This window comes from Vibrio sp. VP6 (assembly GCF_028823755.1).
Taxonomy (GTDB): Bacteria; Pseudomonadota; Gammaproteobacteria; order Enterobacterales; family Vibrionaceae; genus Vibrio; species Vibrio parahaemolyticus.
The window spans coordinates 1-49,545 of record NZ_JAPEID010000037.1 but is presented as its reverse complement, the minus strand read 5'-3'; the positions used below and the strand labels follow the sequence as shown (position 1 = coordinate 49,545).

The window sequence follows — 49,545 nt, the reverse complement described above, 5'->3', positions numbered from 1 at the left end:
CAGATCGTAGTTTCTTGATTTAGTTCCATCGAATTACGCAACAAAGCCACAAATACCGTACACATTACAGCTTTCGTTTTCTGTTGCGCAAATACAAAGCGTGCCTTTTATAAAAAACACCATTCAATAACTCGCTTGATTAGAATAATCACGTAAACTTGAATTCACTATCTATTAAGATTTATTTCGAGTTAATTAATATTAGTTTTCAGTCAAAAAATAGCTCAATTTAAACAAAATCATGATTTAGCATTTGCACATAAGGAAAAGATAAAGTTAAATATAAGGACTTATCTTTATTTGTAGATTGGTATTATTTAATCGTAACGATTAAAAATGCCAAACACGTTAACCTATTAATAGGAATCGTTATGTCAGAGCTGACTAAAACACTTCTAAATATCCGTAGCCTTCGTGCATTTTCTCGTGAGCTGACTCTAGAACAATTGGAAGAAGCTCTAGATAAACTAACTACTGTTGTTGAAGAGCGTCGTGAAGCTGAAGAAGCAGAGCGTGAAGCACTAGCACAACAAGAAGCTAAGCTAGCAGAGATTGCAGAAAAAATTGCTCAAGACGGTATCGACGTTGAAGCACTAATTAGCGCACTATCTGGCGAAACTAAGACTAAAGCAAAATCTAAGCGCGCTCCTCGCCCAGCTAAGTACAAGTACATCGACACAAATGGCCAAGAAAAAACTTGGACAGGCCAAGGTCGTACACCTTCTGCAATTCAAGAGCAACTTGACGCAGGTAAATCACTAGACGATTTCCTAATCTAATCGTTCTTGTTTAAAAAAAGGCTCCCGTTGGGAGCCTTTTTTATTTGTCTTGCGCAAATAAAAAATGGCGTATTTTTCAAACACGCCATTTTAACATTAGTTATAAAGTGGTTAATTCGATATGAATTAACGTTCCCAGTATGCTTCTTCCAAACTGTCTTCTCGCTCTGGTAAGCCACGAGACAGACGAGGAGAATGTTGCACGAGAACTTCGTAGCTCGCACGGTTCGCATATTTACAAACCTGAGAAAAAGATGAGTAAGTTAAATACTCATTGCTGTGCTTGCTAGAGTTAGGCACATTTTCTTTATGGTATTTATTCGCCGCCATGTCATGAAGAACAGCAGACAACGCAGCATCACCCGCACCGTTTGTGTTCTTAATTTTCTCTGGACCGCCCATGTAAGGAGAAATATGCGAATAAACTCGAATTGGATTCTGACAGGCATCCTTTTTAGCCGGACGGCTGAACTCGTAACGATTAAATTCAGCAATCGAGCCAGGAAGTAATGGCAACGTGGTTTCACGCTTCGCACTGTCTTCAGTGTAACCCGCCATAAACAGACCAACAGGACCTGCGGTACATAACACCATATCAGCCCACTCTAGCGTCTTATCAGAAGCGGCTAGCGGATCAGTTTCGCCTGTTAGCGCTTCTGCTTCGTCTTCGTTCATTGCGACAACAGAAACGTGTTCACGAATAAAGTCTTGCCAGTATTTAGGATCGTCTTGAATAACAAACTTAGTACCTAGCGTTAATACAACAGGAACGTCGTTCTTCTTCGCAAACTCAATGGCTTTCATTGTTGCTTCAGGCATTGGATCGCCTTCTTTACAACGAACTAAGTAAGAAGTCAGTACAAGAGCAGATGCATTTTTGAAAATTTTCTCAGGAATGCTGTCTGGATGAAGCTGATTCATTTGACCTTCGCTGATCGCAAAAGTACGTTCACCGTCTTCAGTAATCAAAGCAAAACAACGACCGATAGCACCATCAACACCTTGCAGGTAATTCAGATCCATGCGGCTCGATGTATTACAAAGGTAACGATAGCCGTAGCTGCCGATTTTGATATCCTGGCTCATCACACCAAGCAGCGTAGAACGATCGTCTGCAAGAACCGAGTAGTTATGAAGTGTATTGCCAATCGTACCACCAGCGTATTCGTTAGTGATCAGATTCTCTTCTTTTAGTTGCTGGTATAGCTCTTCTGCTTTTACATCATCAATAACCAGCGAGTGACCTTTACTCAAACCGTACTTTTCAATCACATCTGACGTTACTTTTGCCTCGATATCGACCAAAGTTTGGTCAATACCGATGATGTGAGTGCGCGTCATCTTCTTGCTTTCTTGTGCTTGGCTCACCAAAGGATCACGAGCATGAACAGGAAAATAGTGCTTCGATTTGCGTTGTCCAGGAAATTTCATATTGTTAGTCTGAGTAAGGGGATGAAAAGGAGAACGGATTCTATACCGCTAATAATAAAGCGGCAATAAAAGCAATTATAGCAAACGTTTGCTGGGTGCTTTTTTCTTCCGGGTTACTTATTCGCCTTCCATGAAGCTCAGATCAGGCAGCTGATTTAGGTGTTCAGTGTAACGCTTTAAATTGAACTCCCCTTCGTTTTTCATTACATCAAAGATTTCAATCGACATAGCACATGCCATCATAGCTACCGCTTCTTCTCTTGGTGTACCCGTCATCATCAAACGCATCAATGTTTCTTTAACTTTGATAGGGTTCCCATCTTCAAGCTGATTCTCAACAATTTCAATCAACTCAGCTTCTTGCATAAATTGGTTTTCGTCACTCATTTATATTGCCCTCTTGGATTTTTGCCAACTATGCCATATATATCCTTTCTATACTTATGAAATTACTATTTAGTGATGCTGTTGCGGAAAAAGGCAGCAAAAACGAATTGTGATTTCGATCTCGGATCTGTCACCGGTCTGTGGATTCTGTTAGAATCTGCGTCCCGTTTATTTTAGTGGTGTTTAGTAATGTCTGATAACAGCCAAAAGAAAGTCATCGTCGGTATGTCCGGCGGCGTTGATTCATCTGTTTCTGCGTATCTTCTAAAGCAACAAGGCTACCAAGTAGAAGGCCTGTTCATGAAGAACTGGGAAGAAGATGACAACGAAGAATATTGCACAGCAGCAGAAGATTTAGCCGATGCTCAAGCAGTATGTGACAAGCTAGGCATCCACCTACACACCATCAACTTTGCAGCAGAATACTGGGATAACGTATTCGAATACTTCCTTGCAGAATACAAAGCCGGTCGTACTCCAAACCCAGACATCCTTTGTAACAAAGAAATCAAGTTCAAAGCATTCCTTGAATTCGCTGATGAAGTGCTTGAGGCAGACTACATTGCCATGGGTCATTATGTGCGTCGTTCTTTCCCTGAAAACGGCGAAAAGCCACAAATGCTGCGTGGCCTAGATAGCAACAAAGACCAAAGCTACTTCTTGTACACACTAAGCCACGAACAAGTTGCTCGTAGCCTATTCCCTGTAGGTGATTTGGAAAAACCAGAAGTTCGCCGTATCGCGGAAGAACAAGGTCTAATCACAGCGAAGAAGAAAGATTCAACAGGCATCTGTTTCATCGGTGAACGTAAATTTACTGAGTTCCTAGGCCGTTACCTTCCTGCTCAACCAGGCAACATCGAAACGCCAGAAGGCGAAGTTATCGGTCAGCACCAAGGCTTAATGTACCACACACTAGGCCAACGTAAAGGCCTTCATATCGGTGGTCGTAAAGGCGGCGGCGGTAACGAAGACCCATGGTTCGTAGGTGAGAAAGATCTCGACCGCAACGTGCTTATCGCCGTTCAAGGTAAAGACCACCCGATGCTAAAATCAGAAGGTCTACTTGCATCACAACTTCACTGGGTAGATCGTGAACCAATTCGCGATGTTATGAAGTGCACAGTGAAAACTCGTTACCGTCAACAAGATATTCCTTGTACAATCATTCCTATCGACGACGAGAACATTAAAGTGATCTTTGATGAGCCACAAATTGCCGTGACTCCAGGTCAATCAGCCGTGTTCTACAAAGATGACGTTTGCTTAGGTGGTGGTATCATCGAGCAACGCATTAAATATTCTCAAGCTTAGGAGTTGTTACGTGGCGAATACACTTTATGACCGTACTATCGCTTTCGCTGGTATTTGCCAAGCTGTTGCTTTGGTTCAACAAGTTGCGAGAAACGGACATTGTGATCAAGATGCTTTTGAAACATCCATGAACGCCATTTTGAACACAAACCCAGCCAATACTATTGGCGTATTCGGTCGCGAAGCCGACCTAAAACTTGGCCTTGAGTGTTTGGTGAAAGGGATTGATAGCACCCCATCTGGCAGTGAAATCACCCGCTACATCATTAGCCTTATGGCATTAGAGCGTAAACTAACCGCACGCACTGATGCCATGTCTCAGCTTGGTGATCGCATCCAAATGGCGAAACGCCAAACAGAACACTTTGAATTGCTAGAAGATCAAATGATCAGCAACCTAGCAAGCATTTATCTTGATGTAGTGAGCCCAATCGGCCCTCGTATTCAAGTAACTGGCACCCCATCGGTATTGCAGCAAACCGCCAACCAACACAAAGTTCGCGCTTTGTTGTTATCAGGCATCCGTAGCGCGGTACTTTGGCGTCAAGTGGGTGGCAAACGTCGCCACTTAATCTTCGGACGCAAGAAGATGGTTGAACAGGCTCAAATCCTGTTAGCCAGAATGTAATTCCATAGCTCGCGTTCATCGCGAGCTAATTTTTTTGACTAAAACAAATCTCGCGCAAACGTTTGCGCAATATTCGTGACAATTGCCACAGTTATTGGTATAAAGCTCACGAAATTTAGAAACCCAATTCAGGAGAACATCATGGAACTGTCAGCATTGACTGCTGTTTCACCAGTAGACGGCCGCTACGGAAGCAAGACAATTGCGTTACGCGAAATCTTCAGTGAATACGGTCTTTTAAAATACCGTACTATCGTTGAAATCCGCTGGCTACAAAAGCTTGCTGCTACTGCTGAAATTGCAGAAGTGCCAGCGTTTAGCGCAGAAGCAAACCAATTCCTAGACGACCTTGCTGCAAACTTCTCTGAAGCAGACGCACTACGTATCAAAGAGATCGAGCGCACAACTAACCACGACGTAAAAGCGGTTGAGTACTTCCTAAAAGAGAAAGTCGCAGACGTTCCTGAACTGCACGCAGTAAACGAGTTCTTCCACTTTGCATGTACTTCTGAAGACATCAACAACACCTCACACGCTCTAATGCTAAAAGAAGCGCGTGAAACCGTGATTCTTCCAGAAATCCGCAACCTTATTGACGCTATCAAAGCACTTGCTGTTGAGTACCGCGACATCCCTCTTCTATCTCGTACACACGGTCAGCCAGCTTCTCCATCAACAATGGGTAAAGAAATGGCAAACGTGGCGTACCGCATGGAGCGTCAATACAAGCAAATCGAAAACGTTGAAATCCTAGCGAAAATCAACGGCGCGGTAGGTAACTACAACGCGCACCTATCTGCTTACCCGGAACTAGATTGGCACAAGTTCTCTGAAGAATTCATCACTGAATCTCTAGGCGTAACTTGGAACCCTTACACAACACAAATCGAACCACACGATTACATCGCTGAGCTGTTCGATGCTGTGGCACGTTTCAACACTATTCTGATCGATTTCGACCGTGACGTTTGGGGTTACATTGCACTAGGCCACTTCAAGCAAAAAACCATTGCTGGCGAGATCGGTTCTTCGACAATGCCACACAAAGTTAACCCAATCGACTTTGAAAACTCTGAAGGTAACCTAGGTCTTGCGAACGCCGTGTTCGGTCACCTAGCACAGAAACTGCCTATCTCTCGTTGGCAACGTGACCTAACTGACTCAACGGTTCTACGTAACCTAGGTGTTGGTGTTGGCTACGCAATCATCGCCTACACTTCTACGCTAAAAGGCATCAGCAAACTGGAAGTGAACCGTGACGCGCTTCTTGCTGAACTAGACAAAAACTGGGAAGTTCTAGCAGAGCCAGTACAAACGGTAATGCGTCGCTACGGTATCGAGAAGCCATATGAGAAGTTGAAAGAGCTAACTCGCGGTAAGCGCGTAGACGGTGAAGCAATGCGTAACTTCATTGACGGCCTTGAGCTTCCTGAACACGAAAAAGCACGTCTAAAAGAGATGACGCCAGCGAACTATATCGGTCAAGCAATCGAGCTAACTGACAAGCTGTAATCTCTCAATAATGAGCGAAAAACTAAAAAGGTTGACGTGAAAGCGTCAACCTTTTTGTTTGGAAGCTTACCAACCGAGGCATTCCAATAGAGTATTTTCGCCCAATACGTGTTGAGCATCGCGGATTTAGGGTTGTTTTTGAAAGAACAAGGTTATTGTCCCCACCTCCACGCCAAACTTTTTAATTTTGGTCAGGTTGAATACGTGTTTGTCATCTTGTCGGTAAAGCCAATCATCAAAGGCAACGGTCACTGTCGAGTCGTCCATTTTTAACTCAAAGTCATATTGCCATTGCAGAGCGTTACCCTGCTCTTTTCCGTTTGCGAAACCAATAATGTCATCTGCTTTACCTGTATACCTGCCATCCTCTGCTCGAGAAATAGTCCAAACACGCTGGTCGGTTTCACCATCGTCAAAAACAAAGTCCTCAACAAGAACCAATTCATCACCCGTTATCGTACCGACAATATCAACCTCAAAGCGGCGTGTTTGTTTCTCGGAATAATCTTGCACCATTCCCCATGCCTTCACATTGCCATCAAAATATTCAAATAAATTAAATGGCGGCGTAGATGCTTGGTAATTGTCTATATCCGCCGAGCAAGCAGTCAACGTCATAGCAACGCACACAGCAAAGTATCGCAATAATGTTTTAAAGATGTTCACGGTCTGACTTGTCCTATAAGTTGTTTACGCAGCTTTGGAAATTCCGTTTTTGGTGACAACCAAATGGACAGGAATGCATCATTCATACGTTCGTCCGTTATTTCGCCAACCATTTTTTGCGTTTTAGTTCCTGCTTGGCGATAGATGATCTGTCCCTTATCTCCATCAGTGACGTAGGTCAGTTCATCGCCATTTTTGATACTTGGGAAGATAAAGCTCAATTGGGTAATCCATTGTTGGCGGCTCGACTTAGGGAAGCCCAGTTTTTGCCACTGTTCCTCCGTCACCTCAAGCAACTGCTGCTTGCTTATGTCTCGTTGATAGTTGATCTCTAAAGCAAATGGATGCGGAGAAACATCCGTAGAAACTAGGTATTGCCCATTGGGTGCTTTTAGGCGAGATCGATAAATATCAAACACAAACCAAGTGAGCTGCGCTTCGCCAACTGTTTCCCATTCCTGCCAGTTTTCTACATTCAGTCTGTCAGTACTTCCTATATCTTGTGCCTGCGACGGTATTACGCCTATTGCAAACACAAACAAAATACCTCTACCCATACCCCTTACGAGTTTTCTCTTTAAGCTTGCCATTGTTATACACCTTGAGAATCACCAGCATTAACACCAACCATTCCACAAACAAGGCCAGTAACGTAATACTTGTATCGAATCCAAACTCTACCGCTTGAAGCTTGTAGCCAGCGAAGTAGCTGAGCATTCCTCCAAGCCCACCTAATATTGATACGTAGATTTTGGCGAAGCGGTGCAAAAGCACTGTCAGTTGGTAGGCATACCATGCAAACAATACCCATAGACCAATCAACCACACAGGGAGCCAAGGGGTAGGGAAAACCAAAAGCGAGAAGTGTTGATTTAGCGTATCGAGAACTAGCCCGAAAAAGGTGACAAAGGAGATCGCTTTCACCGAGTGAAACGCCGTCAGAATGGAATACACCAAGGTCGCCAACGCCAGTATCATCATCAACCATTGCCACTCAAACGTACCAAGCACAGCAATAAACCAGCACAGTTGAAACCAAGTGGACGCAATCAACACTCTCATAATTGTTATGGGCGCTGGAAAGTCATGTGAACGGCGCTGATCGTACGTGCAAGAAAACCGCCTTCACAATAACTAAGGTAATAACGCCACATGCGGACAAACCGGTCATCGTACCCAAACCCTCGTACAGCATCCTCTGCGCGGTTAAAACGGCGATGCCACTCATTCAGTGTTTTTGCGTAGTCTAGGCCGATGTCAAACAAATCACGAACCACCAAATCACTGTGCTTAGTGGCCGCTTGTGTCAAAGACGTCACCGACGGCAAGAAACCACCAGGGAAAATGTATTTCTGAATAAAATCGACATTGTTGCTGTAATAGTCGTAGCGCTGATCCGCAATCGTAATCGCTTGGATAGCCATCAGGCCGCTAGGCTTTAATAACGACTCGCATTTTTTGATGTAGGAAGCTAAGAACTGTTTCCCCACGGCTTCAATCATCTCGATAGAAACCAATTTATCGTACGTCCCAGTAAGGTTACGGTAGTCTTCTTTAAGTAAAGTAATTCGATCGGCTAAACCTCGTTGTACGATTTGCTGTCGAGCATATTCATGCTGCTCTTCCGAAATGGTCGTTGTTGTCACTCGGCAACCGTATTGCTCAGCCATGTATATCGCCATCGCCCCCCACCCTGTGCCAATCTCAATCACATGGTCGGTAGATTGAAGATCCAACTGCTGGCACAAGCGTTCCATTTTATTGATTTGAGCTTGCTCTAAGGAGTCGGCACTTGTGTGGTAAAGCGCTGATGAGTACAGCATATTGGTATCTAAAAAAGCTTCATACAAATCATTGCCTAAATCGTAATGAGCATGGATGTTCTTCCGAGAGTTTTCTTGCGAGTTTCGATTCGTCCAATGGCTAAACTTGTAAAGTAACTTGGTAAGCCAACTACCCTGCTCCTCAAGCTTATCAAGGGCCCGCATATTTAGCGCCATCAGCTTCATCAATGCCGTTAAATCTGGGCTGTCCCACCAGCCATCCATGTACGCCTCACCGGCAGCGATGCTACCGCCTTGTAATATTCTGGAGTAAAAACCTGGGTGCTTAACCTCAATGGTCGCAACGACAGGTTGGCCACTGTATTCTCCGTTTGGCGCAGTAAAACGTTCACTGCGCTCCTTTGTCTCAGTATGAAACGATTCAATAATGGTTAAGCAACCCATTTCCATCTTTTGCAGACATTGAAAAATAACTCCGCGAGCCGCTTTCTGAGTCGTCGTCAGTTTGCGCGGCAATACTATAGAAGTCGTATTTAACATGCAGAATTCTCCTTGTGCTTATTATTTTTCTTATCTGATTTGTCGCTAGAGGCTCGACGTTCATTGGTCGTCAAATATTTAGGGTGGGAATAAAACGGCGCACCTTTAATCCATAACCTCAACGCATGCCAATAGATTCCAACCATCACTTTTACTGTTTGAATTGGTGTTCCGATCAAGCACTTCAATAAAGAACCGCTGGAAAATGGCTGTGCTTTCATGACCATTGTGGCGTCGAAGTGTTTTCCACCTTTATGACATTCAAGATGGATATTTAACTTGTCTGTAAGCGGCTTTATTTTCCAGCGGTACGATTGGTCTATCGGGTTGAACGGTGACACGTGGAATGCTTTGTCTTGCTCCCAACCAAAATCTTCATCCTTTGGGTCAGCCGCTATCGCGTAACAATGGCGCTCATTCCAAGGTGTATTGCTGACTTCGGCGAGAAGATATTGCCATTCACCTTTTTGGTCATACAGGTAGTAAAAATTCACTGGACTAAAATAGAGCCCGAGATAACGCAAATGACAGACAGCCAGCACTTTGCCGCTGCAACGTACGCCCGTAAGTTCTGCGACTTTATCTTGCACCGCTTTTTTCAAACTCCCTTCACCGAGGTAATCATCGCGTTTGAATCGAGCCCAATGCCACCAGCGAGTCCCAAAGCCCCAAACTTTTTTCTCAAGTATGCCAATTTCATCCAAATCAATCGCTGGCATAAACATTGAGTAATTCAGCTCGTGCTTAACGGGCGTAAAACGACGATGCCTTACATTGCCTATAAATAACTGGCTGTGAGAACGGATACTCATATTACGCAGCACCTTGTTCATAAAGTGTGTCGTTTTTCTCGTTATGTTTAGCGGCAATTCCTTTCACAACATCCAAAGCACTGCGCACGCCATCTTCATGGAATCCGTTGTACCAATAAGCGCCACAAAACCACGTATGTTGAGTTCCTTGTATTTCTTCTTTGCGTTGCTGGGCATCGATAGACTCCGTCGTAAAGACAGGGTGATGGTAGGTGAACTGACGCAGAATCTTGTTCTCGTCGATATCTTCAGTACGGTTTAAGGTGACGCAGAATGTGTGAGAAGAGTCGATATGCTGCAAAATGTTCATGTTGTACGTCAGGGACGGCAATCGTTGCAACTCCTCTTCGCCTCCTTCCAGCAAATAGTTCCACGATGCCCATGCAGATTTTCGTTTCGGTAATACACTCTTGTCAGTGTGAAGAACCACATCATTTGCTTGGTAAGTCATATTCGACAAAATGTCGTTTTCACATGACGAGGGATCACTGAGCATTGCTAAAGCCTGGTCGCTATGGCAAGAAAAAATGACTTCATCAAACCATTCACACTGCCCATTTGCATAAATCGCTACACCTTGTTCACTGCGAACGACTTTTTCAACCGGACTATTCAGTCGAATCTTATCTGCAAACCCTTGTGTTAAAGGTGGAATATAAGCACGTGAACCACCCTTGATAACATACCATTGCGGACGATTCGTCACGTCTAACAAACCGTGGTTGAGGAAAAAGCGTAAGAAGAACATCAATGGAAATGCACGCATATCAGCGAGGGAAGATGACCAAATCGCCGCGCCCATTGGCAGAATATAGTTGTCAGAAAAGAAATCACTAAACTGGTGCCCATCTAAAAATGCACCCAGCGTTTGAGAACTCGATATTTGCTCAGTAGCGGACGCTTTTGCTAATTTATTGAAGCGTAAAATCTCAAGAATAAAGCGATAGAACTTTGGATTAAGCCAATTTCGCTTTTGTGCGAACAATGTTGTTAATGTGTGGCCATTATATTCCAAACCGTTGCCATCGTTTCTCACGCTGAAACTCATTTGCGTCGGAATACCTTCCACGCCAATTTCGTTCATCATTTTGATAAAGTTTGGATATGTACGGTCGTTGTATACAATGAACCCTGTATCAATCGCATAATCCTCATTCCCGACACGCACATCAACCGTCGCCGTATGACCACCAATATAATCGTTGGCTTCGAACAAAGTGATATCGTGTTGTTGGTGCAGATAGTACCCACATGTCAGTCCAGAAATTCCAGTGCCTACAATAGCGATTTTCATGCTTCTTCCTTTTAAGATACGAGTTTAGCCGTCAGCCTTGCTTGCCAACTGTATGGAAGCAACGAGATAAAGCGGAGAATGCCTGTAAATCTCGCCGGAAAATAAATGTGGCTTTTATTCGCCGCTAGCTGCTTTCTCAATAATTGAGACGCTTGCTTGGTTGAAATGATCATAGGCATCTCAAAGGTGTTTTTATCCGTTAGGGGCGTTTCAACAAACCCAGGAAACACAGTAATCACTTTGATGCCTTTCTTCTTAAGATCCACAGCGAGCGTGCGCGCAAAGTAGCTCACTGCCGCTTTTGACGCGCCATACGCTTCCGCTCTTGGCAGCGCGACTTCGGAGGCAATGGAGCCAACAATGACAACGCGGTGCCCTTGCTGAAAATACGGTTGGCAAGCTTCTATACAGTTAGCTACACCTACGACATTAACATTCATCACGCGCGCCATAAGTTGCGCATCTACAATGCCATCATCCATGTATTCACAATCACCCGCGTTAAGGATCCATGTATCTGGAATCGTCTTAAGCGAAGACAGCACTCGCTTCGTCTCCTCATAATCGGTTACATCAAACTTCAGCGTTTCAATAGATGAAGATGTTGCCGCTAGCTCAGCAAGTACAGTTTCATTGCGTCCACATGCGATGACACGCGAACCAGACTCAGCAAAGTCGAGAGCCAGCTGTTTACCTATCCCCGAAGTCGCCCCCGTAATTAAAACGACACTGTTCATCGCCCCAACCTTTGCTTAATGGTCTTGATTACAGAGCCAAGCAGAGGCAAATGCTCATAAAGCATTTCACCCAAATCAAAGTAATCTCGGTGATAAATGACTTGGCCATCGGAGAACTTCATGTGGGAAACACCGCTCACAGCGATTGGAGCCCCTTTGTGTAATTTCGGATGTTGAAGATCCATAGTCCAAGTCAGGAAACCCGTGTCCCCAACCTGCTGATGATCATGGATGATGAAATCACAGCGAATCACATTCGCGTACAATGACTGGAAATAATCAGAAAGAGCAGGCAGTCCTTCTAAGCGATGAGCCGAATCTTCAAACACCACATCTTGGTGATAAACGTCTTTCAGAAGATGCAGGTTCGCTTTGTTAAGCTTCTGGTAAATGTCTCCAACCGACTGTATGTCCATTCTTTCGCTCCCAAATGTCACTGATGGTTGTACAAAAATATTATATGTACAAGATAGACCAATTAGAAAAAGTTGTACAAAAAAATATTTGTATAACTTTGTTTCTGCGCTTTGATTTTTAGAAAGTAGTACGTAATCAAATTGGTGAGCGATCATCAGGCAAAAAAAAGGCTTGGTAAAAACCAAGCCTTTTCAAAAAACTATGTAAGTCGTATTACTGGTTACGTAGCGCCGCAATACGTTTATCTAGTGGTGGGTGGCTCATCAGTAGCTCTGTTAGAGACTGCTTACCGTTGATACCGAACGCCATCATTGTGCCATCGAGTTTCGATTCTTGACTCATCTTCAAACGCTCAAGAGCAGCAATCATTTTCTCTTTACCTACTAAACGCGCTGCACCTGCATCGGCATGGAATTCACGGTGACGGCTGTACCACATAGTGATGAAGCTAGCTAAGAAACCAAAGACAAGTTCCAACACCATAGACACACCAAAGTACACCATCATGTTCGTGCCTTGGCCTTCTTCATCGTCGTTCGATGCCACGATATTGGCGATAAAACGCGATAGGAAGATAACAAACGTGTTCACAACACCTTGCATTAGCGTCATCGTGACCATGTCACCATTCGCAATGTGGCTCACTTCGTGCGCCAGAACAGCTTCAGCTTCATCACGCGTCATGTTGTGTAGAAGGCCAGTCGATACAGCAACCAGTGAATCATCACGCTTAGCCCCTGTCGCGAATGCGTTGATGTCTGCAGAATCATAAATCGCTACTGTTGGCATACCAATGCCCGCTTGTTGCGCTTGACGGCCTACCGTCTCAAGCAACCAATGCTCTGTTTCGTTACGTGGGCTTTCAATCACCATGCCGCCAACTGAGCGTAGTGCCATGCCCTTTGACATCATTAACGAAATCAATGCGCCACCAAAGCCAAATACGGCTGCCATGACAAGTAAACCAGACAGACTGCCTGGTTGCATTCCAGTGGTCGCGTAAACAATATTCAGAACAACACTAAGAACCAGCACAACAGCTAGGTTAGTTGCTAGGAATAACATAATTCGCTTCATTACTTTTCTCCGAGGAAGCTTATCGTTTTTTTAAAACGGATTGTTATATGGAACATCTTTTAAGGGAAATCAAACGCTGTAAAAGCCGATTCCACTTAGTTTCGTGCTCCGTTGCGTTATAGATATAGTCTATCCGCGATAAAAACAAGGTTAAGCAATAAATTGCAACATTTGTTTTCGAGACTGAAAAATCATAAACAAGTTACCAACCTAAAAACAGCACCTTAGGCTAAGTATAGACTTTGGTCTTATTGTGATGACAAATGAACATGCTAGATTCAAGCGAGATGAACAAAACAGAGCACGCTCTAAGAGCGTTATTGAAGCTCGAAACTTCCATGTCTTGAGGGAAATATCATGGTAGAAACTAACGACTATCAAATGGCTATCGATTTACTACGTTGTCACCTAGGGATCTCAGAGGATGAGGCCAAACAGCAACTCGGTATTTCAACCGATCATCACTTGTCTAAACGTGTTGCTGAGACACAGCAAGCGTTGATGGGACTTAGCCAAGAAAAGTAGCAGTAATCTTATTAAGCTACACCAATAGAAAGGGCTGCAAATTGCAGCCCTTTGGTTTTGAGTACGTTTACAAGAAATGCTCTTAATCGATGTTCAGTAATGGCTCAACGTTAATGTATTTACCCAACTCTTTGCGCTTCGCACTTGGAATGTAAGGGATCTCGCCTAACTTCGGTGCATCGATGCGCGATTCAAGCATTTCAATAATGTCCGCGTAATGCTCTGTGCCTGGGTTAACTCGGTTCGCAATCCAACCCACTAGGTTTAGACCATCTGCTTTGATGATTTCCGCCGTTAATAAAGCGTGGCTCAAACAACCCAGTTTAATACCCACGACAAGTACCACTGGTAGCTGCTCTTGCTGTACCCAAGTAGACAAGCTGTCTGTGTCTGACACAGGAACACGCCAACCACCAGCACCTTCTACCAATACAACATCGGCTTGCTCTTTATGTTGAGCGAGCTTTTCACTCAGCAAATCGTATTCGATTTCAACCTGCTCGTGCTTGGCTGCGATGTGAGGAGAAGCTGGTAATTCCAAAGCGTATGGGTTCACATCTTCATAAGCCACTTCTAAGGTTGCGGCTTTTTGCAAGTGCAGTGCATCTGAATTGCGCCAACCTTGCTCTGTTTTTTCGCTTCCTGCAGCCACTGGTTTGTAGCCAATGGTATTTAGTCCTTTTGCTGCGAGTGCTTGCAAGACGGCTTTCGACGCCACCGTTTTGCCTACATCAGTATCCGTACCAGCAATAAAAAATGCATCAATCATAAATGTATGACTCCAAAACAAACCTGATAAGTTGCAGGTAGAAGACCTTGATCGTTTTTGAATGCTTGGTACGCGCGCTCGACTTGCAACAAAGTACGACGACTTGTTAGACCATGTGAGCGCCCGCTTACGTGATTTGCACCAATACCTTTGAGATCACGCATAACAGAAAATGCTGAGTCGTACCAAACTGTGATGGTGGTCGAGTCTAGATGATGGTTATGGCATCGAGATTGCGCTAACGCAATTTTTACCTGATTGAGAGTAATAAAGTTATTCACGTGTTGATATGTGTCAATTTTTGCCCACGAATAGCGCAGTTCGCATAGCGAGCCATCAACTAGTGTTGAGAAACACCCTTTCCCATTAGCAGCTAATATTCGGCGAATTTCTCTCAACGGATAACTTAAATCGACACACCACTGTAGCGCGAGACTTGAAAACACATAGTCAAAACTAGCGTCCTCGAATGGCAAGCTTTCCGCGTCTGCTACCACATAACGAACATTATGGTCACCACAACGCTCGCGCGCTTTGTCCAACATTCCTTGCGAAAGATCGGCACAAACAACACTTGCGCCTCGCTCTAGCAATAGCTGAGAAAAATATCCGGTTCCACACCCCAAGTCCAAAACGCGCTTGTTGGTAAGATCGCTTGGGAGCTTTTCTAACAAACGATGGCCAACATCTCGTTGAAATGCAGCATGTTTGTCATAGGTGTCAGCCGCTTTGCCAAAAGACGAAGCAATCGCCTCTTTGTCTTGGTGTACGTTGTCCAACGCCATGTTTTCGGCATTATCCATTACAGCGCTCCTAATGCTTGTTTCAATGCGATTGAAAGCGTTTTAACTTGTTCTGTACTATGGTTCGCAGTGAGCGTGATACGAAGGCGTGAGGTACCTTTCGGAACGGTTGGTGGACGAATCGCGGTGACCCATATGCCATTTTGTCGACAGGCGTTCGCAACCTGCAAAGCAAGTTCTGATTCGCCAATCACAAATGGCTTGATCGGGGTATCTGTTTCAACAAAGCCATCCAGATCGCTTAGATTCGTTTGATAAACCTCATTTAGCTCCGCCAGCTTTTCGCGTCGCCAAGACTGCTCTTGAATCATAGAAACCGCATGTGTCAACGCGTAGGCCTGCGCAGGTGGCATTGCTGTTGAATACACATGGTGACGAGCAAACTGGGTCAAAAAGTCACCCGTTGCTTGGTCACACAAAATCGCCGCACCGGACATGCCAAACGCTTTACCGAAGGTAACGACTAAAATCTCTGGTTTGACATTAGCAAGTTCACAAGAGCCTCCACCCGATTCGCCGAGCACGCCAATACCGTGAGCGTCATCCACTGCTAACCAAGCTTTACGTAAGCGAGCTACTTCCGCAATGTCTTTCAACGGCGCGCAATCGCCGTCCATGCTGAAGACACCTTCAGTCACGACCAGATGATTGCCTTCATTAGTAAACAGCGTTTCTAAATGCTTAATGTCGTTGTGCTTAAAACGCTTCATTTTCGCCGTTGACAGTGACCCTGCTTCCATCAAAGATGCGTGGTTTAATCGGTCTTGAATCAATACGTCTGATTTTTCTAGCAGGGTAAAAAGCAACGCTTGATTAGCACTGAAACCAGAACCAAATAATACCGCCCTCTCGAAGCCCAACCATTCAGTTAACGCCGCTTCTAAGTTGCTGTGCGCAGCACTGAAGCCAGTGACCATGGGTGATGCCCCACTGCCACTGCCATAAACGCTCAGACCTTGCTGCCAAGCACGTACAAGCGCTTGGTCATTGGCTAAGCCCAAATAATCATTGCTTGAGAAGTTGATGTAGCGTCTGCCTTCATGTTCTAAAATCGATTGGTTTCCGGCGAATACCACATTCATTGAACGATTCAACCCTTGCGCTTTACGAGCAGCAAGAGCAGATTCGATTCGAGATTTAAACGCTGGCATCGTAGAAAAGATCGTCTTTAGTTGGACGTGCAGCAACGCGCTCTACCACGCGATCCAGCAATTCGTTTTCTTCGATTTCATCAGGTTTTTGAGACACTTCTTGGCTGTTAATGCCCAGCTTCTTAAACAGCATCATGTCTTTGTCTTCAGAAGGGTTTGGGGTCGTTAGAAGTTTGCAGCCGTAGAATACTGAGTTTGCACCTGCCATAAAACACAGCGCTTGCATCTGTTCGTTCATGTTTTCGCGACCAGCAGACAAACGCACAGCCGATTGAGGCATCATGATTCGTGCGATTGCAATCAGACGAATAAAGTCGAACGGATCAACATCGTCCACAGTCTCCAGCGGTGTACCCTTCACTTTTACCAGCATATTGATTGGCACGCTCTCAGGGTGTGTAGGAAGGTTCGCCAATTCAACCAACAAACCTGCACGATCATTGGCACTTTCACCCATGCCGATGATACCGCCAGAACAAATCTTCATACCTGCATCACGAACGTGAGACAGCGTATCCAAACGGTCTTGGTAAGTACGAGTGGTAATGATGTTGCCGTAGAACTCAGGCGACGTATCTAGGTTGTGGTTATAGTAATCCAGACCTGCGTTTGCCAGCTGCTTCGCCTGCTCTGGCGTTAACATACCTAACGTCATACACGTTTCCAAACCCATGTCTTTTACGCCTTTGATCATATCGGTCAAATGCGGCATGTCGCGCTCTTTCGGGTTCTTCCACGCTGCGCCCATACAGAATCGCGTCGAACCTGCATTTTTCGCTTTTTGAGCAGCGTCGAGTACACGTTCGACTTCCATCAGACGCTCTTTTTCGATGTCTGTGGTGTAACGAGCGCTCTGAGGACAGTACTTACAATCTTCTGGACAAGCACCCGTCTTAATCGACAGAAGCGTGCTTACTTGAACATGGTTGGTTTGTTGGTATTGACGATGAACAAGCTGCGCTTCAAATAGGAGATCCATGAATGGCTTTTCCATGAGATCGCGCACTTCAGCATGCGTCCAGTTATGACGAACTTCCACGTGTATTCCTTTAATCACTTTTTTGTTGTGTTGACAGTCTACTTAGTCTCGATAAACTGTCAACACAACAAGAAACAACAAAGTTTACATTGGTTTATTTTTTAACCTTAGCAACTATTGGAATAGAACATGGATCTCGCCTTCGACCGCCATCACATCTGGCATCCTTACACTTCAACGTTGACACCTCTGACCTGCTACCCAGTGGCCTCAGCAAATGGTGTACACATTAAATTGGAAGATGGGACAGAGCTTGTCGATGGCATGTCTTCTTGGTGGTCGACTATCCACGGCTATAACCATCCCCACCTAAATCAAGCGGCGCACCAGCAAATCGATCAAGTGTCACATGTCATGTTTGGCGGGATTACCCACCAGCCTGCAATTAGTTTGTGTAAGAAGTTGCTGTCCCTAGCACCAAATAACCTTGAGCATGTATTCCTTGCCGATTCAGGTTCCGTTGCCGTAGAAGTCAGCTTAAAAATGGCTCTGCAATATTGGCATGCGAAGGGCGAACGTCGACCGAAGTTTCTGACTTTGCGCCACGGTTATCACGGTGACACCTTTGCAGCCATGTCGGTTACCGATCCAGATAACTCAATGCACTCTCTCTACAAAGGCTTTTTACCTGAGCATATCTTTGCCCAGTCACCAACTTGTGGTTATTGGGATGAGTGGAAGCCAGAAGACCTTGCTGACTTTGAAGACAAGATTGACTCGCACCATCAAGAGCTTGCAGCGGTGATCCTAGAGCCTATCGTTCAAGGTGCGGGCGGCATGCGTATCTACCATCCTGAATTTCTCAAAGGCGTGCGTAGGCTTTGTGATAAATATGACTTGTTATTGATTGCGGATGAAATCGCAACAGGGTTTGGACGCACAGGCAAATTGTTTGCCTGTGAACATGCAGATGTTCAACCAGACATTCTGTGCGTCGGTAAAGCACTCACTGGCGGCTACATGACCCTTTCAGCGACGCTGGCGAGTAAACATGTCGCTGACACGGTTTGTGGTGGTGACGCAGGTTGTTTCATGCACGGACCAACCTTTATGGGTAATCCCCTCGCCTGCGCTGTAGCAACGGCGAGTTTAGAATTGATCGAACAAGGTGACTGGCAGCAGCAAACCCAGCAAATCGAAATGCTGTTTTCTGAATTACTGCCAAAACTTGAAGAATACGACTTGGTGAAAAACACCCGTTGGTTGGGTGCCATTGGCGTCGTAGAAACGCATCGCCCAGTGAATATGGAAACCATCCAAGCACTGTTTGTTGAGCACGGTGTTTGGATTCGTCCATTTGGCAAACTGATTTATATGATGCCGCCATTCATCAGCAAACCAGAAGATATTGAAAAGTTAATTAATGCGATTGATGCAGCGTTGCAACGTAAAGACTGCTTCGCTTCATAGTTCAACTCAACACGAAAACGGTTTGAGTATGAGACTCAAACCGTCTCTTTATTTACAAGAACAGCAAAGCTATCGAAGTTGACTGTCTTTACTCGCTCGTCGATTAAACAATGCTTGGCGTTGAGACACCAATTCGATTGTTGACTGACATTCGATACAAAGACGAACACCTTTCATTGCAACTCGACGCGCTTCAGGTATCTCGTCTCCACATTCATCACAATAGTGAGCACTTTCGCCCCCTTTAATATTGCCACGAACACGGGAAATCTCGTCGTCGATGGTATTTTGAATTTGTTGGCTAACGCTATCGTCACTTGCCCACCCTACGGCCATAAGCCCTCCTCGTTACTTGAATGAGAAAATCTACTTACCGTGGTAAGGGGGATGATTATATCGATTACAAATAACAAGATAATTAGGGTGAATTAGAAAACACTATTACATTTAAGTAAAAATAGAAAACTTAAAATCAATTACCATTCTTTGATTAGTTCATATGACCCATTCTCGTGAAGCCTTGAAAGAACATACCCATGCGTAGAGCCATAGCTTCCGCTTAACACACTGTTTTCCTTTAACAATATTACATCTTCCAAACCGTCATCATTGTAATCTCCGGTCGCAAGAAGAGTAACTTTTTGGTAACCATCGGAGTTATCGTAAAATACAGCCTGAAAGTCATTCAATCGCTCAAAACTAGTGATTCTATCCATATCAGCCCATCGATGTGCTTCTTTAGATTTTCTCAATTGTTCATCAGAAATTATAAAACTCAACTCTGACGGAGATATATCCGGCAGCCTCTCACTAATGATGCTGTCTGATATGTAAGAAGTATTAGATGGTTTAAGAGCCCCCATCACTTTCCAAGATTCACATAAGACTTTTGTTGCCATTAACGCAGAATACTCTGAGTCCATTTTTGCGCTATATTTTTTTTTGCTTTTTTGCTCGAGTTCTGCACAACTTTTAGCTACTGAGACTTCTTCAGATGGGGACTTTAGTGGGAACTCAAAATACCATTCTGCACCATAAGCAGCTCTGACATTGTCCTGCGTTAAGAAGGTCACTTTCTCGACAAAAAAACGATCAGAGTTGTTGTAAGGGCTATAGAAAGGCTCTATCGATATTGGTTTTGCTAATAAGCTGGAAGAAGATAAACCTAGTAAAATTAAGAGTGATTTCATTAATGCGACCTTAATAAGTTTGCTACATAAGCATTTCTTTCTGCTTGTACACCATTTCTTTTCGACTCGAGGGCGGCTTGCTGATAATTTCCGTTTCGAATATGCCCATTAAACTTTGGATAAGTATCTTTAAGTTTTGGCATACCTAAATTAAATATCATGTCAAAAAGCGCTAGCTTTACGTTGTCCGGATAAGATGTAAACGCTTCATCTCCATAGATAACCTTAAGCTCTTTTTCGAAAGACTGTATGTGATGTGCTACCTGCTCGTTCATCACACTTTCAGTTAATTTGAGGACTGTAAAGGGCTTAAACCTTGAAGCAGGCTCGGATTCACCAAAAGGCCGAGCCTTAACACGCAAAAACTCTTCCTTGATTTGCTCGTGAGTAGCAGGTTCATTTGTAGAACTGTGAACGAACGGGAGCTTTGTTGCTGCGGTAACGTCACTTAACATATTACCTACCCCAACAGTTATATAACCTCTGGTATCCAAATACATATGCTCAACTCTTCCCTCATATTACTCTAATTTAATCTTGAGCTTCATTTTGAGGGAGGATGAAACAGGCACAGACTTCTTCGCGCTCAAAACCGTGATAGCCTGTGTCAACTTACGATGACTTCTTCCATTCACATCGATTCTTCCATCTGGACGAGCTATTCCAACAAGGTTTTTCTGAAAAGCTTTGATTGCGGCGACAGTCTTGGAGTTTTCAGGTCTAGAGCCCAGTTTCCCATCTACTTTAAGCTCCTTTATTCCCTTTAAAGAGCCGAGCAATTGGTTAATAGACCTTTGCACCGTTCGAATATCAGAATCCACATTTTTACCGCCCAAACCAACAGAGCCGCTTAATCTTATCGAAACCACGAAAGTACCTCCTTTTACATTTTGGAGGAGCTTGTCATGCCCAATAAGGCTTAGAAAAATATCATTAGAAAGAAGTTTTAATAATTTAGGACAACTATGCAATACCCCATCCAGCATTTACATAACAACGTATTTTCACTCGACGCAGATAACAAAAAACCCAGCGCTGAGGCTGGGTTTTGGTGTTCTAGTGGCTAATGAATTAACCGATGTGCGTTGCGCCGCCCATGTACTTCTGAAGTACTGCAGGGATTGCAATGCGACCGTCTGCTTCTTGGTTGTTTTCTAGGATAGCAACCATGGTACGACCAACTGCTAGACCAGAACCGTTTAGCGTGTGTACAAGCTCAGGTTTCTTCTCGCCTTTACGACGGAAACGCGCTTGCATACGACGAGCTTGGAAGTCCCACATGTTAGAACATGAAGAGATTTCACGGTAAGTTTCTTGAGCAGGAACCCAAACTTCTAGGTCGTAAGTTTTACGAGCGCCGAAGCCCATGTCGCCTGTACATAGAACGACTTTACGGTAAGGAAGTTCAAGAAGTTGTAGAACTTTCTCAGCGTGACCTGTTAGCTCTTCTAGCGCGTTCATTGAATCTTCTGGCTTAGTGATTTGTACTAGCTCAACTTTGTCGAACTGGTGCATACGAATCAGACCACGAGTATCACGACCGTATGAACCCGCTTCTGAACGGAAACATGGCGTGTGTGCTGTCATCTTGATAGGTAGATCCGCTTCGTCAGTGATAGTGTCACGAACTAGGTTCGTTACTGGTACTTCTGCTGTAGGGATTAGAGACAGTTTACGTGGCTCTTCGTCGTTTACTTTTTCCGCTAGAGGCTCAGTGTGGAAAAGATCTTTACCGAACTTAGGAAGCTGACCAGTACCGAATAGGCTGTCAGAGTTCACTAGGTAAGGTACGTACATCTCTGTGTAGCCATGTTCTTCTGTATGAAGATCTAGCATGAACTGAGCAATTGCACGGTGTAGACGAGCAAATTGACCTTTCATCACGATGAAACGTGCGCCAGTGATCTTAACTGCACTTGCGAAGTCTAGACCGCCACCCATTTCGCCTAGGTCAACGTGGTCTTTCAAATCGAAGTCGTAAGTCTTAGGCTCACCCCAACGAGAGATTTCAACGTTGTCATTTTCGTCTTTGCCATCTGGCACTTCATCTGCTGGGATGTTTGGTACAGAAAGCGTGAATTCGTCTAGTTGAGCCATTACTTGCTCAAGTTCAACTTTCTTCGCGTCAAGATCGCTACCTAGAGTACCGATTTGTTTCTTGATCTCTTCTGCGCCTTCTTTGTCGCCAGCCGCCATTTTTTGGCCAATTTGCTTGGAGATGGAGTTACGCGTGGATTGTAAATTTTCTACTTCTACTTGAATGGACTTACGTTGTTCTTCAAGTTTACGAATAGTCTCTACGTCTAGCTTAAAGCCACGACGCGCCAGTTTAGCAGCTGTTTCATCCAGCTCTGTACGAAGTAATTTAGAATCCAGCATTGTTAATCCTATGCTTTTTGTTGTGAAATCACGCGCACTTTCCAAGCGTACGCGTTAAAAAAATTTACTGAACAAATGTATCCAAAAACGCCTACTTTTCATAGCGCTTTTGTTGGCTATTTGCGTCTAATTTAGCCAAGTAATCTAACTTTTCGCCGATTTTGGTTTCTAGACCGCGATTTGTCGGCTGATAGTACTTACGATCCGCCATTTCTGGTGGCAAATATTGCTCACCCGCTGCATAAGCACCCGGCTCGTCGTGAGCATATCGATATTCTGCGCCATAGCCCATGTCTTTCATCAGACTGGTGGGTGCATTACGCAAGTGATGCGGCACTTCATATTCAGGCAAGTTATGTGCGTCAGTGAGCGCTTGTTTCCAAGCAACATAAACGGCATTACTCTTTGGAGCGCACGCGAGATAAACAATTGCTTGAGCAATCGCACGCTCACCTTCTGCTGGACCAACACGTGTAAAACAGTCCCACGCGGAGAGTGCAACTTGCATGGCTCTAGGGTCCGCATTGCCGACATCTTCCGATGCTATCGCAAGTAATCGGCGGGCAATGTAAAGTGGATCACAACCTGCAGCTATCATACGAGCAGCCCAATACAAAGCGGCATCTGGGTTTGATCCACGAATAGATTTGTGCACAGCGGAGATCAAATCGTACCAAATGTCGCCTTTATTATCGAAGCGAGAGACTTTCTCCCCGGCTACTTCAGCAAGCAGTTTGAGTGTTATCTCTTTTTCACCTTGATCATTCTCTTCTGCCATATCGTAGAGAAGCTCAAGGTAGTTAAGAGACATGCGAGCATCACCGTTCACCAACTCGGCTAGACGGTCTAACACATTATCAGCAAAGTTCGCTGGCGTATTGCCCAGCCCTCGTTCTTTGTCGTTAATCGCTTGATTTAGTGCGAGTGAGATCTCTTCTTTATCCAGTGAAGTCAGCTTGTAGACTCGAGCACGAGACAACAATGCGTTGTTCAGTTCGAAAGACGGGTTCTCTGTCGTTGCGCCAATAAACGTTACGGTTCCATCTTCAATATGTGGTAAGAACGCATCTTGTTGCGATTTGTTGAAGCGATGGACCTCATCCACAAACAAGATGGTGCGGCGACCCGCCATTTTGTTCTCGCGCGCTTTTTCGATTGCAGCACGAATCTCTTTCACACCGGACGTCACCGCAGACACGCGTTCAACTTCCGCATTGGCGTAATTAGCAGCGACTTCCGCTAACGTGGTTTTACCTGTACCAGGAGGCCCCCAAAGGATCATTGAGTGGACATGGCCGGCCTCTAACGCGCGACGCAGGGGTTTACCCGGGCCAAGAATGTGTTGCTGACCGATGTACTGCTCAATAGTTTGCGGTCTCATACGAGCAGCAAGGGGACGAAAATCTTCGTCCCCCGAGAAATCTAATGTGTAATTACTCACTACCTATTAATTCCTTTGATCGTCCACTTCCACGCCTTTTGGAACTGTGAACGTAAATCTGTCTGCTTTTGGTTTGCCAAGCTTAACATTACTGAATGTAAAGAGCCCTTTCTGACCATCTTGCTCGATGACGTTAAAGCCTTTCACTACGCCTTTCGCGTCAATATTGATCTGGAACTGACCTTGAGTAGAGTCTACTGCGGTTGGGATAAGCGTAAATTCATTCCCTTTCTGGGAGATCTTATAATTATCCCAATCACTTGCTCTGTTGCGAGTTAAGAGCACAAATGGTGTTTGCTCGGTCGCTTGCTCTTGCCAGTAAATGCTAACTTGCTCAATAAACGGGCTGTAGTACCACAAAGTTTTACCGTCTGAAACCAGCAAGTTCTCATCTGGGAATGTCGTGCTCCAACGGAACAGGCTTGGACGAGCGATTTCAACCGTGCCTTCCCCTTCCATGACCGTTTCCCCTTCAGGGCTGATCACTTGCTGAGAGAAATCGGCACTGAAACCCTCATTCATCGCGAGGCGTTTGTTCAGTTCATCTTTTGGAGAGGCTGCATTTGCAGCAGAGAAGAAAGAAATGCTTAAAACTAGCGCTGAGAAAAGTTTCGCTGAAAATCGTTTTTTCATTCAGATACCTATCAGAGGGTCAAAGACCTAAAGTTACTCACCTCAGTTGGACTAAGGTGAGTAAAACAAGTTCATTAATCTTTTGGTGGCGCAGGAGCCAAGACTTCACGGTTACCATTGTGACCCGGCGCACTCACGATGCCTTGAGCCTCAAGCTGCTCGACAATTCGTGCGGCACGGTTATAGCCGATTTTGAATCGACGCTGCACGCCAGAAACCGAACCACGGCGCGACTGAACCACGTGCTCAACCACCTGATCAAACAATGGATCCATCTCTTCATCTGATTCCATTTGTTCGCCCGGAAGCAAACTTTCTGGGCCTTGGTCACCACTGATGATTTCATCGATGTAGTTTGGCTTACCACGCGCCTTCCAGTTGTTCACCACAGCATGTACATCATCATCCGATGCAAATGCGCCGTGAACACGAATCGTATGGCTAGAACCTGGAGGCAAGTACAGCATGTCACCCATACCAAGTAGCGATTCCGCGCCGCCTTGGTCAAGGATAGTACGCGAGTCCGTCTTCGTTGATACAGTAAACGCCACGCGTGTTGGAATGTTTGCTTTAATCAGACCTGTAATAACGTCAACCGATGGACGCTGAGTTGCAAGAATCAAGTGAATACCAGCCGCACGCGCTTTCTGAGCCAAACGAGCAATCAGTTCTTCAACCTTTTTACCCACAACCATCATAAGGTCGGCAAATTCGTCAACAACAACGACGATGTATGGCAATTTCTCAAGCAACGGCGGTTCTGTATCCATACTGTCGCCCTCTTGCCAGAATGGATCGTGAATTGGGTGGCCGGCTTCTGCTGCCATCTTCAACTTCTCGTTAAAGCCTTTCACGTTACGCACACCCAGTGCCGACATCAGTTTGTAACGGCGTTCCATTTCACCCACACACCAACGTAGAGCATTGGATGCGTCTTTCATATCAGTAACAACTTCGGCAAGAAGATGAGGGATACCTTCGTAAATAGAAAGCTCCAACATTTTCGGGTCGATCATGATGAAGCGTAGATCTTCTGGAGAAGCTTTGTAGAGCATACTCAAGATCATGACGTTTACACCGACCGACTTACCTGAACCTGTCGTACCCGCAACAAGTACGTGAGGCATTTTAGCGATGTCAGCAATGACAGCTTCACCCGCGATATCTTGACCAAGTACCACCGTCGTTGGCGATTTAGCTTGCTCAAATTGAGGGCTGCTGATGACGTCTGACAGATAAACCGTCTGACGACTCATGTTTGGCAACTCAAGACCGACATAAGGTTTGCCTGGAATCACCTCTACAACACGTACCGCCATCGCAGATAGAGCACGCGCCAAGTCCATAGACAGACCAGAAATTCGACTTACTTTCACACCTGGCGCCAAATCGAGCTCGAATCGAGTGATGACTGGGCCTGGGTAAATGCCGACTACGTCAGCTTTAATTTTGTAGTCTGCAAGCTTGCTTTCGACTAAACGCGCGACTTGCTCAAGCGCTTCACGATCGATGAAGTTTTCACGTTTTTCCGGATGGTAAAGCAATTCAAGTGTTGGCAGCGGCTCTTCTGGCACTGGTAAATTCTGTTCTTGCTTCATCAAGAATGGGTTTTGCGTCGCGGCAACTTTTGCTTGCGCGCTGGATACCATGCTTTGGAATGCGGCAACATCTTGATCGCCATCTTGCACTTCCTCAACCTCAACTTCTTGTGGCGCTGGTTCAAACGCTACACTCGGCTCTGGTGTCTGTTCTGGTTGAATTTGAGAAACCGATTGTGGTTGAACGATAGGTTGAGGCTCTGGTGAACGCGACTGAGGTTGAGGAGCAACATATGCCTCCTCTTCATCTACTACATCAAAATCAGAGATGGTTGGTTCAATATGTTCACTTGGCTCAGCGTGGTCGGTAATGTCATCAAGTGCACGAGTGTCAATAACAGGTTCTTCGTGTGGCGTTGGTTCCACATGGAGTTGCTGTTCTTGCTGAGCAGCAAACTGTTCATACTCTTCATAGCTTGATTCTCGTTGAGGCGTATCGTGTTCAACAACCTCTTCATGCTTGGCTTGCACCTGTTCTTGATAGACTGCGTTTGTATCCGCATAAGATTGGCTTGTTTGTTCTTCTGACGCCCAATCATCTGCTTGCTGCGCTGCAGCTTCCAACTCTTCGATGGTTACATTCAGCTGCTTGGTACGCTCAACCATTGGATCCACGTTATCTGTGCTGACCGCTTTAAGTTGTGGTTCTGGTTCAATATACGTTGGCGTCGCATTTACTGCCGCAACTCGTTGAGGTTGGGGCTCTGGCGTCGGTTTTACCGCAGACGTTTCTGATTTGGCTTGCGGCATATATATAGGATATTCGTGTACTGCCGCTTTCTCTTTTGGTTCTTCAACTTCGTAAGCCGTTAAGTGAGGAAGCGTCTCGTCGTCTTGTTGATCGTCTTCAACGTGTTTTGTTGATACTTTATCCTCAACAAACTCATCAAGCTGAGGCTCTAGCGTCTCTTGTTCTGAACCTCTGAACTTATTCGCGATGGCAGCCAATACCGCTAACGAGCGATCACCAAGCCATTCAACGATGTTCAGCCAAGAAATCCCCGTAAACAGAGTAAAGCCAGCCCCCCACAGAAATAGAAGGACGAGTGTTGTACCCAGTACATTCAACGTCGGCAAAGCAAGGCTTGATAGAACATCGCCTACTACACCGCCCGATGAGAAGTACCAAATATCATCGAAGTTAATATCGGCAAGGCCGCAACTGGTCATGATAAGAACAGTTAGGCCCAGTAAACGGGTTCCCCACAGCATAAAATCAATTGGCTCATCTTCCCCTCGCTTACGACAAATCACCCACGCAGCGGCAGCCAGTAGGAAAGGAATCGGATAGGCGAGAGAGCCAAAAGTGAAAAATAGAGTGTCGGCAAGCCATGCGCCAAACAGGCCACCAGCGTTATCGATCTCCCCACCCCATGCAGTTTGGGACCAAGATGGATCAGCTGGACTAAAGGTAAATAGTGCTACAGCGAGCAATACCGAGCTAAGAACGCCAACGATAAAGCAGCACTCTTTTAAGCGTTGGAAGCCATTTAAGCGTGAAGACTGAGGCTCTTCACTGGTTTTAATGATGGTTTCGACTTTCTTTGCGTTCTCTTTGAACATAAATCAACTTGAATATGGAAATGAAATAGGAATTTGCAAAACATTCCGAGCGGCATACCCCGCTCGGTAAATTGATTTAACCATATCAAAGAGAAAAACCCAATTACTCTATGGCGAAAGCGGAAGCATATACCGCTTTCTTTGCAAGAAATTAACGAGTTTTAATCACAAGCTGGTTAGATTGTTTCACTTCTTCCATAACTACGTAGGTGCGAGTGTCATTTACGCCAGGTAGACGTAGTAACGTATCGCCAAGTAGTCGACGGTAAGCACCCATATCAGATACACGGGTCTTTAGAAGATAGTCAAAGTCACCTGAAACTAGATGACACTCTTGAATGTCGTCTAGCTTTTGAACAGCTGAGTTAAACTGTTCAAACACATCTGGCGCACCACGGTTTAACGTAATCTCAACGAATACCAGTAGTGATGCATCTAGGAACTGCGGATTAAGTAGCGCAGTATATCCTGTGATGTAGCCTTGACGCTCTAAGCGACGCACACGCTCCAAACATGGCGTTGGAGAAAGTCCTACACGTTTTGAAAGCTCAACGTTTGAAATACGACCGTCTTTCTGCAGTTCATTAAGAATGTTGCGGTCGATACGGTCTAGTTCCTTGGACGGCTTTTTATAGTTGTCTGCCATTTTTTATTCCACCTTATTACTTCCTTGCAAAAAAATATACTACAACTTTTTAATATTTGGTGCCAAATTTTACAAACCTATAACTATACTAGTTACAAATTCGACAATAACACCCTACAAATAGTTTTTACAACCATTATAGAAAGAGGATACAGGATGATCATTGGCGTACCTAAGGAAATCAAGAACCACGAATACCGTGTGGGTATGATCCCTGCTAGCGTGAGAGAACTCATCTCACATGGCCACCAAGTTTTAGTTGAGACCAATGCAGGTGCCGGCATTGGTTTTTCAGACGATGATTACATCGCCGTCGGCGCATCCATTCTCCCTCATGCTGCAGACGTTTTCGCGCAAGCAGACATGATAGTAAAAGTAAAAGAACCCCAAGCAGTTGAGAGAGCAATGCTCCGCGAAGGGCAAATTTTATTTACTTATTTACACCTAGCACCAGATTTTCCACAAACTGATGAGCTAATCAAGAGCAAAGCTGTCTGTATAGCCTATGAGACTGTAACAGATAATATGGGTCGTTTGCCACTGTTAGCACCAATGTCAGAAGTGGCAGGTCGGATGTCTATCCAAGCGGGTGCGCAAACGTTAGAAAAATCACACGGTGGTCGTGGTTTACTTCTTGGCGGCGTACCTGGTGTTGAGCCTGCTAAAGTCGTTATCGTTGGTGGTGGTGTCGTTGGTGCAAACGCAGCTCGTATGGCTGTTGGCCTTCGCGCAGACGTCACAATTCTTGACCGCAACGTAGACACTCTGCGTAAACTGGATGAAGAATTCCAAGGCCAAGCGAAAGTCATTTATTCTACAGAAGACGCTATCGAGAAGCATGTTCTAGAAGCAGACCTTGTTATTGGTGCAGTTCTAATCCCAGGCGCGGCAGCTCCGAAACTGGTAACAAAAGAGCATATTGCTAAGATGAAGCCAGGCGCAGCAATCGTTGACGTAGCTATCGACCAAGGTGGTTGTTTCGAAACATCTCACGCGACAACACACGCCGAGCCTACTTACGTGGTTGATGATGTCGTTCACTACTGTGTAGCAAACATGCCTGGTGCAGTTGCACGTACTTCAACTTTCGCATTGAATAATGCCACTCTCCCTTACATTGTGAAACTTGCAAACAAAGGCTATCAACAAGCTCTTCTGGAAGACAAAGGCTTCCTAGAAGGTCTAAACGTGATTCACGGTAAAGTCACTTGTAAAGAAGTCGCAGAAAGCTTTGACCTTGAATATGTAGATCCTGAACAAGCTATCGCCATGTTCAACTAACAACAAAATTAAGCAATTTTGTCACGTTTTGTTTACAAAAGCCCACAATAAAGTGGGCTTTTTCATATAGTCGATTTAGATATAAAAAATAACTAATTCTTATATGCACAAATTAAAATATTTCTCGGCGTAACTGATTTAGGGCAAAACTCTGCCAATCTAACACGATAACCACGTTCTTCAAGATAAAGCACTTTGTCTAATGCGAGCCAGATCTCCAAAGGTCGCTGAAAAACCAATTGCACCAAGCTCATTCTTTCCATATGCCAAAAACGTTTTATTGCCCGCTTTTCAAACTCGGCAAAGTCAATCGCTTGGTTAATCTCGATACCTTTTTCTTTCGCAGCCCAGAGACACAATGCCTCAAAACCATCACTTAACTGTGATTTTCGAATGCTTGGCACGGGTTGATACTCATCAACTCCCAAAATCTCACGTGTCAGTAAATCAAAACCAAGCCTGAATACCATCTCTTGTTGACGATGGCGACGCACACGTTCACCGCCTGTCAAGACGCTCGCACTGATTGGGATAACGCTTGGTACGTCTCGCTTTGAATCAAATGATAACAGCAAGGTGAAATCGTCATCGCCGCGATGCCGGCTTCACTTCCATATTCCATCAACCGAACATGAAGGTCACCACAAGCATGCAGTGCGACAGCATGTTGCGTCGGTTTGAATACTGCCTTGGTTTGAGGATCAAACGCGTCACCTTGGATAAAGGTCATTTTCCAATGATGTTCATTCGCGGCTTGTTGGCCGGAGTCGCATAACGCTTGTTGATATTCAAAACTGGTCACTGGTTGATCGGTTTGCGTGGTTAAGATCCGACCTAAGTATCCTTTACCCGAGCACCACTCTAACCATTCCTCACCTTGATGAGATTGAATCGCTGCCTCCCCCATCGCCGTGATCTGTTCTAGCTTGCGCCCTGGGATTCCACTGTCTAACCCTCTTTCTAGCGCTAGGCCATCTAATGCCATCGACTCTAACTGTGTATGCCTAAGTAAGGATGGTAAATCTGGAAAAAACACACTGATTTCAGCCAACGCAAGGTCTGGGTCAGCTTTGAGATTTTCTATTTGTGAGGGAGAAAGCGATTCTAACCATTGGCAAAGCTGAGGGTGTGTTTCCTGCCAAGGTAATGATGGTTGGATGCTGCTTTGAAATGGCTCGAATCGCCATAATGGTTGATTCTCAATTAAGCAGTCATTAATAAATTGAAATTGCGTTTGCATAGCTCCCCCTACAATTTGGGATGGATTGTAGGGGGAATCGTAACTTGAATGAAGTGTTATCTTACCGGAAGCTCGATGTCTTTAAACATCTCTTCAATTTCAGCATTCGACTTAAGAGAAATAGCCTGTTCTACAACAGGGCGCGTTAAGTGCGGTGCGAAACGCTCCATAAAGTCAAACATGTAAGAACGCAGGAACGTGCCACGGCGGAAACCAATACTTGTCGTACTTGCACCAAACAAATGGCTCGCATCAATAGCAACCAAATCGCGGTCTTGCTCTTCATCGACGGCCATACTCGCAATTACTCCAACACCGATACCCATGCGTACATACGTTTTAATCACATCCGCATCGGTTGCAGTGAACACGACTCGCGGCGTCAAACCTTCACGGTTGAAAGCGGTATCTAACTCAGAGCGACCAGTAAAGCCAAACACATAAGTCACCAAAGGATAAGCAGCTAAATCGTGGATAGTAACTAAGTCTTTCTTCGCCAACGGATGATCTTTTGGCACCACAATAGAGCGATTCCAGTGGTAACAAGGCAACATGATAGCATCTTGGTAAAGATGGAGAGCTTCTGTCGCAATCGCAAAGTTGGCTGTACCTTTTGCAATCGCTTCAGACATTTGAGAAGGTGTACCTTGATGCATGTGCAAAGACACTTTCGGGTAACGTGCCGTAAAACCTTTGATGACATCGGGCAATGCATAGCGCGCTTGAGTATGGGTTGTTGAAATGTTTAACGTGCCCATTTCAGGGTGAGTATGCTCGCCCGCTACCGCTTTGATACTCTCAACCCGAGCAAGGATTTCTTGGGAAATACGTACGATCTCTTCACCTGCAGGTGTCACTTGCGTTAAATGTTTACCACTTCGTTCGAAGATCTGGATTCCCAGCTCATCCTCTAGTAAACGAACCTGCTTACTAATACCAGGCTGAGAGGTGTATAAACTCTCCGCCGTCGCAGAAACGTTTAGGTTATGGTTCACAACCTCAACAATGTACTTCAGCTGCTGCAGTTTCATCGTAATCCCTTACTCATTCACGAGATAATAATGTCATAACTAAATTGACCGCTCTTACGAGCGATATAATGATTAGTTATAACGCGATCACAACGAAATGAACAGTAATTTCTAACATATAGCTGATAACCTTAAGCAGAGAAACAATATGCACAATGTTGAGCTTATAAAAACATCGATTTTAGTGATGTTGGTTCTATCAGTAACGAAAACGTGGGTGAGGCAAAATAATCAAACAAATAAGGTGCCGAGTAAGATAAGATTCATGTATTCTTGAACGCTAGCCGTAGAAAAGTAAAAGCAGACGCAAAGATATGAATATTGGTTTAATAATCGCTTTGGTAGCCATCCTACTGGTATTAATCCTAGGCTATAACATCATGTTGCAATACAAGGTTAAAGTTGAAACCGCCAAAAGGCAGGAATCGGCACGCTATGTTGCACTTATTGATGGCACTGAAGAACTGATTGGTCACGCACACCATATTCCTTTTAGTAAGGAGCTTCTGCTGTGCCTAAACAATCGTATTCTTGATGCACTAGAAAGCATGCATGAGCTTGACCCGAAAAATAAGCAGCTCACTCAACGCATAGAGAATATGAAGCAGCAAATCGGACAGCTAAAAGAAAACGGTCCGACTGGTGAAAGTACCTCTTTCAAAATGCCAAGCAGCGATAAGCAAGCCATCGTGATGCTTAAGCTGGTTAAGCGCCTGCGTGACACCGTTCGAAACGAGCACAACAAAGGCCGATTAGACACCCAGACTTACGTAACCGAAAATGCGCGTTTGGAAACGATGCAAATTCGCATCAACATCGAAAACGTAATTAAGCGAGCGAACGATTCCATTGCTCGCGGCCAACCGGGTACTGCGTTACAACTGCTTCGCAAAGGTATCGATGCGCTGAGTACAAAAAGCGATCCGTACTCCATCCAAGCAAAACAAAAGCTTGAAGAGATGCTTGGCGACTTAGACAAAAAACGCCAAGACAAAAGCGATGCAGAAATGCAGCAAATGGCAGACAAAGAGCGTGACAACGACATGGAAGCACTCTTCGGCGAGAAGAAAAAGTGGTAATATCCCCACCAGCTTTTCGCCCTATCCGATTAAAGGCTGCGTTTGCAGCCTTTTTTCTATCCAGATTTCCGTTTTACTTATGCTCTGGATGAACCAAATTTGAACGTAACGTACTAAAAATAAAATGATTAATCTCGACGCCTATCAAGATCTTCTTGCTCCTATCAATCAATTTCTGCAATGCCGCACACCCAACGAATGGGTTGAAGAAGCAAAGAAACCAGAAAACTTGCAAACCATTTTATTGGATCACTTACTGTGCGAGCTTAAAGCAGGTCAGTCAGCCATGTTCTTGATCCGCAAATACGCAGTAGATAAAGACAGTTCACATGCCTTACTTGACTGGTTCAAACCATATGAAGATTTCGCTTACCGAAAAATCGGCTCATTAGAGACATTAAAAGGTAAGAGCAATATTTCGAAAGCCATCATGGCAAAATCGGATTCGCCGTATAGCCAAGATCTGATCGATAAAATGGTTCTCTTGATCAAAGAAGAATTACATCACTTCTATCAAGTACTGGAAATCATGGAGAGCCGTGGCGTGGAATACAAAAACATTCCCGCAAGCCGCTACGCAAAAACGCTGATTTCACACATGAAGACTCATGAGCCCGAGACGCCTAAGCCGCTACGCAAAAACGCTGATTTCACACATGAAGACTCATGAGCCCGAGACGCTTATTGATAAGCTCATTATCGGCGCTTACATCGAAGCCCGCTCATGTGAACGTTTCGCTAAACTTGCGCCGCACATGGATGAAGACATCGCTAAGTTTTATGTTTCCCTACTCCGCTCTGAAGCACGCCATTATCAAGACTACCTTGTACTGGCTGAGCAGATTGCAGGCAAAGATATTAGCGAGCGTATTGCATACTTCGGCCGTATCGAAGCTGAGCTAATTTCAACTCCCGACGAAGACTTCAAGTTCCACAGTGGTATACCTGCTTAGCCGTGCTAAACCGTCACTAAAAAGCCAGATGTGAGTCTGGCTTTTTAGTTTTAAATCTCACCATTTCAACCTACCTCTCCGTCTGTATAAACCGCGCCTGTAACTTCATTTTGTTTACAACTCAGTTAGAACCAAGGTCACAAATAGCGAACTATTTTCATCGAACCATAAGCTGTCATCCATCTTTAACGCTCGAGTAACATTTATAAATAAGAATGATTGCTCTAACACAAATCATGGATAAACAAGATGAAATTTTCGCAGTGGAGTCTTTTGCTGAGCACTTTAGTAGCATTGCCGAGCTTGGCTGATACGGACGTATACCTCACCAATAACTCAGACCAACCATTAACCATTCAGGTCAAACACAATGGCAGTGATTTGCTGCAATACGGAGAAGAATGGCAGCAACACGTAGAAGTATTAGGCCCTTGGGAAACAAAGCCCGTACTGAGTTTTAATCGTTGGGAAGGGGTGAAATCGGGTCAGAACTATCGCTTTGAAACTGTCGTATCTAACCCGCAAGGTGAAAGCATTACACTCCACCAAGTCATGGAAGGACATTGGTACAACTCGACCATTGAATACGGTTTGTCAGCCGCCGACGTGAACTTGGCATTAAAAGACGATCGCACGATTCATCGTTCAAATACCGAGGCGTTTGGCTCTCGCAGTGCAGAGATAGCGTTTAAATCGGATAGCACCGCGCGTTATGACGATTTGTACTACACCGTCACACCAAGCAAAGTGGATGAAGCCGTCGATAACAACGAGCAAAATCTCAAATTGATGACTTACAACATTTGGGCCTTGCCTGCGATTGCGTCGCATATTGGTGAGCGTTACGAGTTAATCCCCGATTACGTAAAAGGCTATGACGTACTGGCACTGCAAGAGGTTTTTGCTAGTGGTCGTGATGCATTTTTACGTGAGCTTGCAAAAGATTACCCATACCAAACGAAGATGTTGGATAAAGATGGCTTCAACGTTTACGACGGAGGCGTAGTCATTGTGAGTCGTTACCCTATCGTCAACGAGGCACAATACGTGTTCCCAGATTGTTCGGGTACCGATTGCTTCGCTGATAAAGGCGTAAACTACGCAGAGATCATCAAAGGTGGTCAGGCCTACCATGTTTTTGCTACACATACCGCGTCTTTCGATACTGATACAGCGCGTGAGTATCGTCAGCGTCAATTTCAACAAATGCGCACTATGGCGCAGTCTCTCAACATTCCGAATAACGAAACGGTCGTGTACAGTGGTGACTTTAATGTAAACAAGCTGAAGTTCCCTGGAGATTACCAGCAGATGATCGCAAACCTAAGTGCGATGGAGCCTCAATACTCTGGCTATACAGCGTCTACGTTCGACCCTCGTATCAATAACTTCGCAGGCGAAGCACTATCTGGTGGCGAAAATGTGGAATACCTCGATTACGTCATGGTGAGCAACGAATATGGCGTGAAATCGTTTAACGACAACCGCGTTGATGTTCCACGTTCAACGACAGAGGGGTTGTGGAAACATTACAACCTGTCGGATCACTTCCCTGTCAGCGCCGTGATCAAGCCATGAAGCTTAGCTTACTAATCACTGTGTCCGCCGTTTTGGCGGGCATAGTTTGGTTTTCAGTCAATGTCGACGAGCGCGATCAATTAACGCAGCTTTCTTCGGAGTTGCAGGATAAATCAATCGCATTGGTTGATAGTGATTCGACGCCACCCCAGCGCCAAAGCAGTACACAAAAGTCCAATTCAAAATCAGACAATATGCCCACTGAGATTCAAGATCTTGCAGAGCGACTAAACCGTTCTAAAGGTCGAGCATTGAAAGCAGAAATCGAGACGTTTTGGCACACCTGTATGTCCGAGCTCAATTGCGAATCCAAACTTAATGAACTGGCCACAGATTTGTCTGCAGAGCGTTTTAATTTGTTAGCGAACTACCATCAACTCGATGGTCTTTGGCAGCAAAGCGTTGGCAACTTGTTGTTTGATGAGCAGCAACCGCTCGCCTCTCGTATCGCACTATTAAAGTCCGAAGCGAGAAAGATTTGGGGAGAGCTCGCTGAGGTTATTTTCGCCGATGAGTTCGCACTTTACGACTTCAGCTTACAAGCCGAGCAACTTGACGCCGTATCGGCTCAAGATTACGTGAAAGCATTCGAGGATTTAATCACCGAATGGCAGGGGAACGAAAATGCCTTGGGGTTAGACAGCAACCAAACAAAATATGAACGAGCGGTGGCTCTGATCCCTGCAAGTATGAATGGGGTCGAGAGACAAACCTTGATTCAAGAGTTGCAGAAAAACTATCTGTCTGAACAAGAAAGCAACCAAATCCGCACTCGTGAACAACAAATAGCAAAACAAAAGCAGCAAGTTCGCAGTTATCAAACCGAGCTAAAGCAGCTCGAATCCAGATTGGCAACGCAAAGAGCCACCAGCCACTCGAGTTGGTCTGAATCTGACTGGCAGCGTTACTATCAACAAGAGATAGCGAATTTTCGTCGCGAGTTCTTTGCTTCATAAGGTGCGCATAAAAAAAAGGCACGTAGCAGGTTAGCTTTCGCGCCTTTTTACTTTGTGCTCCCGAACCTATTTCAGAACAAGTTCAAGCCAAATACACTCTTAACATCGGACAAAACTTGTTCTGTTTTTTCTCGAGAGACTTGGCTGCCATGTTTAAGAATCTCAATAAGTTGCGCTTTGTCGTTCAAATACAATGCCCGTTTCTCTCTGATCGGACGCAGCATTTCTTGAAGGTATTCTTCCAATACTTTTTTCGTGGTTCCATCTCCTAGCCCACCACGGCGATAGTGCGCTTTGAGTTGCTCGACATGCTCTTTGTCAGAGTGAAAAGCATCGAGATAAGTGAACACAATGTTGCCTTCTACTTGACCAGGATCTTCGATGCGCAAATGGCTTGGGTCGGTGTACATGGATTTCACTGCAACTGAGATTTCCTTTTCAGTCGCCCCTAAGTTAATGGCATTGCCCATGCTTTTCGACATTTTATTTTTGCCATCAGTACTCGGTAAACGTGGCGCATCACTAAGCAACGGACGGCACTCTTTTAGGATCTCTTGTCCGCCAAGGTGGTTAATCTTTCTCACGATTTCATTCGTTTGCTCAAGCATTGGTAATTGATCATCCCCAACCGGAACAAGTGTCGCGCGAAAACCCGTTATATCAGCGGCTTGAGAAATTGGGTAAGTCAGGAACCCTGCAGGAATTGAACGCTCAAAACCTTTGCTTTGAATTTCATTTTTTACGGTTGGGTTACGCTCTAAGCGAGCAATGGAAACTAAGTTGCTGTAATACATCGTCAATTCTGCGAGGGCTGGCAGCTGAGATTGCAAACAGATAGTGGTTTGAATGGGGTCGATGCCAACTGCAAGGTAATCTGCGACTACGTTTAGAATGTTCGAAGATACCTTTGAAGGATTGTGCGCGTTGTCGGTCAGGCCTTGCATATCGGCGACCAGAATGGTTTGGTCATGCTCCGATTGTAATGCCACACGCTGTTGTAACGAACCGACGTAGTGACCAAGGTGTAAAGGCCCTGTAGCTCGGTCCCCCGTGAGAATGATTTCGCGTTGTTGATGCGTTTCTTTGATGTTCATGGTTATCTCCTAGTCAAAATAGATCGCTACTGGAGATAAAAAGACAAGACACTCTTCGCTACCTTCCAGCAGCGTAAGAATGTAAGAATTCCGCGCCGCTCTACATAGAGCGCCACCAGAAAAAGTATGATGATGAAGGTGTGAAGAATAAGTTCATGCGTCTTAAGCTAACAGGGACTAAGACAATGCTCAATCCCAATGTGAAGAAAATGCAGTGTGTGAAAATTTGCCCGATTACATCGGCAAGGACATTGCGATAACGAGAACAGCACCAAATACCGAACCAGAAACAAATGCACATAGAACGGTTTTGTTGTGTTTACTTTTCATCGATGGACTCCTATTTATCACCACCAGAACCGCACAAGGAATGAGCACGGCTCAACTTCATTTCACTTGTCGGCGCTGGAGTTCTGTTTTATCTCCAGTGCGATAAGTCGGAGTAGTAAACCAATATATGCAACCTTCGACCAGTCGAGCTTGGTCAAACTGAGATATTAGGCTCATATCGGAATGCAACGTACATCCTAATCAACATAAGAATAAAATTTCATCGCTTCCCTATTCCCCGCCCCCTAGTTTGTGGCTTAATAGCGAAATAATAATGACTTTTTTCTTTTTTGCTGCGGATACTTACATGGATTCTGTTTTACATCAGTTGCAGTTCTCTTTGTCGATCACCGGCCCCATCTGCTTAATGTTGGTGCTTGGCGTTATCTTTAAACGGTTTGGTCTCATCAACGATAACTTTATTGAAATTGGCTCTAAGCTGGTTTTTAAGGTCACGCTGCCAGCCATGTTGTTTGTCAGTATTGTGGCTTCTGAGCATGATTTTTCTGCCGCCAGTGGTTTCATCAACTACGGCGTAGTCGCGAGCATTCTGTTTTTTATTTTCACCTACATATCCGTTTCTATTCTGTTTAAGTCTTCTCCCGATCAGGGCGTGTTGATTCAAGGTGGGTTTCGCGCCAACACTGGCATTATCGGCATTGCATACGTTGCGAATGCTTATGGTTCACAGGGTGTCGCATTAGCTGCTCTGTATGTCGCCATCACCACATTTATCTACAACGTTCAAGCGGTGATCTGCCTATCACCCAAAGGCGCTACGTCTGCCTCTCAAGCAGCAAAAATGATGGGAAGAACACTGACGAAGAACCCGCTTATCATCTCCATCGTTTTAGGTATGCTTTTCTACTTGTTGTCGATTCCGGTTCCAAATGTAGTCATTGATGCGGGTAACTATCTGTCGAAAATGACGTTGCCGCTCGCATTGTTATGTACAGGCGGGTCGTTGGATTTTAGTTTGATGAGAAAGGAAAAAGGCCCGTCTTGGTTTGCAAGCAGTTACAAGTTGATTGTCGCCCCAGTGTTGATCACGTTAGGCGCGTATTTTGTTGGTTTTCGAGGTATTGAATTGGGGATTTTATTCTTCATGAACGCCTCGCCCGTTGCGGCAGCGAGTTACGTCATGGCCCGATCAATGGGAGGAAATGCGGTACTGGCAGCCAACATTATTGCTTTGACAACAGTGCTTTCAACCGTCACCTGCACGTTCGGTATTGTGGTTCTAAAATCGTACGGTTTAATCTGAAAAATGAAATAAAAAAGCCTCAGAACATAGCTGAGGCTTTACAAAAAGGCTTAGATTTAACGCAGAGAAGACGCTTACGAATGATTGGCTAATGTCATTTTCCTTACCAAACGAAAAAACTCTGCCGACTCATCTTCTGATAAACAAGAGAAGAATTCGCGCTGCAAGTTCCTCATTATTTGATGAACTTTCTTTATCGTTGCTTCACCTTCTTGCGTCAAACTGAGCATTTTCAGTCGTTGGTTCGCCTCACTCTTCGAAACGCACACAAAACCACGTTTTTCCAAGTTATCGACCATGCGCTTTGCAACGCTTCGTTCGGTCAAAACGGCATCGGCTAACGCTTGTTGACTCATTGGCTGAAACTCTTCTAACGCTGCCAACGCACTGGCCATCTCTAAGGTCATCTGATTTTGACGACATAACTCTGCTTGCGCTCGGTTGCGATACATCCGTTGCATCACCCCAGAGACAAACATTGGGCTTTGATCCAAAACGGAGATAGGTGAAATTTTTTGCTCTTTCATAGCCGCCTATTTAACTTATGGCTTCATGTTATGCTTTCTGACCTTTTTATGAGGAATTCGAAACGTGATCACTCTTCCTAGGCTTCATTCAAAATCGGTGGCGTATTAAACCCATCAAGTTGAAAGCATAAACAAAGAGCGCTTACGCGCCCTTTTATTATGTTTATTGTTATTAGTATAACTCAGTTAAGCTTACGAAGTCTTACTCCGACTTTTCCGTTGCTGGAGCGAGTTCTTGAGATCGCTCTTTCTGCGCTTCTTTTTGGGCACGGCGATCAAACAAACGCTCTACCACAACAAAGAACACCGGAACAAAGAAGATGCCAAGCAAGGTCGCACTGATCATGCCTCCAAGCACACCAGTACCTACCGCGTTTTGACCAGCAGAGCCCACACCAGCACTGATTGCCAACGGAACCACACCCAAGCCAAACGCCAAGGACGTCATGATGATTGGACGAAGACGCACACGCACCGCGTGCAGTGTAGCTTCAATCAGACCTGCACCTTTCTCGTAATATTCTTTCGCGAACTCAACGATCAAAATCGCGTTTTTCGTTGCCAAACCCACTGTGGTTAACAAACTCACTTGGAAGAACACGTCGTTGTCCATTCCACGACCCAGTACTGCGAGCACAGCGCCTAATACACCCAAAGGTACAACCAACACGACCGCAAGCGGTACAGACCAGCTTTCATACAACGCAGCGAGTACTAGGAACACGACCAAAATGGACAACGCATACAACATTGGAGCTTGGTTGCCAGACAAACGCTCTTCATAAGAGATGCCGTTCCAGTTCACCGTAAAGCCTTCTGGTAACTGCTCAACCATCGCTTCAATCTCAGCCATTGCTTCACCCGTACTGACACCTGGAGCAGCGCCACCTTGAATGTTCATTGCGGCTAGGCCATTAAAGCGTTGAAGCTGCGGTGAACCATACGTCCATTCACCACTTGCAAACGCCGAGAACGGCACCATTTCACCTTGTGCATTGCGTACATACCATGAGTTAAAATCTTCTGGCTGCATACGGAACTCTGCGTCACTTTGCACCATCACTTTTTTAACGCGACCACGGTCAATGTAGTCGTTGATATACGCTCCACCCCAAGCGGCGGATAGGATTTGGTTCACGTCGTTGATGCTGACATCCAGCGCGCGCAATTTAACGTGATCTACATGCACTTGGTACATTGGCGCATCAGATTGGCCATTCGGACGAACACCAACTAGTTTTGGATTCTGCGCTGCCATTCCCAGTAATTGCCCTTGTGCAGCAACTAATGCTTCGTGACCAAGGCTCAGGGAGTCTTGTAGATAGAAATCAAAACCCGTTGCGTTACCCAACTCTTGGATGGCAGGAGGCGCAAACGCAAATACCATGGCTTCTTTGATGGTTGAGAAGTAACCCATAGCACGGCCTGTCAAAGATGCAGCATCCGAACCCGGCGCTTCGCGCTCAGACCAATCTTTCAAGCCAATAAACGCCATACCCATGTTTTGACCTTGACCAGCAAAGCTAAAACCAGCCACGGTAAACACGGATCTCACGTTGTCTTTTTCTTCTTCCAAGAAATAGCTACGCACTTTATCGAGTGTTTTTTCTGTCTGCTCTTGAGTCGAGTTCGGCGGCAAAATTGCCATCGAGAACACCGTACCTTGGTCTTCATCTGGTAGGAAAGACGTCGGCAGATTCATAAATAGCCAACCCGCACCAGCGCTCATTGCCACAAACACCAACAACATGCGCCCAGTGCGTTTTAGCAACTTGGCTACACCAGCCTCATAACCTGCGGTCATCGAATCAAATTTACGGTTAAACCAGCCGAAGAAGCCTTTTTTATCCGTAAATTCAGCGTCACCTTTTTTCAGTAACGTAGCACACAGCGCTGGTGTCAGGATGATCGCGACCATCACTGACAACGTCATCGCAGCAACGATGGTGATCGAGAACTGACGGTAAATCACCCCGGTCGAACCTGACATAAATGCCATTGGGACGAATACTGCCGATAAGGTCAAACCAACGCCAATCAACGCGCCAGTGATCTGCCCCATCGATTTCTTAGTAGCCTCTTTTGGATCGAGCCCGTCTTCGTGCATCACACGCTCAACGTTTTCTACCACAACGATGGCGTCATCCACCAGCAAACCAATCGCCAGAACCATCGCAAACATCGTCAGGGTATTCACGCTGAAACCTGTCGCGTAAAGAATGGCAAACGTACCCAAGAGTACAACCGGAACCGCAATCGTCGGGATGATCGTTGCACGGAAGTTCTGTAAGAACAGGTACATAATTAAGAACACCAACACAATCGCTTCCAGTAGCGTTTTCACTACTTCTTGAATCGATGCTTCTACAAACGGTGTTGTCTCAAATGGATAAGCGACTTTCAGACCGTCTGGGAAGTTTTCACTCAACTCTGCTAAACGCTCTTTGACTGCAGCCGCCGTTTCCAGCGCGTTCGCACCTGTACCAAGTGAAATACCTAAACCAGACGCCGGCAAACCGTTGTACTGACCTTGAATATCGTAACTTTCTGCTCCGCGCTCAATACGAGCAACGTCTCTTAGATAAACGTTTGCACCGCTCGCATCTGATTTCAAGATGATGTTTTGGAACTCAGCCACACTGCTTAAACGACTCGCAGAAGAAATCGTCGCGTTAAGCAGTTGACCTTTCTGCGCAGGTGCTGCCCCCAATTGACCAGATGACACTTGCGCATTCTGCTCACTGATCGCATTTGCAACGTCAATTGCCGTCAGGTTGAACTGAGTCAGCTTAAACGGGTCAAGCCACACACGCATCGCATATTGAGAACCAAAAGCCTGTACTTGACCCACACCCGTCACACGGCTGATTGGGTCTTGAATGTTGGTTACAACAAAGTCGGCAATGTCGTTTTGTGTAAAATCTGGATCGTCAGAATAAACCGCCACCACCATCAAAAATGAGGTGTTAGATTTGTTCACCACAATACCTTGGCTTTGCACTTCCATAGGAAGCGAAGTCAACGCCAATTGCAGTTTGTTCTGCACTTGAACCTGCGCGATATCAGGATCGGCTTCGCTATCAAAAGTCAGTGTAATGGTCGCATTGCCGAAAGCGTCACTGCTCGAAGACAAGTAACGTAGGTAATCCAGACCTGTCATGTTTTGCTCGATAACCTGAGTGACAGAGTCCTCTACCGTTTTAGCAGAAGCACCAGGATAGCGCGCGCTGATGGTGATCGTGGTCGGCGAAATAGTTGGATATTGCGACACTGGCAAGTTGAACAAGGACATGATCCCCGCAAGCATGGTCAGAATCGCCAGTACCCAGGCAAAAACCGGACGATCAATAAAAAATCGAGCCATGATTATCCCTGCTCTCCCGTTTGGATGGTGACTGGGCTACCCGGACGCACCTTTTGCAAACCCGCCGTAATGACTTGATCACCGGCTTTTAATCCATCGATGATTCGCCATTGGTTGTCTATAACTTCAGCCGTGATGACTGGCGTAATCGCAACGGTATTATCAGCACTCACCGTCATCACCGAAGCTTTGCCTGTTGCATCGCGAGTCACGGTATTTTGCGGGATCAAAATCGCGCTAGGGTCAACACCAGTAATCACGGTCGCACGCACGAACATACCCGGAAGAAGTAAACCATCAGGATTTGGGAATTCCGCTCGCAAAGTCACGCTTCCCGTACTTTCATCCACGTTAACTTCCGTGAACTTCATTGTGCCTTTGTGCTCGTAAGTCGAGCCATCTTCAAGCGTCAATGCAACTTGCGCAGATTGATCTTCTTGCATGTGGCCTTGAGAAAGCGCCGCTTTTAGTCGTAGCAATTGAGCAGAAGACTGAACGATATCCACGTTGATCGGATCAAGTTGTTGAATCGTCGTTAGCTTGTCGGCTTGGTTTGCCGTAACCAACGCTCCCGCAGTCACATTTGACTTGCTGATCACGCCACTGATCGGCGCTTTCACACGGGTATAAGTCAAATGGATCTTTGCAGTATTGATCTTCGCTTTGGCTACGAGCACTTGCGCTTTAGCTTCTTTGTAAGCCGCTTCTGCTTCATCCAGATCTTGTTGACTGATCGATTTCTTGGTAATCAATGCGCGGTAACGTTTAACGGTTGCAAACGTCGATTCTTCAGAAGCTTTCGCACGAATCAGCTCCGCTTCTGCACTAAGCAAATCCGCTTGAAATGAAGAGTCATCAATTTGATACAACGACTGACCTTTTTCCACAACGCCACCTTCAACAAAGTTACGTTCTGAAATAATACCCGTTACCTGTGGGCGGACTTCCGCCTCTTTAAATGCACGGCTGCGGCCCGGTAACTCAACCGTCAAAGCTTGTCGAACAGGTTCAACCGTCAACACATTCACTTCGGTTGCGGGAGCTGCGCCACCACCTTGCTCAGTTCCTTCTTGGCTTGGTTGACATCCCGCCATAAACAGGCTCGATGCAATCAGCAGCGATAGCGTGGTTCTACGTCTCATGAAACATCTCTCTTATTTTGCAAGCCCTACAAATATCCAATTCAATGCGTTCTGAATGGCTCGATTATGATTAGTGGATATACATTTATCCCAAACAAATTACTTAGAATGATAATTAGCCAGTGTTGTACATACAACAAAATTTACGTTTCTATACGCTTGTCGAATACGTTTGTTGTAAAGGTGCAATAGAACTCTCAGATTTGAAGATATTGTGTTGGAAATCACACTTTTCTGTGTACAAGTGGACGGGTCAAAAAGTGTGTAAATTGATGATAAAAACGGCGAGTGTTTGTACAGAGTTTTGAGGTCAAGTCCAGATTTAATTGATTAAATCCAATTGGCGAAAAGCTACGTTAAACATCAGCTAAAAAAGAGCCCGCACATCAGCGGGCTGTTTCGCATCAATTTCAAATATCAGAGCTTAAACTCGGAACTGGCTGACTTGCTGATCCAATCTCTGAGTTTGTTGTGACAGCATCGCAAGTGATTGCTGAGCCTGCGTGACAATATCAACAATCGATGTACTGCTGTCTGCAATACCCTGAACGTTGGTATTCACTTCATCGCTCACTGTACTTTGTTGAGTCGCTGCAGTTGCAATGTGCGTGTTCATCTCATTCATGCGTGAAATTGCATTGAGAATTTCAGCCAGAGATTCGCTTGCTCGCCCAGCAGATTGAATGGTCTCTTCACTGCTGTTTTGGCTACCACGCATCACTTCTACAGCTTGCCCTGCACCAGACTGAAGCTTTTCAATCATAGCTTGGATTTCACCCGTACTTTGCTGCGTACGACTTGCAAGAGAGCGTACCTCGTCAGCAACCACAGCAAAACCACGACCTTGCTCACCCGCTCGCGCCGCTTCAATCGCCGCATTCAGTGCAAGTAAGTTAGTCTGTTCTGCAATGCCGCGAATTACATCTAGTACAGAGGCAATATCGCTCACATCATTATCTAGCGTATTGATCACATGGCTTGCGCTTTCGATCTCTCCAGCCAAGTCACGAATCGAGCCGACCGTTTGCTCCAAAATCACATTGGTATTAGAAAGCTCATCATTCGCGGTTTGGCTTGCAACTGCTGCTTCATTTGCACTCTCGCTCACATTGCGGCTAGTCACTTGCATTTCATGCACTGCTGCAGCAACTGCTTCGCTATCGCGCTGTTGAGATACTGTCGAATCTGCAATCGTCTCAGTGAGCGAGCTTAAGTTTGCCATCTCTTGACGAAGCGTGTTTGAGCTATCAATCACCTGTGACACGGTCGCTTGGATTTTAGAAACAAACTCGTTAAATGCCTTGGCCAGCTGACCAATTTCATCTTGCGTATTAATTTGGATTCGTTGGCTAAGATCACCATCACCCGAAGCGATTTGCGCCATTGCGTCTTTGATGTCGTTTAATGGTTTAAGTACTGTGCGTAGCAGCAGGAACACCATGCCAAGCGCCGCTAAGATCACAACGATGATGCCCATTTCTAAAATCGATTCTGCTCGTGCAGTCGCCGCTGAAATGTCTGACTTCAACTCACCTTGCTTATCTTCGATAGCACTTTTCACGACATTGAGCTGGGCGCGAACATCAACAAATTGCTCCTCAAACGTGTTCTTGTGCTCATTGTAGTAGCTTAGCCATTGAGATTGAGGCTTGCTCAACATCACTTCGTAACTTTGTAGCCACTTTTGACCTAAAGTCACCAGTTTTTGCACATCAGCACCGTGTGATGCAGGCATCACTCCCGCACGTGATAGCTCAATCACTTTTTCCATACGCGGCAACGCTTTGTAAGCATTGTCTTTGTACTCGTGAATGTGATGATCAATATCTGCTTGTGTTTCTGCTAAGGCAATGCCTTGAACAGCAGAAGTCGCTTGGTAAAGATCGCGGTACGCATCTTCAATCGTGAACAGGTTGGGTACGATCTGTTCATTTAAGGTGTCGCTTAATTCAGATTGCTTGCTCGTTGTCATAACATTTAATACTGAGCTCACGGTGAACAATCCAATTATCAAAGATAGAGGAATCACTATCTTTTGTTTGATTGTAAAGTTTTGGAACATGAATAGATTCCCTTAATATATATGTACAATTCGTTCACTATCATATCAAACAAATGGACTATTCAACTGAGTAACTAGATCAACTTTATCTAATATTTTTTGTCTTTTTGATAACGGTTCTGTTTTCAACAATTAATTGATTTATAGGAAATTTTCTTTAATCGAGGCAAATCACAAGAATGATGAAAAATAAATGATTCACGACGTAAAAAATGTAACAAAATAGTACTTAAGTTGATTTCAACGTAGCCTGATTTTATTCATATTTTCCTTAGAATCACACCAAACAGTGAATGACGTTAGGCAGATGATCTATTTATGTTTAAAGCTTACAGCAACAAATAAATTGAGATAGACGGATATAAATAGGCTTTTCGAGAAGAATAAGGAAAGGAAGGAGAAAAATACGAATTGATAAAACGAAAAAGCCCCAGCATTTCTGCTAGGGCTTAGAATGTGGCGGTGAGTGAGAACGTCAAACGACCACAATAAGATTATGAATTTAAAGGAAAATGTAGCAATTTTCAAATTATTTTCTACGCCATTTTATACAATTTCAATTCTGTTATGACGTTCACATTTATCGATAAATACCCTATCGAGACCACCATTTCCCCTGCTTTTACGTTCGACTTATGACCGGACTCATAGGACAGTTTGCAAGTGCTAATTGTAACTATAAGATATTTGTTCCGTAGAATTCTTTATCCCTTGGTTTTACCTTTTGAGGCTCAGGTTCTTGCGATTCCGCCAGCGTTTTCAAACGACCAACTTCCTCATTAATACTCTGAGTAAACGCGTCGAGCTTGATGCTGATTTTTAGCAATTCAATGTAAGTCTTTTTGTTGTTCATATTAGATCCCTTTATGGTTTGTTATCAAATATCTCCCTCCCAGTGAAGGTGACAACTGTATTAGGACCAAACCACTGAACAAGCAAACGTGTAACGCTTTATTTTGGCTTTGACATGGTTTTGGGTCGAGCTAGTTGGTGTCATTAGCAAAACCTACTCTGACTCATCAGTGCCCCACGGCAATCATTTTCTATCAAAAGTAAACTGTCAAATAGGTTGTGTCTCGGCCTTTAACCCAAATGCATTCACCAACCCTCGCATTTTATTTTAATAATTTATACATACAAAACAGATATTTAGTATGAAGTTACATTTTTAATGTAATTTAAATTTGCATTATATTGAAAATGTAACCTATCATAAGATTACATTCTTAATGTAACCATTCATTAGAGGTTAGCATGGCTTTCAAAATACACGTTAATGAAATCACCGAGAACCCAGCATTCAAAGAAGAAGACATCGCCCAAATGGCATTCTATGTGAAGAAGACGCTGCATCGCTATCTTGAGGTAGTCAATAATGGCTACCTGCATGCAGAGTCTTTATTCAAAGACCCAGAAAGCGGCTCAGATATGGATGTGGCACCATTTCAGCCTGAAAATACCAAACACATTCAATATGCTGACTGCTCACTCCATTCAAGACTTCTACAAATGTATGAATTCTGTTTTATTGCAGAGGACAAAAAGAGCTACTTGGAGAAGTCAACCATTCCGCAAGGAGTACTTGGCGGACTAAATGACTTTATTGCAGACACAATACCAGCATGCCTGTGCTATCAATCCCTTCTCCAAAACGGGATCATGGAAGATTACTATGATGACAATAAAATCCACCGCCTGCTGATCGCGTTCTTTGCGAACTTAAAGCTTATTTATGGCTCAATAGATTACGGCATAAATGGTCATTTTCCTGAAACGTTTTTTCATTGTGAACACGTAGAAAGCTTAGGGCTCGATACTGAATTATTTAGCTTTCGTGAACTAACGCTATTGAGCGGCTACCAGACCGAGCGTGCAGTCAGAAACCTCGCCTCGCCTTCAACCCCAGAGCATCGAAAACTTGCCGTCGTAAAGAAAGAAAAAGGCCGGTCAACGTTCGTAACGCGTGAAGAAACAATTCGTTGGCTAAACAGCTTAAACCGCAAGTAATCCTGATTATGACAGGAACGACTTATGGCTAATCCAAAACAACAAACGTCTGGCAAACAAGTCTCAAAAGACGCCGCACTTATCTTAAGAGCCCTAGGACTAAAATAGGAGAACCAAGATGCGTACAACTAATCACGGCAGCATCAGAGCGAATCAGCGAGGTTTTAGTGAAGATGAACTTAATGTTTTGTCTTCCATAGGCCAGGATTTCTATCAAACAGGAGGTACAGCTCTTTGCACTATCCCGAAGAGAGAAAAAAGCCGGTGGTTGAACGCACTCAAGGAAGTCCTGAACTACTTGAGGAGCTCAGACGAAATTCCGCATGGAATTAAGAAACGCAAACAGAAAGCAATTAGACACTTAATCGATAAGCTCAGCGCAAAGCATCCACCTTATCTAATCATCTGCGAAGAAGGTAATTCAATGATTACATGCGGCTACCACTTTAGCGGCAAAATTAAACGAAACTAAGTAGGACATTATGAAAAATCAATTTGAAACATACAAACCGTACTTATTGAATTACAACCAAAATTCCCCCTTCACACCTGAATTGAAAATGATGAGTGACGGACCGTTCGAGGTTTACTACTCTCCCTTTGATGCCGTAAACCCAAGAGCCAAGATATGCATCGTTGGGATATCCCCTGGCAAAACGCAAGCTGATAATGCGAATGCTTGTGAGTGCGAATGGCTAAATAGCGGAGCATCCACATCAACGATCCTAGAGAATGCCAAAAATACCGCTAGCTTTTCAGGCGCACTGCGTAACAATCTGGTGGCACTTTTAGACTACATTGGACTGAGCAAGTACTGGGGATTAACATCCGCAAGCCAGTTATTTACAACAGACCAGCATTTGCTGCATAGCACATCCGTATTTCGCTACCCAGTACTGGTGAATGGCGAGCCTATCAGCTCAGCGCAACAAGGGCTTAAACAGGCAACCTTAAAATTCATGGTCGACACTTATCTGACGAGTGAATGCCAGATCTTATCCTTGTAGTGGTCAACTAAATTTGGCCACGGTTTTAGAGTTTTCCCAATACAGTCGTTCTGATTCATTGGGTGTCAGACCACCATTATATTGATGTGGCCTGAGTTGGCTGTA

45 protein-coding genes and 2 pseudogenes are annotated in these 49,545 nt (G+C 44.8%); 15 read left to right on the top strand and 32 right to left on the bottom strand.

Features of this window, described 5'->3' with window-relative positions; all coding sequences use genetic code 11:
* Nucleotides 1-371 precede the first annotated feature (371 nt).
* On the top strand, nt 372-779 hold the full coding sequence (locus OU793_RS19410) for a DNA-binding protein H-NS (protein WP_005460020.1): 408 nt from the start codon (nt 372-374) through the stop codon (nt 777-779).
* Nucleotides 780-905: 126 nt separating this feature from the next.
* Here the strand turns inward: OU793_RS19410 and OU793_RS19405 are convergent, their stop codons facing one another.
* Together OU793_RS19405 and OU793_RS19400 are read right to left on the bottom strand one after the other, a co-directional pair.
* Nucleotides 906-2,210 carry an inosine/guanosine kinase gene (locus tag OU793_RS19405; RefSeq protein ID WP_005459989.1) on the bottom strand — a complete coding sequence of 435 codons (1,305 nt, stop codon included), beginning with the start codon at nt 2,208-2,210 and terminating at the stop codon, nt 906-908.
* Between the two features lie 117 nt (nt 2,211-2,327).
* On the bottom strand, nt 2,328-2,597 hold the full coding sequence (locus OU793_RS19400; protein ID WP_005459999.1) for a hypothetical protein: 270 nt from the start codon (nt 2,595-2,597) through the stop codon (nt 2,328-2,330).
* Between the two features lie 189 nt (nt 2,598-2,786).
* On the opposite strand from OU793_RS19400, the gene mnmA reads away from it, so the two are divergent.
* The 3 genes from mnmA (at nt 2,787) to purB (ending at nt 6,051) form a co-directional block, all read left to right on the top strand.
* Nucleotides 2,787-3,911, top strand: a complete 1,125-nt coding sequence (mnmA, locus tag OU793_RS19395) for a tRNA 2-thiouridine(34) synthase MnmA (RefSeq protein ID WP_005459992.1) — start codon at nt 2,787-2,789, stop codon at nt 3,909-3,911.
* A gap of 10 nt (nt 3,912-3,921) precedes the next feature.
* Nucleotides 3,922-4,539 (top strand): high frequency lysogenization protein HflD, encoded by a 618-nt coding sequence (hflD, locus tag OU793_RS19390; RefSeq protein WP_005459996.1) that lies wholly within the window; start codon nt 3,922-3,924, stop codon nt 4,537-4,539.
* Nucleotides 4,540-4,680: 141 nt separating this feature from the next.
* Nucleotides 4,681-6,051 carry an adenylosuccinate lyase gene (purB, locus tag OU793_RS19385; RefSeq protein WP_005460028.1) on the top strand — a complete coding sequence of 457 codons (1,371 nt, stop codon included), beginning with the start codon at nt 4,681-4,683 and terminating at the stop codon, nt 6,049-6,051.
* A 126-nt stretch (nt 6,052-6,177) separates the two neighbouring features.
* Here purB and OU793_RS19380 read toward each other — a convergent pair whose 3' ends face one another.
* From OU793_RS19380 to htpX, 9 genes are all read right to left on the bottom strand, one after another.
* Complete coding sequence (locus OU793_RS19380; RefSeq protein ID WP_031823136.1) at nt 6,178-6,669, bottom strand: DUF3833 domain-containing protein; 492 nt, start codon at nt 6,667-6,669, stop codon at nt 6,178-6,180.
* 44 nt (nt 6,670-6,713) lie between these two features.
* Nucleotides 6,714-7,274, bottom strand: coding sequence for a chalcone isomerase family protein (locus OU793_RS19375; protein ID WP_075110938.1), 561 nt, complete (start codon nt 7,272-7,274; stop codon nt 6,714-6,716).
* Nucleotides 7,267-7,779: a DUF2878 domain-containing protein gene (locus OU793_RS19370; RefSeq protein WP_025573691.1), complete on the bottom strand. Its 513-nt coding sequence runs from the start codon at nt 7,777-7,779 to the stop codon at nt 7,267-7,269. The genes OU793_RS19375 and OU793_RS19370 overlap by 8 nt, the downstream gene beginning before the upstream one ends.
* 5 nt (nt 7,780-7,784) lie before the next feature.
* Nucleotides 7,785-9,041, bottom strand: a complete 1,257-nt coding sequence (locus tag OU793_RS19365; RefSeq protein WP_140103883.1) for a cyclopropane-fatty-acyl-phospholipid synthase family protein — start codon at nt 9,039-9,041, stop codon at nt 7,785-7,787.
* Complete coding sequence (locus OU793_RS19360) at nt 9,035-9,853, bottom strand: DUF1365 domain-containing protein (protein WP_180767037.1); 819 nt, start codon at nt 9,851-9,853, stop codon at nt 9,035-9,037. Before OU793_RS19360 ends, OU793_RS19365 begins: the two co-directional genes overlap by 7 nt.
* A 1-nt stretch (nt 9,854) precedes the next feature.
* Nucleotides 9,855-11,147, bottom strand: a complete 1,293-nt coding sequence (locus OU793_RS19355) for an NAD(P)/FAD-dependent oxidoreductase (protein ID WP_140103885.1) — start codon at nt 11,145-11,147, stop codon at nt 9,855-9,857.
* Nucleotides 11,148-11,158: 11 nt separating this feature from the next.
* Nucleotides 11,159-11,884, bottom strand: coding sequence for an SDR family oxidoreductase (locus OU793_RS19350; RefSeq protein WP_140103886.1), 726 nt, complete (start codon nt 11,882-11,884; stop codon nt 11,159-11,161).
* Nucleotides 11,881-12,300, bottom strand: coding sequence for a nuclear transport factor 2 family protein (locus OU793_RS19345; RefSeq protein ID WP_005495742.1), 420 nt, complete (start codon nt 12,298-12,300; stop codon nt 11,881-11,883). The genes OU793_RS19350 and OU793_RS19345 overlap by 4 nt, the downstream gene beginning before the upstream one ends.
* Before the next feature lie 214 nt (nt 12,301-12,514).
* The gene (gene htpX, locus OU793_RS19340; protein WP_005459987.1) at nt 12,515-13,378 is read right to left on the bottom strand and encodes a protease HtpX; all 864 of its coding nucleotides are present in this window, start codon (nt 13,376-13,378) and stop codon (nt 12,515-12,517) included.
* A 357-nt stretch (nt 13,379-13,735) separates the two neighbouring features.
* On the opposite strand from htpX, the gene OU793_RS19335 reads away from it, so the two are divergent.
* Entirely contained in the window at nt 13,736-13,903 is a 168-nt protein-coding gene (locus OU793_RS19335) for a hypothetical protein (RefSeq protein ID WP_005459995.1), read from the top strand.
* 82 nt (nt 13,904-13,985) lie between these two features.
* Here OU793_RS19335 and bioD read toward each other — a convergent pair whose 3' ends face one another.
* The 4 genes from bioD to bioB are packed head-to-tail and all read right to left on the bottom strand — an operon-like array spanning nt 13,986 to nt 17,665.
* Nucleotides 13,986-14,672 (bottom strand): dethiobiotin synthase, encoded by a 687-nt coding sequence (gene bioD / locus OU793_RS19330; RefSeq protein WP_005460040.1) that lies wholly within the window; start codon nt 14,670-14,672, stop codon nt 13,986-13,988.
* Entirely contained in the window at nt 14,669-15,475 is an 807-nt protein-coding gene (bioC, locus tag OU793_RS19325) for a malonyl-ACP O-methyltransferase BioC (RefSeq protein ID WP_017448316.1), read from the bottom strand. Before bioC ends, bioD begins: the two co-directional genes overlap by 4 nt.
* Complete coding sequence (bioF, locus tag OU793_RS19320) at nt 15,475-16,626, bottom strand: 8-amino-7-oxononanoate synthase (protein WP_025573700.1); 1,152 nt, start codon at nt 16,624-16,626, stop codon at nt 15,475-15,477. Before bioF ends, bioC begins: the two co-directional genes overlap by 1 nt.
* Nucleotides 16,613-17,665, bottom strand: a complete 1,053-nt coding sequence (bioB, locus tag OU793_RS19315; protein ID WP_005460014.1) for a biotin synthase BioB — start codon at nt 17,663-17,665, stop codon at nt 16,613-16,615. Before bioB ends, bioF begins: the two co-directional genes overlap by 14 nt.
* 129 nt (nt 17,666-17,794) lie before the next feature.
* Here bioB and bioA point away from each other — a divergent pair, with 129 nt between their 5' ends.
* Nucleotides 17,795-19,075, top strand: a complete 1,281-nt coding sequence (gene bioA, locus OU793_RS19310) for an adenosylmethionine--8-amino-7-oxononanoate transaminase (RefSeq protein WP_025540612.1) — start codon at nt 17,795-17,797, stop codon at nt 19,073-19,075.
* Nucleotides 19,076-19,144: 69 nt separating this feature from the next.
* On the opposite strand, the gene OU793_RS19305 is transcribed toward bioA, so the two are convergent.
* The 9 genes from OU793_RS19305 to lrp form a co-directional block, all read right to left on the bottom strand.
* Nucleotides 19,145-19,411 carry a DksA/TraR family C4-type zinc finger protein gene (locus OU793_RS19305; RefSeq protein ID WP_015296513.1) on the bottom strand — a complete coding sequence of 89 codons (267 nt, stop codon included), beginning with the start codon at nt 19,409-19,411 and terminating at the stop codon, nt 19,145-19,147.
* A gap of 140 nt (nt 19,412-19,551) precedes the next feature.
* Nucleotides 19,552-20,265: a hypothetical protein gene (locus OU793_RS19300; protein WP_021449298.1), complete on the bottom strand. Its 714-nt coding sequence runs from the start codon at nt 20,263-20,265 to the stop codon at nt 19,552-19,554.
* Complete coding sequence (locus OU793_RS19295; protein WP_236578021.1) at nt 20,265-20,720, bottom strand: hypothetical protein; 456 nt, start codon at nt 20,718-20,720, stop codon at nt 20,265-20,267. Before OU793_RS19295 ends, OU793_RS19300 begins: the two co-directional genes overlap by 1 nt.
* A 66-nt stretch (nt 20,721-20,786) precedes the next feature.
* The gene (locus OU793_RS19290; protein WP_236578022.1) at nt 20,787-21,251 is read right to left on the bottom strand and encodes a peptidoglycan-binding protein; all 465 of its coding nucleotides are present in this window, start codon (nt 21,249-21,251) and stop codon (nt 20,787-20,789) included.
* A gap of 85 nt (nt 21,252-21,336) precedes the next feature.
* Nucleotides 21,337-22,644, bottom strand: coding sequence for a serine--tRNA ligase (gene serS / locus OU793_RS19285; RefSeq protein WP_005495761.1), 1,308 nt, complete (start codon nt 22,642-22,644; stop codon nt 21,337-21,339).
* Between the two features lie 91 nt (nt 22,645-22,735).
* On the bottom strand, nt 22,736-24,025 hold the full coding sequence (locus OU793_RS19280) for a replication-associated recombination protein A (RefSeq protein ID WP_043043278.1): 1,290 nt from the start codon (nt 24,023-24,025) through the stop codon (nt 22,736-22,738).
* A 66-nt stretch (nt 24,026-24,091) separates the two neighbouring features.
* The gene (gene lolA / locus OU793_RS19275) at nt 24,092-24,718 is read right to left on the bottom strand and encodes an outer membrane lipoprotein chaperone LolA (RefSeq protein WP_005460060.1); all 627 of its coding nucleotides are present in this window, start codon (nt 24,716-24,718) and stop codon (nt 24,092-24,094) included.
* A gap of 74 nt (nt 24,719-24,792) precedes the next feature.
* On the bottom strand, nt 24,793-27,879 hold the full coding sequence (locus tag OU793_RS19270) for a DNA translocase FtsK (RefSeq protein WP_025627420.1): 3,087 nt from the start codon (nt 27,877-27,879) through the stop codon (nt 24,793-24,795).
* A 151-nt stretch (nt 27,880-28,030) separates the two neighbouring features.
* Nucleotides 28,031-28,525 (bottom strand): leucine-responsive transcriptional regulator Lrp, encoded by a 495-nt coding sequence (lrp, locus tag OU793_RS19265; RefSeq protein ID WP_005378234.1) that lies wholly within the window; start codon nt 28,523-28,525, stop codon nt 28,031-28,033.
* Between the two features lie 156 nt (nt 28,526-28,681).
* On the opposite strand from lrp, the gene ald reads away from it, so the two are divergent.
* Nucleotides 28,682-29,806 (top strand): alanine dehydrogenase, encoded by a 1,125-nt coding sequence (gene ald, locus OU793_RS19260; RefSeq protein ID WP_005459904.1) that lies wholly within the window; start codon nt 28,682-28,684, stop codon nt 29,804-29,806.
* Between the two features lie 92 nt (nt 29,807-29,898).
* On the opposite strand, the pseudogene OU793_RS19255 reads toward ald, so the two are convergent.
* Nucleotides 29,899-31,046 (bottom strand): annotated as a pseudogene (locus OU793_RS19255) (methyltransferase).
* A 56-nt stretch (nt 31,047-31,102) separates the two neighbouring features.
* A complete protein-coding gene (gene cysB, locus OU793_RS19250; RefSeq protein ID WP_005459882.1) occupies nt 31,103-32,077 on the bottom strand; it encodes an HTH-type transcriptional regulator CysB in 975 nt (324 codons plus the stop codon).
* Nucleotides 32,078-32,391: 314 nt separating this feature from the next.
* On the opposite strand from cysB, the gene OU793_RS19245 reads away from it, so the two are divergent.
* From OU793_RS19245 to OU793_RS19230, 4 genes and pseudogenes are all read left to right on the top strand, one after another.
* Nucleotides 32,392-33,156: a hypothetical protein gene (locus OU793_RS19245; protein ID WP_005459911.1), complete on the top strand. Its 765-nt coding sequence runs from the start codon at nt 32,392-32,394 to the stop codon at nt 33,154-33,156.
* Nucleotides 33,157-33,280: 124 nt separating this feature from the next.
* Nucleotides 33,281-34,109 (top strand): annotated as a pseudogene (locus OU793_RS19240) (tRNA isopentenyl-2-thiomethyl-A-37 hydroxylase MiaE).
* Nucleotides 34,110-34,358: 249 nt separating this feature from the next.
* Nucleotides 34,359-35,687 carry a sphingomyelin phosphodiesterase gene (locus tag OU793_RS19235; protein ID WP_047724515.1) on the top strand — a complete coding sequence of 443 codons (1,329 nt, stop codon included), beginning with the start codon at nt 34,359-34,361 and terminating at the stop codon, nt 35,685-35,687.
* Nucleotides 35,684-36,643, top strand: a complete 960-nt coding sequence (locus OU793_RS19230; RefSeq protein ID WP_180793914.1) for a chromosome partitioning protein ParA — start codon at nt 35,684-35,686, stop codon at nt 36,641-36,643. Before OU793_RS19235 ends, OU793_RS19230 begins: the two co-directional genes overlap by 4 nt.
* Before the next feature lie 71 nt (nt 36,644-36,714).
* Here the strand turns inward: OU793_RS19230 and trpS are convergent, their stop codons facing one another.
* The gene (gene trpS / locus OU793_RS19225; protein ID WP_140103757.1) at nt 36,715-37,737 is read right to left on the bottom strand and encodes a tryptophan--tRNA ligase; all 1,023 of its coding nucleotides are present in this window, start codon (nt 37,735-37,737) and stop codon (nt 36,715-36,717) included.
* Nucleotides 37,738-38,374: 637 nt separating this feature from the next.
* On the opposite strand from trpS, the gene OU793_RS19220 reads away from it, so the two are divergent.
* Entirely contained in the window at nt 38,375-39,331 is a 957-nt protein-coding gene (locus tag OU793_RS19220; protein ID WP_021453486.1) for an AEC family transporter, read from the top strand.
* Between the two features lie 74 nt (nt 39,332-39,405).
* On the opposite strand, the gene OU793_RS19215 is transcribed toward OU793_RS19220, so the two are convergent.
* The 5 genes from OU793_RS19215 to OU793_RS19195 all read right to left on the bottom strand — a co-directional run bounded on the left by OU793_RS19215 (nt 39,406) and on the right by OU793_RS19195 (nt 47,279).
* Nucleotides 39,406-39,858: a MarR family winged helix-turn-helix transcriptional regulator gene (locus tag OU793_RS19215; RefSeq protein ID WP_021822922.1), complete on the bottom strand. Its 453-nt coding sequence runs from the start codon at nt 39,856-39,858 to the stop codon at nt 39,406-39,408.
* A 202-nt stretch (nt 39,859-40,060) separates the two neighbouring features.
* Nucleotides 40,061-43,222, bottom strand: coding sequence for a multidrug efflux RND transporter permease subunit VmeB (vmeB, locus tag OU793_RS19210; RefSeq protein WP_005477950.1), 3,162 nt, complete (start codon nt 43,220-43,222; stop codon nt 40,061-40,063).
* 2 nt (nt 43,223-43,224) lie between these two features.
* Nucleotides 43,225-44,364, bottom strand: a complete 1,140-nt coding sequence (gene vmeA, locus OU793_RS19205) for a multidrug efflux RND transporter periplasmic adaptor subunit VmeA (RefSeq protein ID WP_159404145.1) — start codon at nt 44,362-44,364, stop codon at nt 43,225-43,227.
* Nucleotides 44,365-44,788: 424 nt separating this feature from the next.
* Entirely contained in the window at nt 44,789-46,426 is a 1,638-nt protein-coding gene (locus tag OU793_RS19200; protein WP_159404146.1) for a methyl-accepting chemotaxis protein, read from the bottom strand.
* 676 nt (nt 46,427-47,102) lie between these two features.
* A complete protein-coding gene (locus tag OU793_RS19195) occupies nt 47,103-47,279 on the bottom strand; it encodes a hypothetical protein (RefSeq protein WP_154217806.1) in 177 nt (58 codons plus the stop codon).
* A gap of 401 nt (nt 47,280-47,680) precedes the next feature.
* On the opposite strand from OU793_RS19195, the gene OU793_RS19190 reads away from it, so the two are divergent.
* The 3 genes from OU793_RS19190 to OU793_RS19180 all read left to right on the top strand — a co-directional run bounded on the left by OU793_RS19190 (nt 47,681) and on the right by OU793_RS19180 (nt 49,440).
* Entirely contained in the window at nt 47,681-48,433 is a 753-nt protein-coding gene (locus OU793_RS19190; RefSeq protein WP_025796327.1) for a hypothetical protein, read from the top strand.
* A 118-nt stretch (nt 48,434-48,551) separates the two neighbouring features.
* Nucleotides 48,552-48,905, top strand: a complete 354-nt coding sequence (locus OU793_RS19185) for a hypothetical protein (protein ID WP_025796328.1) — start codon at nt 48,552-48,554, stop codon at nt 48,903-48,905.
* A 10-nt stretch (nt 48,906-48,915) separates the two neighbouring features.
* Nucleotides 48,916-49,440 (top strand): hypothetical protein, encoded by a 525-nt coding sequence (locus OU793_RS19180; protein ID WP_049879276.1) that lies wholly within the window; start codon nt 48,916-48,918, stop codon nt 49,438-49,440.
* Nucleotides 49,441-49,545: the final 105 nt, after the last annotated feature.

Excerpts from the sequence above, each read along its gene's own strand:
- OU793_RS19220 (WP_021453486.1), top strand. The coding sequence starts at position 38,375 with ATGGATTCTGTTTTACATCAGTTGCAGTTCTCTTTGTCGATCACCGGC.
- OU793_RS19400 (WP_005459999.1), bottom strand. The coding sequence starts at position 2,597 with ATGAGTGACGAAAACCAATTTATGCAAGAAGCTGAGTTGATTGAAATT.
- cysB (WP_005459882.1), bottom strand. The coding sequence starts at position 32,077 with ATGAAACTGCAGCAGCTGAAGTACATTGTTGAGGTTGTGAACCATAAC.
- OU793_RS19295 (WP_236578021.1), bottom strand. The coding sequence starts at position 20,720 with ATGTTAAGTGACGTTACCGCAGCAACAAAGCTCCCGTTCGTTCACAGT.
- OU793_RS19190 (WP_025796327.1), top strand. The coding sequence starts at position 47,681 with ATGGCTTTCAAAATACACGTTAATGAAATCACCGAGAACCCAGCATTC.
- bioD (WP_005460040.1), bottom strand. The coding sequence starts at position 14,672 with ATGATTGATGCATTTTTTATTGCTGGTACGGATACTGATGTAGGCAAA.
- OU793_RS19290 (WP_236578022.1), bottom strand. The coding sequence starts at position 21,251 with ATGCTGGATGGGGTATTGCATAGTTGTCCTAAATTATTAAAACTTCTT.
- htpX (WP_005459987.1), bottom strand. The coding sequence starts at position 13,378 with ATGAAGCGAATTATGTTATTCCTAGCAACTAACCTAGCTGTTGTGCTG.
- OU793_RS19270 (WP_025627420.1), bottom strand. The coding sequence starts at position 27,879 with ATGTTCAAAGAGAACGCAAAGAAAGTCGAAACCATCATTAAAACCAGT.
- trpS (WP_140103757.1), bottom strand. The coding sequence starts at position 37,737 with ATGAACATCAAAGAAACGCATCAACAACGCGAAATCATTCTCACGGGG.
- vmeB (WP_005477950.1), bottom strand. The coding sequence starts at position 43,222 with ATGGCTCGATTTTTTATTGATCGTCCGGTTTTTGCCTGGGTACTGGCG.
- OU793_RS19405 (WP_005459989.1), bottom strand. The coding sequence starts at position 2,210 with ATGAAATTTCCTGGACAACGCAAATCGAAGCACTATTTTCCTGTTCAT.
- OU793_RS19350 (WP_140103886.1), bottom strand. The coding sequence starts at position 11,884 with ATGAACAGTGTCGTTTTAATTACGGGGGCGACTTCGGGGATAGGTAAA.
- purB (WP_005460028.1), top strand. The coding sequence starts at position 4,681 with ATGGAACTGTCAGCATTGACTGCTGTTTCACCAGTAGACGGCCGCTAC.
- OU793_RS19335 (WP_005459995.1), top strand. The coding sequence starts at position 13,736 with ATGGTAGAAACTAACGACTATCAAATGGCTATCGATTTACTACGTTGT.
- OU793_RS19215 (WP_021822922.1), bottom strand. The coding sequence starts at position 39,858 with ATGAAAGAGCAAAAAATTTCACCTATCTCCGTTTTGGATCAAAGCCCA.
- OU793_RS19360 (WP_180767037.1), bottom strand. The coding sequence starts at position 9,853 with ATGAGTATCCGTTCTCACAGCCAGTTATTTATAGGCAATGTAAGGCAT.
- bioA (WP_025540612.1), top strand. The coding sequence starts at position 17,795 with ATGGATCTCGCCTTCGACCGCCATCACATCTGGCATCCTTACACTTCA.
- vmeA (WP_159404145.1), bottom strand. The coding sequence starts at position 44,364 with ATGAGACGTAGAACCACGCTATCGCTGCTGATTGCATCGAGCCTGTTT.
- lrp (WP_005378234.1), bottom strand. The coding sequence starts at position 28,525 with ATGGCAGACAACTATAAAAAGCCGTCCAAGGAACTAGACCGTATCGAC.
- mnmA (WP_005459992.1), top strand. The coding sequence starts at position 2,787 with ATGTCTGATAACAGCCAAAAGAAAGTCATCGTCGGTATGTCCGGCGGC.
- OU793_RS19235 (WP_047724515.1), top strand. The coding sequence starts at position 34,359 with ATGAAATTTTCGCAGTGGAGTCTTTTGCTGAGCACTTTAGTAGCATTG.
- OU793_RS19370 (WP_025573691.1), bottom strand. The coding sequence starts at position 7,779 with ATGAGAGTGTTGATTGCGTCCACTTGGTTTCAACTGTGCTGGTTTATT.
- OU793_RS19355 (WP_140103885.1), bottom strand. The coding sequence starts at position 11,147 with ATGAAAATCGCTATTGTAGGCACTGGAATTTCTGGACTGACATGTGGG.
- OU793_RS19300 (WP_021449298.1), bottom strand. The coding sequence starts at position 20,265 with ATGAAATCACTCTTAATTTTACTAGGTTTATCTTCTTCCAGCTTATTA.
- OU793_RS19185 (WP_025796328.1), top strand. The coding sequence starts at position 48,552 with ATGCGTACAACTAATCACGGCAGCATCAGAGCGAATCAGCGAGGTTTT.
- bioC (WP_017448316.1), bottom strand. The coding sequence starts at position 15,475 with ATGGATAATGCCGAAAACATGGCGTTGGACAACGTACACCAAGACAAA.
- OU793_RS19305 (WP_015296513.1), bottom strand. The coding sequence starts at position 19,411 with ATGGCCGTAGGGTGGGCAAGTGACGATAGCGTTAGCCAACAAATTCAA.
- OU793_RS19180 (WP_049879276.1), top strand. The coding sequence starts at position 48,916 with ATGAAAAATCAATTTGAAACATACAAACCGTACTTATTGAATTACAAC.
- OU793_RS19380 (WP_031823136.1), bottom strand. The coding sequence starts at position 6,669 with ATGACGTTGACTGCTTGCTCGGCGGATATAGACAATTACCAAGCATCT.
- OU793_RS19410 (WP_005460020.1), top strand. The coding sequence starts at position 372 with ATGTCAGAGCTGACTAAAACACTTCTAAATATCCGTAGCCTTCGTGCA.
- ald (WP_005459904.1), top strand. The coding sequence starts at position 28,682 with ATGATCATTGGCGTACCTAAGGAAATCAAGAACCACGAATACCGTGTG.
- OU793_RS19375 (WP_075110938.1), bottom strand. The coding sequence starts at position 7,274 with ATGGGTAGAGGTATTTTGTTTGTGTTTGCAATAGGCGTAATACCGTCG.
- bioF (WP_025573700.1), bottom strand. The coding sequence starts at position 16,626 with ATGCCAGCGTTTAAATCTCGAATCGAATCTGCTCTTGCTGCTCGTAAA.
- serS (WP_005495761.1), bottom strand. The coding sequence starts at position 22,644 with ATGCTGGATTCTAAATTACTTCGTACAGAGCTGGATGAAACAGCTGCT.
- OU793_RS19245 (WP_005459911.1), top strand. The coding sequence starts at position 32,392 with ATGAATATTGGTTTAATAATCGCTTTGGTAGCCATCCTACTGGTATTA.
- OU793_RS19345 (WP_005495742.1), bottom strand. The coding sequence starts at position 12,300 with ATGGACATACAGTCGGTTGGAGACATTTACCAGAAGCTTAACAAAGCG.
- OU793_RS19280 (WP_043043278.1), bottom strand. The coding sequence starts at position 24,025 with ATGAGACCGCAAACTATTGAGCAGTACATCGGTCAGCAACACATTCTT.
- OU793_RS19200 (WP_159404146.1), bottom strand. The coding sequence starts at position 46,426 with ATGTTCCAAAACTTTACAATCAAACAAAAGATAGTGATTCCTCTATCT.
- OU793_RS19195 (WP_154217806.1), bottom strand. The coding sequence starts at position 47,279 with ATGAACAACAAAAAGACTTACATTGAATTGCTAAAAATCAGCATCAAG.
- OU793_RS19365 (WP_140103883.1), bottom strand. The coding sequence starts at position 9,041 with ATGTTAAATACGACTTCTATAGTATTGCCGCGCAAACTGACGACGACT.
- OU793_RS19230 (WP_180793914.1), top strand. The coding sequence starts at position 35,684 with ATGAAGCTTAGCTTACTAATCACTGTGTCCGCCGTTTTGGCGGGCATA.
- lolA (WP_005460060.1), bottom strand. The coding sequence starts at position 24,718 with ATGAAAAAACGATTTTCAGCGAAACTTTTCTCAGCGCTAGTTTTAAGC.